Origin of the sequence: Corynebacterium sp. HMSC077G07 (assembly GCF_001809225.1) — a bacterium.
GTDB lineage: Bacteria > Actinomycetota > Actinomycetes > Mycobacteriales > Mycobacteriaceae > Corynebacterium > Corynebacterium jeikeium_D.
In genome coordinates this window covers 23300-80970 of the sequence record NZ_KV796521.1, presented here as the reverse complement: position 1 = coordinate 80970, position 57671 = coordinate 23300, and the positions used below count along the sequence as shown (strand labels likewise).

Genomic DNA, 57671 nt, shown 5'->3' with positions numbered 1-57671 from the left:
GTTCGTCCCGGCCATCAGCGCTTCTGTTGCAGTATTCGCGACAGTCATGTTCATCAACGGTTGGTTCCAAGGCATGGGCTGGCCTCCCTCTGGACGAGTTGTCGTCCACTGGTTCTCGACATCCGAGCGTGGCACTTTGATGTCGATCTGGAACACTGCCCACAATGTTGGCGCCGCCGTCGGCGGTGCTCTGGCAGCCTGGGGCTTGCATTCGTTCGCCACTTCCGATGCCGACTGGACTCCCGCATTCTGGCTACCGGCGATTGTCGCGCTCGTGATTGCTGCCATCGCATTCCTGCTGATTCGAGACAACCCGCAATCCATGGGACTGCCTCCGGTAGAGGAATACCGTAACGACCCAGACAAGGTCGAAGGAACTAATGACGAGGCACAAGAACCCTGGTTCGCAATCGTCAAGAACCATGTTCTTACCAATCCGGTTATCGTCATGTTGGCGCTGGCCAATGTGTTCGTCTACGCACTTCGTTACGGCGTTCTCAACTGGATTCCGATTTACCTGACAAACGAATTGCACAAGACCAACGTCACGGGCGGAATCATCGGATTCATGCTCTACGAGGGCGCAGCAATTGTGGGCACCCTGCTGTGCGGATGGGTCTCCGACAAGGTCTTCAAGGGTTGGCGCTCAGGCGCCGGCATGCTCTTCCTGATCGGCACCGGCATCACCATTTTCGCATACTGGCAGCTACCCGCTACGGCACCATTGTGGATGTTCTATGTGCTCATCTCCCTGATCGGCGCACTCATTTACGGCCCAATCATGCTCATCGGACTGCAGGCCATCGACCTCTCGCCTAAGTATGTTGCGGGAACCGCAGCTGGTTTCACTGGATTGTTCGGATACCTTCTCGGCGCAACACTCGCCTCCACTGGTGTCGGTCTCTTGATCGACTTCGCAGGCTGGAATGTCACATTCGCAACCCTCATTGGAGTTGTCGCTATTGCGTTTGTCCTCATGATCTTCGTCGGCAAGTACGAGCGCGAAGTCATGCACAAGGCAGATGAAGCCCGCACCAAGACAGCTCAATAGCCACTCAATAGCCGTCAGTCACGGTGTTGCCAGTCGAATCCCGGATTCGCTCCGTGAGTCCAAAACGGTCGCAACGTCGCCAATTCATCGGTACACTCTATGCCGCAAACGAAAAAACGCGAATAGACATTAAAAATGGAAGGAGTCTTCACCATGGGACTTATGGACAAGGCCAAGGAAGCACTGAGCAACGAAGAGAACACCGACAAGGTTCTGGACAAGGCTGAGCAGCTGGGCAAGGACAAGCTCGGCGAGGACAAGGCCGACCAGATCAAGAAGGTTCGCGACATGGCAGACGAGCGCCTGGGCGACAAGAAGTAAGCTACAGAGCTTCTTCACCCCGCATTAGCACCCTGTTTTCACAAGGGAGCTGGTGCGGGGTTTTGCTGTTCTTAGGGGACCCCACAGCCCCACCGACACGCCTTTATTGACAATTATTTTCAAATTGTCCATCATTAACCAAGTGAAAACTATTGTCGATAGAGCTTCTCTTCCGCGCACTCGAAAACAAAAACTTCGAGCCCGGCTCTTCGGCTTTCTACTTTTCCTGGCCGTCCCCGCCACAATCCTCTTGGCGATCTCCATAGGCCCCGCGGGAACAGGTTTCAGCAACGGCATCGTCGCGCTGCTCACCCCGCTCATCAAGACGCTTTCCGACGACCTCCCGGCTCTCAACCACCTTCTGCCAGAGATATCCCCTGCCACGCAATCACTTGTCTGGAGCATCCGGCTGCCCCGTGTCCTCCTTGCTGGACTGGTCGGTGCCTCGCTCGCTGTCGCAGGTGCAACCATGCAGGCAGTTTTTCGCAATCCGCTGGCCGAACCCGGTGTTACCGGTGTCTCCTCCGGTGCAGCAGTGGTAGCCGTTATTCTCATCGTCACTGGCGTGGCCGCGAAAGCGCCGTGGGTCCTCTCGGCAGGCGCATTCATAGGCGCGTTGCTGGCTGTCATATTTGTCCAGATCGTCGCCGGTCTCAATGGCGGCAGTGGAGCCACCCTGTTGCTCGTCGGCATTGCGCTCAATGCGTTCCTCGGCGCAGTCATCGCCGCCACCATCGCGAACGCGCCACACAGTGATGACGCACAACAGGCCATGTTCTGGCTCAACGGCGATTTGACTGCTGCCAATTGGCAGGACATTGCGCTGGCAGTCGGCCCCATTACCGTCGGCACGGTTATCCTGATGATGCTCATTCCCGAACTCAACCTGCTCCTCCTCGGCGAAGAACAGGCCGCTGCCACTGGTATGCGCACAGTGTGGATCCGGCAACTGCTACTCGCCCTGGCTGCTTTAGTCACGGCAGCGGGCGTCGCTGTCACTGGCGTTATTTCCTTTGTCGGATTGGTCGTCCCGCACCTGATTCGCCTTGCCATCGGCCCCGATCACCGCAGCCTGCTGCCCATTTCTATGTGCCTCGGCGCAGTATTTCTCATTCTCGCCGACCTCGTCGCCCGCAGTCTCTTTTCCCCAGTTGCTCTGCAAACTGGCACAGTCACCGCGTTCCTTGGCGCACCTGCGCTACTCGCGTTGATTCTTCGGCAAGGTGGTCGCCAGTCATGAGTCAGCAGACGCAAAATCTCACCGACCACGTCACTAAGCCAGACACCGACAGCACCGCGCTGCTGCGGGCTACCGATCTCAGTGTCGGTTACCGCAATCGGACCGTCGTAAGTGGCGTGAACCTTGCTATTCGACCTGGCGAAGTCCAAGGCATCATCGGCTCCAACGGCACCGGAAAATCCTCCTTGCTCCGTGCTATGGCTGGCATTGTGACACCGAGTTCGGGGCAGGTTGAGCTCCTCGGCGCGCCGCTGACGAAGCTTCGTGCCCACGAACGCGCCACTCGATTGGCGTACCTGCCGCAGCACACACCGGCCGATACTGCTATTGACGTTCGAACTGTCGTGGCACTCGGCAGGTACGCGCACCACCGTCGGCGTGACCGTTTCCGCAGCTCACTAAACTCCACGGACCACGACATCGTCGCCTACGCTCTCGACCGCGTCGGTGTCACCGCACTCGCCGACCGCCCTATCACAGCTCTGTCCGGCGGGCAGCGGCAATTGGTGTTCATCGCAAAGCTATTGGCACAACAGGCCAAGGTCATGCTTTTCGACGAACCCACTGCGGCCTTGGACATCGGGTTTCAGCTGGAAATCCTCGAGCTCCTCGGCGAGCTTGCCGACGAAGGCCACGGTATCGGAGTCGTCCTTCATGACCTCAACCTCGCGGCCCGCAGCTGCCACCGGCTCAGTGTGATTCACAACGGCGGATTGGAAGTCACTGGTTCCGCCGAAGAAGTGCTGACGCCTCCCCGAATAGATGCGATTTATCGCATCTCCAGCGCTGTCGATACGGATCCGCATACCGGTTCGGTGCGAGTGACGGCGTTGGCTCGGGCTCGCCCGGCTGACTGATTGCGGCTGGCTGTTTCAGACTATCTGATTCAGACTGTCTGATTCAGACTGTCTGCTTCCAGCTAGCACCAACGCAACCGAAAATTCCCCAACAATCAAAACTCAACACTCAAGGAAGTACTTTCGTGTTTTCACCAACTTCTCCTATCTCGGCCTTGAAGCGAAACTCTAAAAAGACCTTCGCTCTGCCGTTGATTGCAGCACTCCCCCTCGCAGCGGTGGTCGCTTGTTCCACTTCGGAGGAGACGGCGCAGCAGCCGTCGTCAAGCGAAACTTCGACGAACAAGCAGGCGCAGTGGCCGCGGACTGTGACAGTCGGCGACCATGACGTCATGGTGCAGAGTCAGCCGAAGCGCATCGTTGCACTGTCGACCGAAGTTGCGGATCTGGCGTTGGAACTGGTTGGGCCAGAGCGTGTCGTCGCGGTGACGAAGAACGCGCTCGATGAGACCTCTGGTAATCAGGTTGAGCTGGCGCGTAAGGTGCCTAATGCAATTGCCAACTCCACGAAGCCGGATCCGGAGCAGATTCTGTCCTATGAGCCGGACATGGTGTTGATGACTAGCCGCCATGATCAGGAGCAGTCGGCAAGCAAGCTGCTGGGCGCCAGCGATGTTCCGACCGCTGCGTTTTCCAGCAGTGAATTCGCTTCGCCGAAGGCGCTGGCAGAATCGGTGACCACGCTCGGCAAGTTGCTGGGAGCCGAGGACAAGGCGGCCGAAATGGTTGCCAAGATTGAGTCGGAAACCGAAGAGATTCTCTCGGGAATTGATTCCACAACTAAGCCAAAAACGCTGGTCCTGTTTGCCCGCGGTGGTCAGAAGATGATTATGGGAATGCAGTCGGCGACGACGAATCTCGTTGAGCTGGCCGGTGGCGAGCCGATTTCGCCAAAGGGCAAGCGCCCGGGTGCCGTTCCCGCTGACCCGGAAACAATTGTGCAACTCAATCCGGATGTCATTTTGATTCAGGATTTCCACGGACAGGGCAAGGCTCCATTCCAGGAGTTGCTGGATAATCCGGCGCTTGCCGACGTCGCTGCGGTCAAGAATGATCGAGTGCAACTGATTGATGCGAAGACGACCTCTGGCACCGCCGGAATGCACATGCCCGATGGACTGCGTGAGATCGCTGACGCGCTGGCTAAATAGAAAATAGGTTTTCACGTCGCTATGTGGATTCATGAAGCACTGACTTCCCCACCCCGCCGAATGCACTGGGTTTTGTTATCCAGCTGGGGGCGCAGCTTTTTCTTCGCTCTCAGTGCCGTGTCTCTTGGACACGCGCTCGATGCTCTAAGCAGTTTGTACGGCGGTGTCGCAGACACCAGTGGCGGCAACTGGTTTGGGCAGTGGGGACTTCATGAATCCCTGTCCGCTGCAATTGTGGCGGTCATTCTGGGAAGCCTCTCTGCTTATGTCACCGAGGCATTACCACCACAGCTAGCTGGTGAGCAGGAAAAGCTGTGGCGCTCGCATGTGGTTGGCAGTGTGCTGAAGCCGGAGTTTTCTGCTCCTGAACAGGCCCCGAAGCACGCACATGGAAAAGGGCACGGTGGCGGGAAATCCGGTCACGCACACCGAAGCGCCGCCAACGCTGGCGAGGGCCTACTCTTCGATGCCGCGACCACAAGCGTCGAACAGACCGCGAATTACCGAGCGACATTTCTCGCTCCCACGTTGGCCTCGTTTAGTGCTCCACTGATCATTTTGGTGGTCTGGGCTTTGTGGGTGGATACGAAGACCGCCTTGTGGCTGGCACTATTTTTCATTTCCACGCCGTTGATCATTATTGGTGCTGGAAAAATCCTGCGGAAATCCAATGCGACGTATCGCCGAAAGCAAGCGAAGGCCACACATGCGTATTTGGAAATGCTCGAAGGGCTGGGCACATTCAAAGTTCTTGGAGCAATTGACCGGGTCATGGCACGTTTTGCCAGCCAAACTCGCACCGCGATGGCTGAGCTCACTGCCCTGCTCGCCCGCAATCAGCTGATGATTATTGTCAACGATGCGGTTTTTGGAATTGCAATGTCGACTACAGCAATCGGCCTTGTCCTGCTGCGTTTACAGGCCGGCGCAATCAGCGTCGGCACGTCTCTCGCAGGTGTTTTTCTATCCGTTCTGCTCTACGAGCCCGTTAATCGTGTCGGTCGGACCTTCTACATCGGACTCGGTGGACGCACCCATCGAAATGGAATTGTGGAGGTATTCGGTGAACCTCCAGCTGAAGCGTCCACAGCCGCAACAGCGCATTCCACCGATGCCTCCGCGCCACAGGCACCGCACGGACAGCACGCACCGGAGATTTCCTTTCGCGATGTCAGCGTTGACATCGGCGAAAAGCGCATTCTCTCCGATATCAACCTGACAATTCCAACCGGCAGCAGAGTCGGCATCGTTGGCCCCAGCGGTTCCGGAAAAAGCACTCTCCTGCGTGTACTCGCAGGCCTGCAGCCACATTCCGGGGAAGTGTCCCTCGACGGCCACGCGCTTTCAACCCCAGAGTTGCTCGCCAACTCGCTACTCATCTCCCAGCAACCAGCCATTTTCGGCACCACCGTCGCGGACAATCTTCGCATCGCATGCCCGGACGCAACGGCCGTCGATATGCGAAAAGCACTTCGCGACGTGCACTTACTCACCGAAATCGAACAGCGCCCTGGTGGTCTCGATTCGGAGGTCGGCGATCAGGGCAATTGGCTCTCGGGCGGGCAACGACGCCGCCTAGCCATTGCGCGTGGTCTGCTCGGTACTGCTCCGATTGTGCTTCTCGACGAGCCGACAGCGGACATCGATCGTCGGACGGAAGGTCTCATCAAGGAGTCCTTGACCCGCCTCGCTTCAGGTCGCACGAGCATCATGGTGGCTCACCGAATGGAAGCACTATCGGACGTTGACCTGGTCATTGTCGTTGCCGAAGGCCGAATCGTGGCTGTGGGCGAACCCGACGAACTGAGCACAAGCAATGAGTACTACGCACGGGCGCTGACCGAGGAGAGCTGACATGAACAACATCATCTGGTTGCTGCGCTTTTCCGCACAGGCTCGCGGGGCGCTCAGTGCATCTGTCCTCGCACGCGTGACTGGACACATTCTGGGCGCATTGATGCTGGCCGTGCCTGCCTGGGCAATTGCCACAATTGCGCTGTCGAGGTGGGACGCAACCGACTCGTCGCAAAGCATGGGCATGCAGTGGACGTGGGCGGTCATTGGTGTGGTTGCGGGGCTAGCGCTGCTGAAAGCAATTCTGCGGTATGTCGAGCAGTACCTCGGACATTTGGCGGCATTTCGTCTGCTCGGTGAGCTGCGACTGTGGATCGTCGAGCGTCTTATCCCGCAAGCGCCCGCGGTAACCGATGGGCTGGGTACTGCCAGGGTTCACACGATTGCGATTCGTGATGTTGACCGTGTGGAAGTCTTCTTTGCGCACACAATTGCGCCCGCGGTGACGGCCGTACTTATTCCTCTGCTGGCGGTCGTGACAGCGTCATTGACTGCCGGAGCACTGCCTACGATTGCTCTGGCACTGACCTTTGCGGTTGGCTTTGTGATTGCGTTCGCAGGCTCTAAAAAGGCGACGACGGAGGCCTCCGCAACGAACTCCACACGCACGGAGATTGCGCAGTATATCGCTGATACGTTGCGACTTCGGGAGGAAATCCTCATCTACGGCGCAGCCGAGCAGCGGCTGCGGGGGCTGCGTGAGCTCGACGAGAAGCTTGCGCAGAAGATGCGTGCAGGCGGCAAGCGGGCTGGACTGCGCTCTGGTGCGACTGGGCTTCGGATTTGGGGCGGCAGCATTGCCGTATTCTGTGCTGGTATCCCGGCGCTTTCAGCCGACTACCGTATGCTCCCTGCTGTTTTGGTGACGACGTCCCTGGTGGCGGGAACTGCTTCATCAATGGATTCGATCGAGCGCCTGGCATCTTCTCTGCCAGCAGGACTCAATGCAGTCACTCGGATCAGGGAGCTGGCCGCGCAGCCGCCGACTGTGGAAGAGCCGAAGCAGCCGGAGTCGCTGGACCTGCACCACGCGCAGACCGCGAGGGCCAACTCGGGCGACTCAGTCCCTGCCCTCGAACTGAGCGATGTCAGCTACCGCTACCCTGGCGCCGATAACCCTGCACTGACCAAGATCAATCTGCGTATTGCCTCAGGCCAGTTCATCGGTGTGGTCGGCCCAACTGGTTCGGGCAAGTCCACACTCTCCCGGCTAATCCAGCGGCATGTCGATCCGGATGTCGGCGAGGTCATCATCAATGGCCACAATGCCCGTGACCTCGGCTCAACCAATGTCTGCCGAACGGTTGTTGTCGCAGATCAGAATCCCTTTCTCATGGAGGCCACCATCGCTGAGAATCTATGTCTCGGCACGCCTGATGGCTGCGAGGTTCCCGAATCACTGATGCACTGGGCGCTCGAACTCGCCGCCATCAACCCTGCTGAGATGCCGTTGGACAGGCCCATTGGCCGCCGCGCGCAGCGGCTCAGCGGTGGTCAGCGTCAACGTCTGGCGCTGGCCCGCACCTACTTACGCGCGGTACTAGCCGACGGCACTAAGCCCAATGACCTCGCTGCACACCTCGCCGGAAAGATTGTTATTTTCGACGAAGCCACCAGCCACCAGGATCCACTGACGCAGGCTCGTATCGTGGACAATGCCCGCGCATGTGGAGCGACCTGCATCTTTATTGCGCACCGACTTCAGACACTGGCCGAGGCCGATGACATCCTGGTCATCGAAAACGGCCAGCTCATCGAACGCGGCACGTATGACAACCTCCTGAACGCAGACGGCGCATTTGCTCGACTTGCGCGCGCACAGGTCTAGGCTCGGTCGAGCTCACCGCGCTAAGACTCAGCGCTCGGATACTCGCCTAGTGATCCTCGACGAGCTCGCGGAGCCGCGCAAAGATTGCCGCGCCATCGTGGCGAATACCGTCATGCTGGAATGCATTGGTCACATGTGGTCGCAGATCTCGGTAGCAGTTGGCTGTCCCCATCGAGTAATCGAACGGTACGAAAATGTCGTCAAGATAAACCGCGGCTGCCGAGGTCGGAGCGTCGGCAAGCAAGCGCGCGGAATCATACGGCGAGTTTTCCCAGGTGTGCTGCGCCAATTCTTCGGCCTTTTCCTTGAACGGAATGAGCGCAGGGTCTTCGTCGAATTGCCAGGGGAAAATGTGCTCGCCGGTGAGGTAAAACAGCTCGTCACCTGCGGGATTGGCATTTTCTTCGAAACCTGGAATCTCCTCGCGAATGCGGTGCGCTGCCCAATTAGTTGTGGGCTGCTCCCCGACACCGCCATAAATGGATTCGTGAATCGCGGCGTATAGCGGCCCCTCGGCGAAACTCACGCGGGATCCGACATCGACTAGGAAATCAGTGCGCAATTGCTTTTCACCATTGCGAATGTGGAATGGCTCTCCAACAAATACGCCAGATTGTGGAATCCATCTCCACGACCCAATTCAATTCCGATGGTTCGGAATCGGCGAGAACTCAGACGCTCACCTGTGGGAAGAGTTTCTGCAGATTGCTCCAGGTGCGCGCAGATTTCTCGAATGCGGTTTTCGGCCCACGGATACTCGCGATAAAGCGCTCGTGGCGGGTGCGCAGCTTCCCATATGTCGTGCGATAAAGGTCATCAGCGCCACGGTCCAGAACGGGCAAACCACCTGTGAGGTAAGCGTGCTCCACGGATTTCGGATAGCGGCTGAGATACGAAGTAATGCAAAAACCACCAAAGGACTGCCCATACAGCGACCATTTCGCAATGCTCAAATGCTTTCGCAATGCTTCCGCGTCTTCGACGATGTATTCCTGACGCAATTGTGCAAGCCGCTCGGCCGGAATATCCGCAATATTGGCCGCATCAATTCGATGCGAGCACCCCGTGCCACGTTGATCCAAAAGAATCACGCGGAATTCCTTCAGCGCTTCGCCAATTACCCCGCTTGCGCTCACTGGACGCGGTGCCGGGAAGCCTGGACCTCCCTGCAAATAGACAATTGCCGGCGCGTCCTCTTTTCCTGGCGCATAGATCTCCCTTGCGAAGAGCTCAAATGTCGCAGCATCCGCAGCCCCGGTAAAAGGATCCCAGGGAACCTCAAGGGTGTGTTCCTTAATAATGTGCCCAAAATGCCTGCTTGCAGTACTCGTCGATGCCATGTCTCTACCGCTCCTCTAATCCCTCTGGTCGTATTTCTTCATTAGCTTTGCGACGAGCAAATCGGTCGCCTCATCGTCAGCAAGAATTTGATCCAACATCTCCCGGTATTCCCGCTGCCGCAGCGCAGTATCTTCCCCGTAATCGTCATAGGAATCGCCGGATAGGTCCACACCGAAGTTGGATTCATCGCTTTCGTCTTGCTCTGTCTCCTGTTGTGCCGACGGAACTTCCAGATCCGCTGGGAAGTCCGCATTGAACTCCTCCAGGAATTCCTCCGCGTTGGCCTCTGCGTCGGAACGCGATACTCCCCTATCGACCTCAGCCTGAATGCGACGCTGCAGCGCCTTTTCCATCTGGCGGTGGCGCCAACTGCGCAGGCGCGCGGGCTCGAAGCGTCGACCGACCTCACGGCTCTTGCCCTCTGCGCGACGCGCGAGGACAGCAATCTGCGACGCGGTGTCGTTCAATGGTGCCCACTCAGAGCGTGCCGATACGCGCCAATTTCCCCAGTACCCCAGCAGCGAAAGCAGAATGCTGACGACGGGACCGACGACCATGGACACGGCCATAAATCCCAGATGGTGGCCTCCGATGACAATGATTGCGCACGCCACGGCGGGGATGACCGTGGGCTGATTGCCGCCGAAAACAGCGGGTACCCGCCCGGTAACAATGTCACGAATCATGGAACCGCCAGTGGCGGTGAAAACGCCCATCATGATGCACGGCAGAATGGGCAAGCCATACGTGACGCCTTTGACCGTTCCCGTAGCGGCCCAAAGACCCGAAACCACAGCGTCACCGTGGACCTGAACGTATTCCCAGGTCTTACCTTTGAAATAGAAAAATCGCGCGATAAGTGCACCGGTGAATGCCAGGATTAGGTACTCCGGCTGACTCATTGCGGCGACTGTGCCCTGGTTAATCAGAACATCGCGAATCATGCCGCCACCCAGTGCGGAAAACAGCGCAATAAAGAAGAACCCGATGATGTCGTAGCCTCGTTGCCGGGCGATGGTGCCACCGATGATGCCCATGAGCAGGACACCGCTGACATCGGACCACTGGTACATCGACTCGATGAGCGGATCTACTTCTGCGACGTTCATGATGTTCAAGCTTAGACGCTGCTATTTTTCAAGCATCAACGAAAGGTCGGGATACCCATGGAAAACGCTAACACCTTTGCTTCGACACGCCCCAGCGACAGGCTCATGCGCGGCATCGCAATTGCTTCCCGCGCGCACGATGGGCACTACCGAAAGGGATCTGGCGTTCCCTATATCAGCCATCCAATGGCGGTGATGTTGATTGCGGCGAGCGTGACTAACGACGAAGACGTGCTGTTGGCAGCCCTCTTCCACGACATTTTGGAAGACGTGCCGGAAAACTACTCACGTGCCGAGATGAAAGATGAGTTCGGGCTTCGTGTGGTTGAGATTGTCGAGGGTGTCACCAAAAATTCTTCCTTGCCCTCCTGGCAGGAGCGTGCCGATGCCTACCTGGAGCAACTTTCTCGTGGCAGCGCGGAGTCAATCATCGTGGCCGCCGCGGATAAGTTCCACAATCTCAGCCAAACTCTGGAGGATTTGGACCGCAATGGCCACGCCCTGTGGAAACGCTTTCGTTCAACTCCGAGCCAGCAATTGTGGTGGTACACGAATGTCCGCAACGTAGTAGCCGAACGACTGCCCGACATGCCTCTGTTGGACGACTTGGACGTTCTAATTGAGCGCCTCGATTCGTGGGTACAGGAGACTTAACCTGCGATTTCCCAATCGCTTTAAACTATAAAAACATATCCAGGCATAGCCCGGAGCACTCAAGCGACGGTACAGTGGCAGCCTACGTGGCTCAGATATTGATGCCACGCAACAACAATCCGATAATAAATCCAGGAATACGGAACAGGAGAAAAACAGTGACTTCCACTGATGCATCGTCCACAACCGAACTGCCCACTACCACTCAGCAGTGGGTTCTGGCTTCCCGCCCGACTGGCCTGCCGACTGACGAGAATTTCCGCCTCGAGACCGTCGATTTGCCAGAGCTTAACGACGGCGACATTTTGGTAGCCAACTCGGTCGCTACCGTCGATCCCTACATGCGTGGCCGTATGAACGACACCAAGTCGTACGTTCCTCCTTTTCAGCTTGACCAGCCAATGACTGGCGGCGCTGTGGGCACTGTCCTTGCGTCCAAGTCGGATAAGTTCCAGGTTGGCGACGCTGTCCGCCACTCTTATGGCTGGCAGACCAATGCTGTTATTGCCGATTCCGAGGCAACACCGGTTGACCTGAACGTTGCACCGGCTGCTGCCTACCTGGGCATCCTTGGTCTTACTGGCCTTACTGCTTACGTTGGCCTGACTGCTGTCGGAGAGATGAAGGAAGGCGACGTCGTCTTTATCTCTGGCGCTGCTGGTGCGGTCGGCTCGGCTGCTGGTCAGTTTGCCAAGCAGATGGGCGCATCCCGTGTCATTGGTTCCGCCGGCTCGGACGAAAAGGTTGAGCGCCTACTCGAACTCGGCTTTGATGCCGCCTTCAACTACAACGACGGCCCGGTTGCAGAACAGCTGGCACAGGCAGCGCCGGAGGGCATCGACTTCTACTTCGACAACGTCGGTGGCGACCATCTCGAGGCAGCCATCGGCGCGATGCGCACCTTTGGCCGTGTCGCTATGTGTGGCGCAATCTCCCAGTACAACAACACTGGAGCTCCGACCGGACCACGTAACTTGGCTCTAGCGATTGGCAAGTGCATTACTCTGCGCGGCTTCGTCTTGGGAAAGTACCTGCACCTGGCAGGTGAATTCCAGGAGCGAATGGCTCCGCTCGTGGTCAGTGGCAAGGTCGCCTACGATGTCACCACTCGTCACGGCATCGAGAACATGCCAGCTGCATTCCTCGAGCTGTTTAGCGGAGGCAATACCGGCAAGATGGTCGTAGAGTTCTAAATAACTGTCTTGTGGGGCGCCGAGACTTCCTTCAGCCTGCTCGACATAGCGACACCAACCAGTCCCATTAGTGCCAGGAAGATTAAAGCTGCCGCAGGGCCGAAGCTGGCGATAACACCCGAAAGCGCACCGACGATGAGCAGGACGACACCCATGATGGTGTTGGCCGCTCCGACGTACTCGGTGCGCTTGTCGCCTTCTGCCATGTCCACAACATAGGTCGAACGAGCCACGCGAACACCCGCGTGGACGACCGACATTGCGAAGAAACCGAGTGGGAAAATCCAGGCATTGGCACTGGTGGAAAGCCAGTGCGCACTGGCGACCAGCAGGAAAAGAACAATCGAGCCGACCAGCGAAGAGTAGGTCAGGACCTTCTTCGAGGATTTATCCGACCAGATTCCCGCGACTTTTCCACCAACCAAAGAGGCGAACCCGGCGGCGAGCATGAAGATACCAACGTTGGCGCTTACTCCCCCGCCACCACCATCAGCGGCTTCCAGGTCAGCACCCACCTGTGCACTTAGGGTCACAATGAACGACGTGGACAGTGCTGTGACCAGCAAGAGGCTTCGGACAATCACAAAGTCACGAAAGTTTTTATCCTCTGCAAAGAGCCGCCAGGTGTCCTTCCACCAGGTTTTATTCGGTTCTTCCTTGTCCCCCTCGTTGGTGGGCTCAACAATTCCCCGGAAAATCACAACCGCAACCACCCACGACAGTGCCGCAACAAAAATGAGGCCCGCCACGATTGGTTTGGTGACGTTGTCGCGGATGATCCACAACACCGCACCGACAATAATTGCGGCGACACCGCCCAACATCGCAGCTCGGCCACTAATCTGCCCGCGCTGTCCCTTCGGAATCGTGCGGCCCTGAACATCCTTCGAGGCCATCGAGCACAGAGCTCGTGCCGTCGCAAAGCCTGCAAGCGCGACGATGACAGCGACGCCGAGCGCGGTGCCTTCCAGGAACAACGCCGCCAGACCAATCAGCGCTGCTGCGATGGCTTGCCCCAAAGCACCAGCGATCCAGACGGTTGTGCGGCGCGGGCGAGACTTTACCCACGGTGTCAGCGCTGCCTGCGGAAGCATCGAACCAGACTCACGCACCGGCACAAGCATGGCGATGAAGAAGCCCGGCGCTCCAGCCGAATGAAGTAACCATGGCAACAGCGTCTTTGCCGCAACGATTTGATCGCCGATATTCTGCAAACCGTGCGCCCAAACGTAGCGCTTGGCGTTGGCGCTGGCGTGTTTTTGCACCGACTCTGGGTTCTCCCCTGCGGGTTTGGCAGCTTCCGAGCTATCAGTCATACCTTTTACGCTACCTGCCTGTAGCAACGGCGCTACCGCACGTGGCTGTCTGCCCAGGCCAGTCAAAGACCGAATCGCGCTTGTCCCCTCAGCCACTACACTCGCGGGAAGAACATCTAACATCTTCAACGAAAGTAGAAATATGCCCGCTGACCTTTATCGACGTCTCTCCAACCTCGATGGCAAGAGCTACGGTGCATACAAATCTCTTCGTGGCTCCCACGAGCTGCCAGACCTGGACGCGACGCTATTTATCGACAAGGTTCAATCCGACCCCTACGCCCCGGCATCGCGGGCACGCGTCCACATTCCGCTGTCCGTACTGGACTATCGCGGCGCCTCCCGGTCACAGCCCGGTAGGTTCAGCACGGCGGAGCTCGATTTGTTGAACCGCCGCCTCGTGCGCGCTTTGAAGAAGTATGGTCGCGGACTATTCATTGATTCTTCAGGTCAGCAGGTCTTGCGCCGAGCAGCTGTCGCTGAGCTCCGTGCGGATGCGCACGACGTCGATAAGCATGACGATGCCCTCCAGATCAGCCTAGAAATCCAACTGCCCGCCCGCGGCCGACGCATTCTCGGGCGTGAGGCGGCGCGCTTGATCTGTGAGGATCTGTTTGACGCGCTTGACGACGCCATCGTGAACGCACCCATCGATGCGCTCGAGGCAGCCGCGGAATTGGAGTATGACCAGCTCTTTTTGCGCCGTGCAGTGGCGGACGCGGACCTGATTGGGTTTGTGGCAGACAGTGCGGTGTTGCCTCGTCAGGCGGGCAATAGCCAGCTTCCGAAGCCCGGCGCGACTGCGTTTACCTCGCCGGAATCGCTGCAGCACAGTTTTCAGCTGCCGTCGGGCAAAACCGTGCACGGCATGGGTATTCCGCGGGGCGTGACGTTGATTGTTGGTGGCGGTTATCACGGCAAGTCCACGTTGTTGTCTTCCCTGGTCACGGGTGTTTATAACCATGTCGCTGGCGATGGCCGCGAGTTTGTAGTCGCCGACGAGACTGCGGTTGCGCTGCGTGCCGAGGACGGCCGAGCCATCACTGGTGTGGATATCTCGCCGTTTATCAACGGCCTTCCCTCCGGTGATGACACGACTCGATTTTCCACCGCGAATGCATCGGGGTCGACGTCGCAAGCTGCGGGCCTGATGGAGGCGCTAGGTTCCGGTGCGCGAGTGCTGCTCATCGATGAGGACACCTCCGCGACCAACTTTATGATTCGCGATGAGCGCATGCGCCGCCTCATCCCCGATGACCGCGAGCCGATTACTCCACTGGTCGCACGGGTCCGCGAGCTCTGGGAAAACCACGGAATCTCCACGGTCATCGTCGCTGGTGGTTCTGGTGCATTCATCGATGTCGCGGACACCGTGATTGCTATGGATGCGTACACGCCTTACGACGTCACCAAGCGCGCCCGTGAGCTCCGCGAATCGGCTACTCCGGCCGAGCCTTCGCCTGCTTTTGCGCAGATCGGTGAGCGTTTTCTGCAGGCTGACTTCCCCGCCGGTGGTGGCCGTGGTGGGCATGGCGGCCGCGGCGGCGGTCGCGGTGGGCGCGGTGGCGGTGCGAAACCACCTAAGCCACCGCGTGCTCGTGGTCTAGAGCTGATTCAGGTGGGCAAGGACAATCTTGATTTGCGCGCTGTCAGCCAATTGATGGACTCCTCCCAAACAGAAGCAATTGCCCGGATTCTGGGCGCCGTCGTAAAGCAGCTCGATGGGCGTACTGACCTCACCGACCTAATCCAGCGCGAGTACGACAACTTTTGTCATTCACTCTTCGATGTGACAGCTGAGTTCACCAACTCTGGTCATCTGGCCGAGCCTCGCGTCCAGGAGGTCGCAGCGGCAATCAATCGGCTTCGGCTCTTGCGGTAGAGCCTCGAAGATTGGCGGACCCCGGCCCCGCTCCCTCCCCTGCGGCTGCCCCAGCTAACTTCCTCGACGGATTTCGGCGTCAGGTCTTGACCTTGACGCGGCGTCAAACAGAAAGATGATTCCCGTGAGCAACAACGACAACGAGTACACCATCGGCGAGGCAGCCGAGCTCCTGGGCGTTACCACACGCACGCTGAGGCATTGGGATGCCATCGGACTACTCAGCCCGCAGTATCGCACGTGGTCCGATTACCGCCTCTACACCGATGAGGACATCGACACCGCGCTGGAGATTCTGGTCTACCGCGCCGCCGGTGTGCCGTTGAAGACTATCGAGGAGTTCATCCACGGCGATTCCTCCCCGAGAAGTCGGAAAGATCGTTTACTCGCACAGCGAACTGTTCTCACCGAGAAGATCGCTGACCTGCACCACATGGTGCAGTCCTTGGACAAACTGATTGAGGAAGGAAATACCATGAAAGCAAAGACGAAAGCGGAGCTCTTGGGCCGCGACTGGCAGAATCTAGAAGCCGAAGCTGAGGAGCGCTGGGGCGACACCACTGAGTGGGAGCAGTCTCAGCAGGCTCAGGAAAAGATGAAGGACAGCGACTGGGCCGAGCTTGAAGCAGAGGCTAAGGATTTTGCCGATGCGCTTGCCGACGCCGCCGAGCGCCACGTCGAGCCCGGTTCCGCTGAGGCGGCCGAGCTAGTTGACCGTCACTTGGCCTCTATTACTCGCTTCTACGAGGCTGGTCGAGAAAAGCAGATTCTGTTGGCTCGCATGTACGTCGCTGATTCCCGGTTTGATCGGTACTACCGCGGCAATGCTGGCTACCTGCTGGAGCTGATTGAAGCTCAGGCCCGTAAGGAAGGCATTGACCCGGCAACTGCCGAGTGGCGGTAAATACAGGGAAGCAGCCGTTCAGCCCGGCCTTCCCATCCGGGACTGAATCGGCATAGAATTGCCTCATGAAATTCATCGAAGCCGCAGACTTCACCGCTGATCGCCCGTGGGGCGCACTGGATGTGGTCACTATGACTGGAGCCACAAGCGTTCGGCTCCACTGGAGCGATCAGCCATACAAGTGGCACATCAATGATGGCGAAGAGGTCTTTGTGGTTGTCGACGGAGCCGTCGATATGCACTACCGCGATGCGGGAGAGGAATGCGTACGCACATTAACGCCTGGCACTATCTGTTTCGCAGAAGCCGGCGACGAACATGTCGCGCACCCGCAGGGCGAGGCGCGCATGCTTGTCATTGAAAAAGAAGGCTCAGTCTAGCCCACAGCAACAGCAGCTGACAGTGCACACTTCGGCATCTCCATAACTCCGTCATATCCCCGACTCGGGAAGGAATTAACCATGAAATTCTCTCGCTCTATCGCCGCTGTCGCCATCGGTGCCGCTACTGTGCTGGGCGCTGTTGCTGCCTCTCCAGCTGTCGCACAGGCTATTGGTTGCCCCTTTGCACCAGTGCACAAGTATGAAGAACACCGTTTCTCCGGTTCTTCGACTTCAGCAGATGCTTTCAAGGTTTGGTTTAACGGTGGCGTCTACATTGAACCAATCGTCGAAACGCTGGATTTGGTTGAGCTTCAGGTTAACGACACCCAGGTCGCTCACGCTGGCGACATCATCTACAAGGATGAAGACGGCAACTTCTGGGTGAAGTAGCCTACGCAGGAAAAACAGGGCTCAATTACAGGTCTCACCCCGTGGCAGATTAACCTCATCTGAATAGGGCTATAGCGCTTAGCGTTGTGGAGTCACTGGTACTCTGTCTCGCACCTTTTGCAATTTCTGCCACGAGCCCTCGTTTTCAGGAGTGTTCCACCATGGAAATCATCATCGTCGATTCTGAGGCCGAAGTCGCGAGCATCGCTTCGGACTACCTCGCTCACTACGCCAACAAAGGTGGAAACCTCGGTGTAGCGACAGGATCGACTCCGCTTGCGACGTATCGGGAACTGATTCGTCGCCATCGGGCTGGTGAAGTCACTTTTAAGGACTGCAGTTTCTTCGCACTCGACGAATACGTGGGACTGCCCATCGAGCATGAGCAGAGCTACTACCACGTGATTCACAATGAGTTTTCCGATCACGTGGATGTTGACCCGGCGAGGGTCCATATTCCCGATGGCCTCGCGGACGATATCGGCGCGGCCTGCGAGGATTACGAGCGAAAGATTATCGAGGCCGGCGGCATTGACATTCAGTTGCTGGGCATCGGCACCAATGGGCATGTTGGTTTTAACGAGCCCGCCAGCTCTTTTGGCTCTCTGACTCGCATTAAGACGCTGCACCCGCAGACCGTGCTGGATAACGCCCGCTTCTTCGACTCCGCGGACGATGTGCCGTACCACGTGGTCACCCAGGGGCTTGGCACCATTTCACGTGCGGGGCACCTCCTGCTGCTGGCCACCGGCACCGCAAAGGCGCACGCTATTGCCGCATCCATCGAGGGCCCACTGAGCGCGTCGATGCCTGCGTCCGTATTGCAGCTGCACCCACGGGCCACGGTTGTCATTGACCAGGCCGCAGCCAGTGAGCTGAAGAACAAGGAATACTACGAGTTCACCTACGCCCATAAGCCGCAGTGGCAGAAGGATATGTGGAAGTAGGCCCCGGCCCTCCCCGGCCCCTTCCCAACCTTCGCTCCCACCCCCGGACTAGTCAGCGCTAGTCGTCATCATCCATCTCCAGCTCGGGGTCTTCGGCACGCGCCTGCTCGTAAACTTCCTTCGCTGCCGTGAGATTAATGACGCCGATGACAAGTCCCACGACGATGTCCGGCCATGCGCTGAACCAGAAAATGGTGACCACTCCGGCGGCGAGAATGAGCAGGTTCGCCAGGACGTCGTTACGCGCCGCCAACCACGCGCCGCGCATGAGCGCACTGTCAGCCTTGCGCAGATTCATCAGCAAAATCGCGCAGACTAGGTTGATAACCATCGCAATAATTGCCGTTACCGACAGCGTTAGTGGCTCTGGCGGCTCACCGCTAATCATCTTCCAGATGGCGGTGCCGAACGCTGCAATCGCCGGGATCAGAATCAGCCCGGCAAGGCCGATACTCGCTTTACGACGGCTCGCCAGCGACCAACCCAATGCGGTGAGAACTAGCAGGTTGATGACGTAAACACGGGGGACATCGTAACGCTCGGCGCGAGTACCATCGAATCCTATGACGCACCCGCAGAAGTTCCACTCAGAAATGAAGGTTCCCGGCGGCAAATTGGTTGTTGCCGATTGTGAGACCACCGGTGACACGATTTCGTCGATAAGCATTTCGGGCGATTTTTTCCTCGAGCCCGATGAAGCCTACGACATTATTAATGACGCTCTGCTCGGTGCACCTGCGGGAGACCATACGGAGCGTTTACAGGTTCGCCTCGATGCGGCGCTGAAGGATTTTGAGGATCAGTCTGGTCGCGAGGTGCGACTGCACGGTTTTGATACCCACATCATTGCGCAGGTCGTTCGACGTGCACTGACACAGGCTGTCGACTTCACTGATTTGGAGTGGGAGGTTTTGCAGCCGGGAGTCCTGCCGACGGTGATGAATGTTGCTCTCGACGAACTCCTCCTTGACCAAGTCAATTCCGGACAGCGCGGACCAACTCTGCGCTTCTGGGATTGGGATGATCGTGCCACCGTCATCGGTTCCTACCAGTCCTATGTTAATGAACTCGAACCCGAGGGCGTAGAGAAGCACGATGTGCAAGTGGTGCGTCGTCTCTCCGGCGGTGGCGCGATGTTCATGGAGGGTGGCAACTGCGTCACCTACTCGATCTATGTTCCGGAGAAGCTGGTCGCCGGCCTCAGCTACGTCGAATCCTATGAGTTCCTCGACCGCTGGGTCATCGCTGCGCTCGCGCAGCTCGGCGTCAATGCGTGGTATGTCCCCATCAATGACATCACCTCCGATGGCGGCAAGATTGGTGGTGCCGCGCAGAAGCGCCGTGGTTCGACGGTGCTCCACCATGTCACCATGAGCTACGACATCGACGCTGACAAGATGATGGAAGTCCTGCGCATTGGCAAGGCCAAGATTGCCGACAAGGGCTTGCGCAGCGCAAAGAAGCGCGTCGATCCGCTCCGCCGCCAGACGGGTGCCAGCCGCGCCGAAGTCATTGACGCGATGAAGCAGACATTCATCAACCGCTACGGCGCCGCCGAGGTATCGCTTTCCGACGAGGACTTCGCTGCGGCGCAGCATCTTATTGACACCAAATACGGCACGGAGGGCTGGACTCACCGAGTCCCCTAAACGTCGCACTGCTTACTTGTATACGACAGCTGGTCGGGAAAAGGAGTTAACTAAAGGAGACAAGTAAACAAAGGAGAGTCGACGTGAGCGGCGAGCGTGCAATTGGGTCCTATCCTGCGAATATGCACCAAAACCTGGTGAAGGGTTCGGCGCGCGCCGTAACAACACCGCCGTGGTGGTCTCCCCGATATCGAAGGCACCGGAATTGTGATTCACGGGCGCCCACTACAGAGCTTGAACGGTGTCGGCGAATTCACTGAGGCACCGGCCACAACGCCGCTACAGCCCCCGCGAGAGGTTCCAGCGCAGAACCGCAGGCCGGTCATGGTAGCGACCAAGCACTGACAGGGACGCAGTATTCAATGGGAAGGACTGGCCAAGTTCAATGGGCAGTTCCAACCAGGCCGTAGTGAGCGCACGCAGCGAGTGACCGTGTGCGAACAAAATCGCCTTGTCTTCACCCGATTCACGAACCCTTTTGACCACGCGCTCAACGCGCTCACGGACTTCCTCCGCGGTTTCGCCATTGGGCACACCGTGAGTCCAAATCTGCCAGTCGGGAACAGTCTTCTGCACTTCCTTCGAGGTAATCCCCTCGTAGTCGCCGTAGAACCATTCCGCGAGATCCTCTTCGACTTCGAAGTCGTGGAATCCTGCCAATCGAGCGGTCTCTTGGGCACGCTGGCGGGGTGATGCCAGCACTAGCCCAAAGTCCTTCGGATCCAGCCAGCCGTTGAGGGCCTTGGCTTCTTCCCTACCGTTGTCAGTCAGAGGAAGATCAGTTACCGATGTGTGCTGCCCAGTGCGCGACCACTCAGTTTCGCCGTGCCGCACGAGATATAAATCAGTCATAGTTCCAGCTTAGGCTTATCTGAAAGTGCGGTTAGCCGCGGCAGCCCTGCTAGCCCATCACGGGGTCACGGATCCGACTACGAACGCTGCTGAAGTGTTTCCACTGCGCGGTCGGCAAGCTCCTCGCCAGCACCGTCATAAAGGTAGACGGCCATGTCGGCACCAACGTTGAGAAGCTGATCCTTAAACCTCTGCACCTTAGTGGTGGTAGCAACCACGGCTTCGGTGTCCTGCTTACGGATGTTCTGAATCATCGCGTAGGTCTCAGCGTGCTCAGACAGCGCCAACACGTACAGCGCTGGTTTCTTCTCCAACTCGATGTGGTGCCACAGCTCTGGGTCTGTCACATCACCCGGGATAACCTGGTAGCCCTGCTCACGCAGCTCTTCGATGCGATCCTCATCGAAGTCAACGCCAAAGACGTTCATGCCGTACTCATTAACCAACCTGCCGTAGACACCGACGCCGACGCGCCCCATACCCATGATGAGGGCATCAGCGTTATCAATAATGACCGTTGCCTCTTCTGGGACCAGGCGGTCCTCTGGGGTTTCTGGGACGAACTTCTGCAGGAAGCTGACCAGCTTGTCCTCATGCGGGACCATCAGCGAGCTGGCAATGAAGCTACCCGCCACGGCGACTGCCATAATCGAGGTCCACTCATCGGGCAGAATGTCCTGTTGCGTCGCCGCAGCCATGACAATGAGGCCGAACTCCGAGTAGTTACTCAACGTCAGACCCGCCAACGCACTAGTGCGCAGGGACAGTCCGGTGCGCTTGAGAATCCCGATGAAGATAGTGACCTTGAACACCAGGAACAGGACCATAATCGCGGCGATAACGTAGCCGCCAGCACTTGGCAGACCACCGAGGCCAATTTCGATAAAGAACGCGACCAGCAGCAGCTCACGGATACTAATCAGAGCTTCCGACAGACGGTCAGAAATCGGGTGCGAGGACAGCAGAATACCGGCAACCAAGGACCCCAGCGAGCCGGACAGCCCTGCCAGCTCGAAAGCCGAGTAAGCGGCCACAGCAATACCAATGCCGGTGAGAACCAGCAGCTCAGTGCGGAACATGCGGTTGGGAAGCCGCGCCGCCAGCGGACGGATGAAGAACAACAGTGGTAGAGCCAGCGCCCACAGCTCCGGGGTCTTACCCGACGATGCCACCAGCACACCGACCGCAATGATGTCCTGCAGAATGAGCACACCAATCGCGATGCGTCCGATGGCCGAAGCACCGCGGTTCTGCTCCTCCAAGTGGCTCATCACAAACACCGTCGACGAGAAGGAAGTCGCGATGCCGATGTAAATCAACGCAGTCACCGACAGCCCCGTGAGTTCACGCAGCGGCAAGAAACTGGCGATACCAAACAGCACGGCAAAAACCACCGTGTTTAAAAATGCGTGACCCAACCCTGAAAAGACCACTCGCGGCGCCACGATATCCTTGGGATTCAGCTTCAGACCGATTGTGAAGAGCAAGGTGGTAACACCGAGCTCGGCCAGCGAATCAATAAACGGGATTTCCTCAAGTCCCATTGCATGAACGGCAAAACCGGCCCCAAGGAAACCAATCAGCGGCGGCAGCCGAAGCAACGAAGCACCGAGCCCGCCGATAATCGAAAACAGTATTGCTGTTAGGTATACGGATTCCACCCATCAAAGATAACGTCTGACACAACTGATAAATGCAGAGGTTGGCCATTAACCGTTCTTTGCCACCCGACTGGGGCTAGCGTCTTGGGAGCTAGCGTCGGTACGGAACCTCGCCCAATGCAATCGGCTGCGGGTGCTCTGCCACCCACGCGACCGCCGCTGCCGTCAACGCATCAATGTCCGCCTCACCAGCTTTGCGCTGCTTTACGACGGCCATTGCATCCTCGGCAGCCCCAACCGTCTCCAGCCAAAAGTCGGTCATCGCGACAAAGTCTTCGTCCCAGTTGACGTAGCCCATCTCCAGGGCCTCGTACCCGAGCCGGCCCACGATGCGAATAACCTCGCCCTGCACAGTCGCGGCTGCGCCACCACCCGGCACCAGGTAGTTCCAGAGGTATCGGAACTGACCGTTGGTCGACTTGCCTGCGGGGACAATGATGTCGCTGTGGCCATCGTGAGGTGTAATCACGTCCGGACGTTCCGCACCGATGCGCTCGTAGAGGCGATCCATAACTGGCTGGTACTTGTCGCGTTGCTTCTCTGACATGCGGTTGTAGCGGCGACCGAACTTGGTGAACTCTTCGCGCACTTCGTCGTCGATTTCCGAACCAGCGTCCAGAAGCACCTCGATGCTGTCTAGGACTCGACTGAGGGAATCGGTATCGGCAGCAGCAACCGCCTCTTTGAACGCTGTCCGGCCGTGACCGAGGCGGTTCTCGCGGTGAAGGTCAGCACCATTTTCCAACAGCAACGCAATCGCCTTGGGCTGATGGCTCTTCGCTGCCATGAAAAGCGGAGGATACTTACCGGCTTCGATGTCGGCACCGCATTCGAGCAGGATTTTCATCTTGTCGGTATCGCCCCGGCTTGCATGCTCTGCCAGCGCGGTCTTACCGAAGTGGTTCTCAGTGTTGACGTCGATCCCCTGGTCGATTAGCCAGCGCATGAGCTCTGGCGGGGTGCCACGGAGCGCCAGTGCAGTGTCCTTGCTGTAGCCAAAGACTGCGTCGAGAGCGCAAGTGTCATAGACGGCCTTCAGTGCATCCATGTCACCGGCTTCGAGCAGCTCTTCGAAGTTCTCGACCAGTTTCTTCCGCTTCCGTGGCATGCAGTTTCCCCTTTACTTACCGCCCTCGTCGGTGGACAGCGCAGCCACGAATGCCTCCTGCGGCACCGAAACCGAACCGATGTTCTTCATACGCTTCTTACCGGCCTTCTGCTTCTCCAGCAGCTTGCGCTTACGGGAGATGTCACCGCCGTAACACTTAGCAAGGACGTCCTTGCGCAGTGCACGAATGTTCTCGCGGGCAATAATCTTCGAACCGATTGCGGCCTGAACCGGGACCTCGAACTGCTGGCGAGGAATCAGCTCGCGCAGCTTCTTGGTCATCTTGTTGCCGTACCACTGCGCATTGTCGCGGTGGACGATAGCGGAGAAAGCATCGACTGCTTCGCCCTGCAGGAGGATATCCACCTTGACCAGATCCGCAAGCTGCTCGCCGGCATCTTCGTAGTTCAGCGAGGCATAACCCCTGGTACGGGACTTCAGCATGTCGAAGAAGTCGAAGATGATCTCGCCCAGTGGCATCTTGTAGCGCAGCTCCACGCGGTCTTCCGACAGGTAGTCCATACCGCCCATCTCGCCGCGCTTCTGCTGACACAGCTCCATGGTGGGGCCAACGAATTCACTCGGCACAACGATGGTGCACTTGACCATCGGCTCGTAAATTTCGCGGAGCTTGCCCTCCGGCCAGTCACTCGGATTGTGAACAGTGACCTCGGTGCCGTCCTCAATGACAACGCGGTAGACAACGTTCGGAGCCGTCGAAATCAAATCCAGGTCGAACTCGCGCTCGAGGCGGGCACGGGTAATCTCCATGTGCAGCAAGCCCAAGAAGCCACCGCGGAAACCAAACCCGAGGGCAACCGAAGTCTCCGGTTCGAATGTCAACGAAGCGTCGTTAAGCTGGAGCTTTTCCAACGCATCACGCAGGTCGGGATAGTCCTGCTGAGAGATTGGGAACAGACCGGAGTAGACCATCGGCTTGGGCTCTTCGTAGCCTTCCAGCGGCTCCTCAGCCGGTGTGGCGTTCAGCGTGACGGTATCACCGACCTTGGACTGACGGACATCCTTCACACCAGTGATGAGATAACCGACCTCGCCGACGCCAAGGCCCTTACACTTCTTCGGCTGTGGCGAAACAATGCCGATTTCCAGCAGCTCGTGCTTGGTGCCGGTGGACATCATCTGAATGACCTCACGCGGCTTGAGCTGACCATCAACAACACGGATGTAGGTGACCACACCACGGTAGGTGTCGTAGACGGAGTCAAAAATCAGCGCACGGGCAGGTGCCTCTGGATCGCCGACCGGTGCCGGGACGAGCTCACAGACTCGGTCGAGCATTTCCTCAACGCCCTCACCGGTCTTGCCCGAAACACGCATGACATCCTCCGGCTCACAGCCGATGATGTGCGCAATCTCCTCCGCGTACTTATCCGGATCCGCGGCCGGCAGGTCAATCTTGTTCAGAACCGGGATAATCTCCAGGTCATTTTCCATGGCCAAGTACAGATTGGCCAGCGTCTGCGCTTCGATGCCCTGCGCGGCGTCGACAAGCAGAATCGCGCCTTCACACGCCTCTAGCGCGCGCGAGACCTCGTAGGTGAAGTCGACGTGACCAGGCGTGTCAATCAGGTGCAGGACGATCTCTTCCCCCGCGTGCTTACCTGCGCTCGGAACCCACGGCAGGCGCACGTTCTGAGCCTTAATAGTGATGCCGCGTTCGCGCTCAATATCCATATTGTCGAGGTACTGATCGCGCATGTCGCGCGCCTCCACAACACCCGAGAGCTGCAGAATTCGGTCCGCCAGGGTGGACTTACCGTGGTCAATGTGCGCAATGATGCAGAAATTTCGAATCCGTGAGGGGTCCGTAAAAGTCTGCTCCGCAAAATTCTTGGTCACGTTGGGTCTACTCCGAAAAATAAAGACGTTATGGGCATTGGGGCGCGGCGTTGGCCGACCCACATGCGCCGGCCTCGAAAACCGACCAGCCGGGCTTAAATACAATCACGCACAATCTTACCTATCGATTCCCTCCGCACTAAACCTCTAGACTTAGATTCCATGAGCTCCACTTCGCCCACCGATCAAAATGACCGCGAAAGCTGGCCGCGCCGCCTGCGCAATCGCATCAGCGCGCGTCTTTTCGCCGGTACCGAGTGGTTCCGCGGCCCCGACACCCTCGATGAGGCACTGTTTAAGCTCAACACGCAACTTGGGCTCGCTCAGGACACCTCGCTTTCCGACGAGTCCAAGGAGGCTCTACTTCGACTGCGAGATTCGGTGACCATCGCGCGCCCAACCGCAGAACTGGCCCGCACAATTGTCTACAGCCCTGACATGGATGGCCAGGCCGACCCCGGCGAAGTGGTGTGGATTCCGCTGCAGCTCGAAGGTGAAAATGCCGCTTTGCGTGAGCGCGCTGTGGTCGTGGTTGGTCGCCACGACCAGTATCTTCTGGGCATGCTGATTTCCACACGCACCGAGCACAGTGAGCACCCGGAGTGGCTGTTTATCGGTAGTGGGTTCTGGAATGAAGACCCCAAGCCATCGTGGGTTCGCATGGACCGTATCTTGCTCATTCCAGAATCGGGTATTCGCCGCGCAGGCGCAATGATGCCCCGCAGGCGCTTCGAGCTCATCGCCGCCCGGTTGCGCGGTGACTATGGCTGGAATTAGCCGCAGCTGGAACTAGGCAGCGGCTGGTATTAGGCAGCGCTGTTTGCTAAGATTCTGCAAGTTGTTTACCGTTGCGTTCCTTTGCGGCGAGCGCGGACAGGACCTTGGGTTCGCGTTTTCATCGTCGCATAAGCGCAGTGGGTGGTTTTAACTCGCTGGTTAAAGAGTTTTAACCAGCAGAGGTTCGACCCCGAAATTTGCACTGTGATCAGGAGTTTTCTTGGTGGCGGGCGGTAGCAATTCCAACTACTACGGATACAAGAGGTATTCACGATGGCAAACATCAAGTCCCAGATCAAGCGCAACAAGACCAACGAGAAGGCTCGCCTGCGTAACCAGGCTATCCGCTCTGCAGTCCGCACCGAGATCCGCAAGTTCCAGGCTGCTGTTGAGGCTGGCGACAAGGCTGCTGCTGAGGCTCAGCTGCGCGTTGCTTCCCGCAAGCTGGACAAGGCTGTCACCAAGGGCGTCTTCCACCGCAACACTGCGGCTAACAAGAAGTCCGGTATGGCTAAGGCTTTCAACAAGCTGGAGGGCTAATTCCCTTTTGGCGCTGTGCCGTTCTTGTGGCGCTTGTGCCGTGAAATTAACCGCTTCCTGCTATTTTCCGATTTCATTTCGGATGTGGCGGGAGGCGGTTTTTATTATTTAACCCCAACGCGAGTTAGTGGCTGCGTTTATGGCTGGCGGCGGTGGGGCGATGCGAGTTACTGACTACGTTTATGACAAAAATGGCCCGAAAAATGGCTTGAAAGGGTCATAAACTCACACAGTTTCACATTTGCAGCCCGGAAATTTTAACGCCGATGGGACGAATGGGCCAGCTCCGCGATACGAAGCACCGACTGTTCCAGCGATAGTTCCGGCGTCGATGAGGCTCCCTTGGTGTCTGCATCCAGCTGTGCCGCGACAACCACAGCGCGAGCAACCGCCGGGGTTGACCAGGCAGATGCCAACCGCTGAGTTTTCTCCAACTTCCACGGCGGCATGCCATAGCGGTGGGCATCTCTACGCGCATTGACACCACGTGCACCGTGGAGCCGAGCTACATCACCAACCATTCCCGTGATTGCAGCCGACAGCAGTGCCGGTGCCATTCCCAGCTGCAAGGCACGGCGCATCTTGGCCAACGCTTCCCCGCCCCGACCGCGCAGTGCGAGCTCGGCAATCTCAAAGCCCGAGACCTCCGCCGAAGCACCGTAGTAGGTGCGCACTGCTTCCGAGGTGACCTTGCCCGCTGTATCCGCACACAGCTGGGAAATGGCGGTCGCCAGTTCGCGGAGGTCTGAACCGACCGCATCCAGGACGGTATCGATGACGTCGCGACGCACCTTAACCCCGTGTGAGGCGAACTCTTCGCCAACAAAACCGGGCAAGTCGTTTCGCTTGAGCGGTTGAGCTTCGAAAAAGCGGACCCCCAACTTGCGCAGGTCAGCGACCATCTTTTTCTGACGCCCCTCACCGCTGTGAAGGAGAATCAACGTGATGCCCGGCGCGGGATCCTTAACCGAATCCATCAACAGCTTGGCAGGCTCTTTGCCGGCGTCTTGGCAGTCGGTGACAACCACGATCCGGTCATCTCCAAACAACGAAGGGCTGAAGAGCTCCACGGCATCGACAGTGGTCATGTCCCCTGCGCGGATGGTGGTCACAGGCACCGAGCGTCCACCCGGATCGGACTCCGTTGCTGCCTGCGCGCGGACGGCAGCGACAATGGCGAGGCGGGCGCGGTCTTTCAGCAGCTCCTCTTTGCCCACAATCAAATTCACGGGTGCGACGGCGCTCAATCCCGACCTCTTTTCCGCGTTAATTCCTGCGACTGTTGTTTCTAGCCTACGGGACAGCCCGGATTTCACCTTCCTCGCCAGACTTCACCATTGGAATACAGGGCTTGCGGCCCATCTCGCTGCGGGCACACCACAGGAATCTGCTCGGGTGTCATTACGGTTTCTCGCACGCGCGGACCACACTCGCGAGCGATAAACCACTGGGGTGAGCGGCCTGATTGGGACGGTTGGCCGCTCACGGATTCAGCGATGTACGACGGGGACTCCACCGCCACGGTTTCTGTCGTGGGGTTATTGGTGGTGTCATCGAGCACCTGGACGTACCCCGCCTCTTCCTCGGTGAGTCCGAGTGCAATTCGGCACTGCCGGCTGAGCGAGGTCGGTGCAGGGTAACCAACCGATGCCACATGGTTGGCGGGTTCTCCGACAGCCTCCGCGTGAATGAGAACAACCTGGTTCTTCTCCGCACAGGCCGCAACCTTCCACCCCTGTGGGGCACGCGCAATGTCCAGCCCGAACACCCAAATAACCGCGTAACTACAGACGGCAAGTACCACTGCGAAGCAACCAGCGCGGAGCGCAAGACGGGGCCACGCCCAGAGCGCCGTCAAGCATGCGAACGTGAGCGTGCAGGAGATGACCAACGTGACCGTCCCAGTGGCGGGCGCGACGATTCCCGCAGCGAGGCGTGCGACCTGATGAATCCACCATGCGCACGGCGCGGCGCACCAGAGCAGCGCACTGACCAGCCAATTGAGATGCAGTGCGGCGGCAACGGCAGCGAGCGAACCAGCGATAGTAACCGGTGCGACGGCGGGCGCGGCGAGGAGATTGGCGAGCAGTGAGACGTGACTAATTTCGCCGATAAGGAGCGCCAACACGGGCATGGTGACCACGTGTGCGGCAATCGATACGGCGACGGCGCGGACTACTGGGGCGGGCCAGGTACCCATAACGGTGGTGGCGGACAGGCGTCTGGCAAGGGGCTCGGCAAGAAGGACTAACCCGGCGGTGGCTGCGACCGAGAGGGCGAAGCCCACTGATACCGATAGGTCTGGAGCCAGGAGAATCAACCCAATAATGCCAGCCGACAGCGCCGCGATGGCCTGGCCAGCTCGTCCTACAAGAATCGCCAACAGCCCAATGCAGCCGGTGACCACCGCGCGTAGCACTGACGGTTCTGTACCCACAATTGCCACAAAGCCATACAGGGCAAGCGCGGCGACTGCGACGCGCACCCGCGGTCCAGCCCACGAAAACACGGCTACAACAGCCCCGACAACAAGCGCAACGTTCGCTCCAGAGACCGCTGATAGATGTGAAAGCCCAGAAGCAGTCATCACATCGCCATCGGTGAGGCTAAAGCCGCGCTCATCGCCGATGGCCATGGCGGGAATCAGGCGGTCGGGACCAACGGGGAGATTCTGCGCCGAGTCAAAGAGCTGCTGCCTCACGTCAGCTGCCAGCCCCTGTGGTGGCGCGATGACCTCAACATCACCGCGCAGATTCAGCTGGATACCACTAATGCAGGGCTTGCTGGCCACACGTATACCGGCTGTGGATTCAATTACGGTGTCTCTCGTGATAGCCAACAGTGACTCGTCGCCGAAAGCCGTCACCTGCCCCGGAAGACCTTCGATGCGGGCCTTCGCACTGGCCCCAAACTCGGTTGCTTTCGGCTCGGTGACGAGGCGCAATTGCACTTTCGCCATCCCACCAATGTCCTCATAGAGCTCATGGGCTCGGGCTTGCGCTATGCGGATTCGCGTGGCCACCGCCACAGCTGGCACCACGATAGTGGCGATTGCTCGCCAGCCGGAGGTCACCGCACCTCTGCCCCATCGCCACGACCAACGCTGCCACGCCCACGGCAACGCCACCGCAGTCGCGATTGAGCTCGGTACCACAACTATCGCCCATTCTGGGCGCATGATCACCGCCACCGCAGTCGCCCACGCCAACACCGCTGCTGGCACTAGCCGCACATCGAGCCCAGCACGAGCGCGCAGGTCAGACGGTGGTGGCATCGCGCAGAGCCTCTACCTTCGCCGGGCCGATTCCCGGTACCTCCTCAAGTGCGTCGATACTCGCAAAAGGCCCGTTCTTTTCACGAAAGTCAATGATTCTGGTCGCTGTTGCGGGTCCAATTCCGGGCAATTCCTCCAGCTGCGTAGCAGTGGCGGTGTTGATGTTGATCTTTCCGTCAGAGCCACCCGGGTCAGCCCCGCCTGCAGCACCGGCGCCAGAACCGCCAGAAACATCGGAACCGCCCTCCGCCGTCCCTGCTGGCAGCGCCTCTGTCCCGACCACAATCTGTTGACCATCTACCAACGGTGCCGCCAGGTTCACGCTGGCAGGATTAGCCTCCGGCAAAAGCCCACCCGCACGCTCAATTGCCTCCACCACCCGCGCACCCACTGGCACCTCCACCACGCCAGGATTCACAACCAACCCCACCACCGACACAATCAACGGCCCCACCTGTGCCTGAGCGTTAGTCTCCTGCCCCGGACCGCCAGGCGCCTCCGCTGGGGTTTCGGTCGTCTCCGGTGTCGTCCCCGCGACAGCCGCGTCCTGCACCGCAGGCATCTCCACCTGCGGCGTCGACGGCCACACCACCGCAGCGATTGCTCCAACAGCCAACACCGCAATCACAAGGCACGCAGCCATCGCCACCCGCGGCGTCACCACCGCCCGGCGCGTGGAAAAGTCCACCGCCATGCGCTTGTCTTGATCAATCGGTTCCAGATAGTCCGCCAGCCGATTCCGCAAATTCGTCACGATGCGCACCCTAGCGCCCCGCACCACACCCCACCTTGACGAAAGCACTCATCAAGGCGTCATCTGTGGATAAAAAATGACCTGTGGAGGTTATCCACAGGCCAGATCATCTTCGCAGTTCAGCCGCTACTTCTTCTCGTCGCCGTCATCATCACGCTTGTCGCTTGACGACGACTCCCGCGATTTCTCCCCATCGGTGCCAAATACAGCTCCCTCGGGATCGGACTTATCGCGCAGCGCCAAATCAGAGATAGCCTTCGCCAGACGCTCAGCTTTATCCAGAGCTGCTTGGCGATTCTCACTCCACGTTGGCAATTTAGAAACCGCCGTGGTGAAAAGCGGAATTCCCTGTTCATTAGTCACTACTGTGCGATGGATTCGTTTATTGCGGTTGCGACTGGCAGCCGGATTCTCAACTACCTTCACCGCAGCCTGATCGGTGATCGGCTCACCTGGGTCTGTGGTGCCAGCGTTTTCAGCCGAACCGTCCGTGTCAGCAGAGTCACCGGAATTGTCTATGTTCCCGGAATCGTCGTCTACCGCGTCTGCAGCCACAGCATCAACAGCAGGCGCGTCACTCTCCTCCACACTGTGGAGCAGCGCTGTCACGCCCATCTCTGTTTCAAAATCCATGGCATTCGAATCAATCGAGCCACCGGAGACCATGCCAACTGCATAGGCTCCCTGCCCGACATGAGCGGTAAGAGACTCCGGCAAATCCAGGATTCTAAACCGGGTATCGTCGGGTAGCTCTTCGGCAAGCATGGCCTGGAGCTCGTGAACGTCGTCAAGCGCATCGGAATGATGCAGCAATACCGCAGGCGGACGGTTCGCCGATGACGCGGACCGCACCATCTTCGTGGCAAAATCCACCATGCGCTGCTTGACCTTCGCCTCTGTCCGACACTTGGCGACCAGCGCTAGTGAGCCATCTTTGATGCCGACGATGGGCTTGATAGCGAGAGCCGTAGAAAGCATCGCTTGGCCCGCGGAGATGCGACCGCCACGACGTAGCGAATCAAGCTTTGGTACAAACAACCAGAGTCGATAGCGCTGCAGCACATCACGCGCTACATCGGCAACCTCATCACGACTGGCCCCGGCCCTCGCAGCCTTGGCCGCCGCGATGGCAGCGGCACCGACTCCAGCTCCGACGGTGTCGGTATCGATGACGGTCACACGGTCCAGCGCACCAGCAGCGGTGACAGCGTTAGACCAGGTAGCGGACATTCCCTTGCCAAGATGCAGGGCGACAACGCCAGCGTCAGAACCATCCTTGTTGGAGCGTTCCAGCGCACGCGCATATGCGGCGCACAGCTTCAGTGGACTGACTGCCGACGTGGTGACGGCGTCTTCATTGATGTCATGGCCGATGGGAACCACGGTGATGTCGAGCTTGCGGGCAACCTCGGGCATCAAGCACGCGGTGTCATCAACAACAATGCGAACGCGACCGTCACCGGGCATGGCGGCCTCCTGAAGAATCAGAAACCTGCGACTCCCGCTCGCGGACCTTCGCGTTAAAAGCATTCAGGTACCAGGAGGTCTCACCATTGACGCGCGTGCGCTGCTCCATTTCGACCCACGCAGTGTTGCCCAGGCCGTTGAACGTGCTGAAGTAGTCGCGCGGCATCTGCAGCAGGGCTGCGGTAGCGGCAGCAATGGCACCACCGTGGGACACGAGCACAAAGGTATCCGACTCCCAATCGGGGTTGGCCGCTAGCTCAGCAATGACCGCCAGCATTCGGTTGGAGACCTCAAAGCGGGTCTCGCCACCCTTGGGTGCCCAGTTGAGATTATGGCGCCAGTGGTCACGCATACCGGGAAACGCGGAGTCAATCTCGTCGTAGGTACGCTCTTGCCATTCACCGAGGTTGGTCTCACGCAGGCGCTTATCAAAACTCAACTCTGCACCGGTGGCCTCGGCTAGCGCGCGGGCGGTGTCGGCTGCCCGGGTCAGGTCAGAGGACACGATTTTTGTGATTCGCGGTTCAGCCTCCGCCAGGTACTGCGCCGCAGTACGGGCTTGCTCGCGACCAACGTCGGAAAGCTGCGTGTCCAGCTGTCCCTGAATGCGGCCGGTAGCGTTATACGAGGTCTGCCCGTGCCGCAGCATAATCAGGCGACGTCGAGCGGCAACATGTGCCTCGCGTGAGCCCGCCACAATTAAAACTCGTCCGTGTCCGGGTTTTCGGCAGCCAGCGGAATCTCGTCGATAGAACGAGCATTGCGGGCGGAATCTTCGCCGTCCTCGTTGCTCGGCTGCTCGATGCCCTCGACCTCGATGCGCGGGCAATCGCGCCACAGTCGATCCAGGCCGTAGAAGTCGCGTTCTTCACTGCGGAAGACATGCACGACAATGTCGCCGTAATCCAGCAGCGCCCAACGTCCCTCACGGACACCTTCGCGGCGAACCGGCTTTGCGCCGAGGTCACGCAGATCGTCCTCAATTTCGTCGACGATTGCGGCAACCAGACGCTCATTGTCAGCACTGACCAGGACGAATGCGTCCGTAATCACCACCGGGCCAGAGACATCGAGAACAACGACGTCCTCACCCTTTTTGCTATCGGCGGCCTTCGCCGCGGCGGTCGCCAGCTCAATGGCGCGTGGTTGTGCAGTCACGAAAGACTTCAGCTCCTTGTGATTAAAAGTCGTGAAAAACAGCGTTTGTACTTGTAACTTACCGTCTCAGCGGGATTTTGCTAACTTTCAGTCCGCGGTATCGGACTTCGCATCCACCGATGCCGCATCCTCGGAGGTCGAGTTCACCGATGCGGGGCCCACAGAACCAACCGTGCCCTCAGCAGACTGGTACAGACCCCGCTTAGCGATGTACTGCACCACGCCATCCGGCACCAAGTACCAAACAGGGCGTCCTGCCTCCGCACGCTTTCGACAATCGGTAGAAGAAATAGCCATGGCGGGAATCTCGATGAGGTGCAACCGTGAAGCGTCGATTCCTTCCAGGTCCTCTGCCCGCAGGTGAACCCCTGGACGAGTGACACCGACGAACGTTGCTGCGTCGAACATCTCCTCCCAGTCCCGCCACGTCATAATCTTCTGCAGCGCATCGGCACCGGTAATGAAGAACAGATCCGCGTTGGGATAGATGACCTTCAAATCCCGCAGCGTATCGACGGTATAGGTCGCACCCGGCCGATCAATATCAACCCGCGAGACCGAAAACTGCGGGTTCGACGCAGTGGCAATGACCGTCATCAGGTAGCGGTCTTCGCTGTGAGAGACCTTCCGGCCGCGCTTTTGCCACGGTTCACCCGTGGGCACGAAAAGCACAAAGTCGAGGTCAAAACGGTCTGCCACCTCGCTGGCGGCAACCAGGTGACCATTGTGAATGGGGTCAAAAGTGCCACCCATTACGCCAATGCGCTGCCGGGGCGCTTCCGCCGACTTCGCTGTCAACGCGGCGTGTACTCGCGACCGCACACTTTTCTTGCGCTTAATCATGACTGGCACTTTACCTGGGCACTACGGACGAGTCTGTCCACGACCAGCCAGAACCCACTTGCTGCTGGTCAGCTCCGGCAGCCCCATGGGCCCACGGGCGTGCAGTTTCTGAGTGGAAATACCAATCTCTGCGCCGAAACCGTACTGCTCACCATCGGTGAATGCAGTGGAGGCATTGACGCTGACGGCAGCAGCATCAACACGGTCGACGAACTCCTGGCACACGCCCCAGTCACGTGCAGAGATAGCTTCCGTGTGGCCCGAGGAGTACTCAGTGATGTGATCCGTCGCGGCCACCACACCGTCGACGATGCGCGCTGCAATGTCTAGCGAGAGGTACTCATCCGACCAGTCTTCCGCCGTCGCAGGAATGACCTCACCGGTCCACCCAGAGGCCGCCAGATTATCGACATCGCCGTGGACCGCAACGCCAGCGTCGGCAAGCGCGTCCAAAATGCGGACCTGATCCTGCGCGGACAGCGCCGAGTCAATGAGAACCGTTTCAGTGGCGTTACAGACGCTCGGACGGCGGGTCTTGCCGTTAATCATCAGCGCAATCGCTTCGTCGATATCGGCGGAAGCATCGATGTAGATGTGGCAGTTACCGGTACCGGTCTCAATGGTCGGCACCGTTGCCTTCGTCACGACGGCCTCAATCAGACCGGCACCGCCGCGCGGAATCACTACGTCAACCAGGCCGCGGGCAGTTATGAGATCTTGCACGGAATCGTGGGTCTCACACGGCAGCAGCTGAACAAGGTCCTCCGGTGCATCGTGGTTGGCCAGCACCTCACGCAAAACCGCGACCAGCTGCGTGTTGGAGTGGACGGCGGACTTGGAGCCACGCAGCAAGGCCACGTTGCCCGACTTCAGCGCCAGACCAAAGGCATCGACAGTAACGTTCGGGCGAGCCTCGTAGACCATGCCCATCACGCCCAGCGGAACGCTGACCTGGGAAAGCTTAATGCCGTTGGGAAGAGTGCTGCCCCGCAGCACCTCGCCTACCGGATCCGGCAGGGCCGCAACCTGGCGCAGCCCACCGGCAATACCCTCAACACGATCGGCGTCAAGACGCAGGCGATCCAGCAGGGAGTCACTAAAACCACGGGCCTTACCGGCCTCGATGTCCTTGGCGTTGGCTACCAGAATCTCTTCAGTACGGGCGACCAGCGCATCTGCTGCGGCCAGCAGGAGCTCGTTCTTGCGTGCCGACGTAAAGCGAGCCAGCTCTCCCGCGACAGCCTTGGCACGCTGTGCCTTATCTAAAACCTCGGCGCGCTCAGCAGCACGCTCCGGACTAAGAGCCGAATCCTCGGCAATGCCCTGTTGATTGGTGTTAGCAGTTTCGTTCGTTTGAGCAGTCATGCCTACCAGCATAACTAGAGTGAGACATCATTTGAGGGAATTAGCTCAGCAACCCAAGGAAAGATGTAATTCATCAACAGCAGGAACACGATGACGGCAATCACGATGGTGATGGTCGCTTTCACCCACCACGGACCCGGCAGGGATCGCCAAAAAGCTGCGTACATCTAGTTGACCTCCTTGGTCTCAACACTGGCGAGAACCGCGTGAATAATGAGCCGATGAGTGTTGTCCCACTGCGGATGGCAGGTAGTCAGCGTAAGTAGAGTCGCGTCACCGATCGGATTGAGGACATCGGCGCGGTCTGGAGTGACAATGTGCTGGCCGGGAATCTCGGGGACGTTAGTTCCTTCTGGCACGCAGTCGAAGCTTTCCCCTGCGCCAGCCATACCGTCGACCGGTAATACCTTGTAGCGGTAAATAGCTTCACGCGTCTCTACAGTGATGTCATCGCACGTCTGCAGACGGTCAATGTTGTCAAAGGGAGCTCCGTGGCCGTCACGATGGGCGGCATAAGAGCTGTTGCCCACCTGCCCCGGAAGGGCTGTGCTCGGATAATGGCCGGGGCCACCGCGCAAAACTTCCTGAGAGACACCTTCGAATACGACCAAATCGCTAAAACCGGCCTTAGGAGCGGAAATCATCGCCACCGCAGAGCCAGGCACCCAGGAGCCCTCAACAGCTGGCTCCGTGCCTTCTGGCGCCGGAGCTGGGGCCGATGCCGGTGCGGACCATGCCTGCTGCAGCTCATCACGAGCCTGCTGCTGAGCTTTCCCGGTTTCAAGACCAGACCAGTACAGCAGATAAAAGGCGAAGAGCGCCACCAGCACTCCAGCGGTCAAGAGCAACTCGCCGATGACGCCAATAATTTTCGATAACACACTTAGGATTATGCCCGAAAGTTCCTCATCCAGGCAGTCCGCGCTCAGGCACTCCTCCCCCAGCCAGTCCGCACTCAGCTAGTCCCCACTCAGCCGGTCTTTGCCGAGGCACCTCTGTCCGGGCGCGCCCAGGTGCGCGTCTTTAAGCGCTGCAGCTCTCAGCGCAACGCTCTCCTAAGCGCGGGAGGCGAAATCCGACAGGTAGTCGGCATGGACGACAGGCTTCTGCATGTCATTCGGCAATTCCTCGGTGTGGTAGCCGATCATGCCCAGCAGCTCCTCAGAGTCATAGTTGACCTCGCCGCGTCCGATGACCTCACCGCTCGGGCCAATCAGGTCGACGATGTCACCAGCGGAGAACTCACCGTCAACCGAGGTGATACCGACCGGGAGCAGCGACTTGCGCATGCGGGTCACAGCGTCGACCGCGCCGGCATCCAGGCGAAGCAGGCCCGAGCTATCCGCTGCGTAGAGCATCCAGAACTTCCAGGCGCTCAAGCGGTTGTCCTTCGCGGCGAAAGCCGTTCCCACGTCTGCCTGGTCAAGTGCTCGCTCAATGTTGGACGCCGAAGTCAGCAGCACCGGCACCCCAGCACGCGAAGCCAGGCGTGCGGCAGACACCTTCGAGGCCATTCCACCGGTGCCCAGTGCTCCACCGTCACCGGCGATAACACCACGCAAGTCGTTACCGCTGCGCACCTCTGGCACAAAGGTCGCACCTGGATCGGCCGGGTTGCGGTCGTAGAGGCCGTCGACGTCGGAAAGCAGAATCAGTGCATCGCAGTACGCCAGGTGACTGACCAGGGCGGCGAGGCGGTCGTTGTCGCCGAAGCGGAACTCCGAGGTCGCGACCGTGTCATTTTCGTTGACAATTGGCACTGCACCCAGCTGGCGCAGGCGGTCGATAGTGCGCTGGGCGTTGCGGGCACGCGAACGCACACCTGCATCGTCCGAGGTCAAAAGCACCTGTGCAGAAGTGCGGCCATAGCGCAGGAAGGAGCGTCCCCACTCCTGTGCCAGGCGCACCTGCCCCACAGCTGCAGCCGCCTGCTTGGTCGCCAAATCAGTGGGACGCGAAGTCAGCCCCAGCGGCCCCATTCCGGATGCCACCGCGCCGGAGGACACGACAATGACATCGCTAAAGCCCATACGCTTTTCCAGGGCATCGGCAATGAAGTCGATGCGTTCGGGATCGGTACGACCGTCAGATCCGGTCAACGAGGAAGAACCAATCTTCACCACGACGCGCTTCGCGGTCCGAATTGCCTCACGAGTCTCGGAATCGAAACCGCCTTTGGTTCCCGGAGATAAATTCTCAGTCGCCTTTTCAATCTCAGCGACGGTGGACTCAGGATTGTCGTGAAGTAGCTCGTCGACCTCCTCACGGGAAATCGGCGCGTCCGATCCAGACTTCGGCGCGGTAGCTACCGGGGCATCTAATGCATCTGCTCCAGTGACGTCAACATCGTTGGCAACGGTGTCGGAAGGGATAACTGACTCACTCATTTCACTAATGGAAAACATGACGGTCTAATGTAATTCTGACTATATAATTGTTTAAACAATCAATGGCAAAATGCAAGTTTGAAGTCTTCGCTTGCCGACGACGCTGTCGCCCGCGACTATGAGTACCGGTCGCGAATAGCCTCTTCGCCATCTCCGAAATCGTACTCGTCAATCAGACCACGGCGGGCCTGCGATGCACGCTTACGCTGCTCGGCGCTAGTGCGCTCGTTGACGTAGAGACGATCGTCGGTACCACGGCCACTCGGCACGAAGTCATCGGTGCCCGCGACCTGCTGCGGGTACCACTCGAAGGTGAGATAGGAAATCGTCACCGGGCAGCCAACCGTTGCCCCAGCCTTTGCCAGGGCATCTTCTACACCAAGCTTGGCCAGGCGGTCAGCCAAGTAGCCGACTGCCTCGTCGTTTTCGAAGTCCGTCTGGTTAATCCAGCGCTCCGGCTTACGGCCACGCACAATGAACCCATCTGGGGTATTCGGATCGCGCTCGATGGTGAAGTCCGCGCCTTCGCGCTTCTTGCCACGCACACCTTCCGGACGGATGACCGCACGGGGCTCCTGCTCTGTTGGCAACGGATGCGCCTTGCGGTAGGCGGCAATCTGATCCTTCAGGCCGTAGGTCAGCTCCTTGAGTCCCTCGTGCGTCACCGTAGAGATCTCATAAATCGGCCAGCCGAACTTCTCCAGCTCCTCGCGCTGCATGTCAATCATTTCGCGAGCATCGGGCAGGTCAATCTTGTTCAGCACGATGACGCGCGGACGCTCTGCGAGATCCCCAAGCCCCACGTCGGCCTTCAGCACCGACTGGTAGTTGGCGAGTTCCGTCTCCAACGCCTTGATGTCAGAGACCGGATCGCGGTCGCCCTCCAGCGCAGCAGCGTCCACCACATGCACCAGCACAGCACAGCGCTCAATGTGACGCAGGAAATCCAACCCAAGACCACGGCCTTCAGACGCCCCCGGGATAAGACCCGGCACATCTGCGATGGTGAAGGACTCGTAGCCAACGTTGACCACACCCAGGTTCGGCTGCAGCGTGGTAAATGGGTAGTCACCAATCTTCGGCTTAGCAGCGCTCAAGGTGCTGACCAGCGAGGACTTTCCAGCTGACGGGAAGCCCACCAGTCCAACGTCTGCCATGGATTTGAGCTCCAAGACAAGATCCTTGGCCTCGCCAGGCTCACCGAGGAGAGCGAAGCCCGGCGCACGGCGGTTCTTGTTCGCCAGCGCTGCGTTGCCCAGACCACCGTAACCGCCTTCAGCGGCGATGAAGCGGGCCCCCTTACCGGTCATGTCCGCCAGCACTTCCCCATCCTCGGTCATCACAACCGTGCCCTCCGGCACTCCGAGAACCAGGTCCTCGCCGCGAGCACCATTGCGGTGATCACCCGCGCCGGGCTTACCGTTGGCAGCCTTGATATGGGGATGGAAGTGGAAGTCCATCAGAGTGTGAATCTGCGGGTCGACGGCCAGCACAATGTCGCCACCGTGGCCGCCGTTACCGCCATCGGGACCGCCGAGTGGCTTGAACTTTTCACGCAGCACCGAGTTACAGCCGTGACCACCGTCGCCGGCCTGCAAATGCAGTACGACACGATCTACAAAACGAGACATAAAATCACACACACTTCCGAGCGGAGAGCCATCATCTAGTGCCTGGAGTAATGCCCTAATTTAAGCGAGCCGACGGGCAGAAGTCTAGGCGGTAACAAAACGCTGCCTCGCAACCTAAAAGCGCGAAACAGTACATAAACAACAAAAGAGCCGATTACCTTTCGCAGTGGGAAAGGAATCGGCTCTTCTGCAAGGCAGTTAAACCTGCCTCATATTCAACGTTGCAGTAATCCTATGTGGACAACCGGGGGTTGTTCTTAGGAGTTATTCTCAACGATGCTGACAATGCGGCGGTTGCGGCGGGTACCGAACTCGACTGCGCCTGCCTTCAGAGCGAAGAGAGTGTCGTCGCCGCCACGGCCAACGTTCTCACCCGGGTGGAACGAGGTACCGCGCTGACGAACGAGAATCTCGCCTGCCTTAACCTGCTGGCCGCCGAAGCGCTTCACGCCGAGGCGCTTAGCTTCGGAGTCGCGGCCGTTGCTGGTGCTGGATGCACCCTTCTTAGTAGCCATGATTTTCTCCTAGGGAAAAGCTAATTGGAATTTCGGCGGTTTACTTGGAGACGCCGGTGATCTTCAGAACAGTGAGCGGCTGACGGTGGCCGTAGCGGCGCTTGTAGCCAGTCTTGTTCTTGTAGTGCATGCCGCGGATCTTCGGGCCCTTAGCGGCCTCGACGATCTCTGCGTTAACGGTAACGTTGGCAAGCTTGTCGGCATCCGCAATGACATCTGCGCCATCGACGAGCAGAACCGGGGTGAGAGCCACGGACGAACCCGGCTCACCCTCGATCTTCTCGACCTTGACGAGGTCACCTTCGGCAACCTTGTACTGCTTGCCGCCGGTCTTGACGATCGCGTACATAGGAGGGCTACCCCTTTATCTGAGAAACTCGACTCAAGGAATCCTTGTAATTCCTTGACTGGACAATGGAATTGCGATTAGTTGCGTGTGCAGAACACTTCAGGGACATACCCGAAAGCCAAATCCGAGTAGATTTCCCCGCTCTGGCCGTTTCCTTACCGCCAGCACCTCAAGCGCCAGCGGGCATGACCAGATACGCCTACTAATCAGCGACTGGTCAAGAGTAGCGAAAAATCCCCCTAAATTACAAACTGCCCGAGTAAGACCCTGTCCCCCATTGGTTTTCACGGTCTTCTCGGGCAGTTTCCGAAGCCACTTTCCACCCCCTGCTTTAGGGGACGAAAAACAGCCTCCTATCTGGCCTTATTCCAGATTTTTAATACCTAGTTCCGGCCGCTTCGGCGCACCGCACGACGCACTCGGCGGCGACGATTGGCCGGTTTCTTCTGCGGCACCGCAGCACCGCGATTAGCCTGCTTCTGCTCTGGCTTAGTAGCGCGGTTTGAAGTGCCCTGTCGCTGCTTCGGCGCAGTCGCTCCAGCATCGCTTTGCGACGAGACCCTGCGCACCGCCCGACGGCGATTACGGCGAGCTCCCGTGCCCTGGACCGCTACCACTTCAACCCGCGACTTGCCCGAGCGACGGCCACCGCCACTGCGGTTGGCGCTGCGGTTGCTGTCATCGTGGTTGTCTTTTGCACGATCTCCGCCCTTGCTGCCTTCTGCGTCCGCCTTTGGCTTAGTGGACTCGAAGTCCTCGCGACGCGGTGCGCGATCCGAGCGGGAGTTACCGCGAGTCGGACGACGACGGCGTGGGGAACGCTCGAACGCCTCCTTAGCCTCCTCATAGGTCTGGGACTCCGTGGCCGCAGCCTTGGCGGTCTTGTTAGCGTTGCCACCCTTGTCATCCTCGGCTGGCTCCCGCACATCTGTGGTGGAAGCTGCCTGGGACTCGGTCTGAGGCGCAGTGGTCTCATCCACAGCCGTACGACGAACAGCGCGACGACGGCGACGTCGAGCACTGGCGCTGCTGGAGCGTTCAGCGTCGCCACGGCCTCCACGGCCGCCACCGTTATCGGCGATGTTGGCGCGCTCAGCACGAGCCGGGCGCTCCGAACGCTTGCGACGATCGCCATGTTCTTCGTCGCGGTCATCAGCGTCGCGTGCAGCCGAATCAACGGCGACATGCTCCGCTACCCGGCGACGCGTAGCCCGACGGCGGCGGCGCTGTCCCTCCTGCGGCATGTAACGGTCATCCGATGGCTCTTCCGGATCCTTCTCACGGGCTTCCGCAACAGCTGCGGCAGCCAGAGCAGCCAGGTCATCGGAGCCCCCCGAACGCTCGTTGCGCTCATCACGCTCGCGGCGCTCCTGACGGCCATTGCCGTCCTGTCGCTGCTCATCGTTTCGGCTCTGGCTCTTACGAACCCGGCGACGACGCGGTGGCTTCGGCTCATCGTTCCCAGAAGAGACGATGACAGCTTCGACAGCAGCTGCAACTCGCTTGTCGGCTGCGTCTTTATCGCGCTGGTTGGTCTCCGCGTCGTCGTCACGCGTTGCCTTGGAAGTGCCGGCCTGGTCGCCCTGATCGCGGTGCATGGCGAGCGCGGCCGGGTGGTTGGCCGGATTGTGCTCCGAGCGCGACTTGTTGCGGCGCTTGGACTTACCCTGCTCTTCGTTGCGGCGACCGTTCTTGTGACCACGGCCCTGATTGTCCTGCTCGACCGGATCGATGTGGATAATCAGACCACGGCCATTACAGCAGCTACACGGCGTGGAGAAGGTCTCCAGCAGGCCTGTGCCCAGACGCTTGCGCGTCATCTGGACGAGGCCGAGCGAGGTCACCTCGGAGACCTCGTGACGCGAGCGGTCGCGGCCGAGCGCCTCCTTCAGACGGCGCAGCACCAAGTCCTGGTTTTCCGGCAGCACCATGTCGATAAAGTCGACGACGATCATGCCGCCCAGATCGCGCAGACGCATCTGGCGGACGATTTCCTCAGCGGCCTCCAGGTTGTTGCGAGTGACCGTCTCTTCCAGGTTTCCGCCAGCACCGGTGAACTTACCCGTGTTGACGTCGATGACCGTCATGGCCTCGGTGCGGTCGATGACCAGCGTGCCACCCGAGGGCAGCCAGACCTTGCGGTCGAGTGCCTTGGCCAGCTGCTCATCGATGCGGAAGTGCTCGAAGACGTCAGCGCCGCCGTGCTCCTTGGCGAAGTAGCGCTGCAGACGCGGCTCCAGCTCCGGTGCCAGGTCGCCGATGTAGTCCGTCACTGTGTTCCACGGACGGTCGCCCTCCACCACAAGACGCGAGAAGTCCTCGTTGAAGACATCGCGGACGACCTTGACCAGCATGTCCGGCTCTTCGTACAGCGCAATCGGCTTTGCCCCGCGCTTCGCCTTCGCCGCCTCGGAGGCTTCCCAGATTTCCTGCCACTGCGATTCCAGGCGCTTAATGTCGGCCTCGATGGCCTCCTTGGACACGCCCTCGGCCGCGGTGCGAATAATCGTGCCCGAGCCCTCCGGCGTAACCTCACTCAGAATCGACTTCAGGCGCTTGCGCTCCGGCTCCGGCAGCTTGCGGGAAATACCCGCGCTCCGGCCGCCCGGCACGTACACCAGGAATCGACCAGCCATCGAAATGTGAGTGGTCAGACGCGCGCCCTTGTGACCAATCGGATCCTTGGACACCTGGACCAGAATCTGGTCGCCGGCCTTCAGCGCGTGTTCAATCTTGCGCGAACGCGATTTCGTGCCCAGCAGCTTCCAGTTCAGGTCACCTACGTAAATGACACCGTTGCGGTCGGTTCCGATATCAATGAACGCCGCTTCCATGCTGGGTAGGACGTTCTGCACGCGACCGAGGTAGATATTGCCGATCTGCGTGGTCTGCGTGTCAGAGGTAACGAAGTGCTCGACCAACAGGTCATCTTCCAGCACACCCACCTCAGTGACAATGCCCGAGTGGTCATGGCGCTTGCGCTCACGCACTACCATCGTGCGCTCCACCGACTCACGGCGAGCCAGGAACTCAGCCTCCGAGATCACGTGGCGCTTGCGCGATTCCTCACGACGTTCGATACGGCGACGGCGCTGCGCCTCCAGGCGAGTCGAGCCCTTAATCGCCTGCGGCTCTTCGACCGCCTCGCGGGTTTCCGCCTCCTCGCGCTCTGCCTTTTCGGTGGTCTTCTCCGCCTGCTGAGCATCATCATTACGACGCCCACGTCCACGACGGCGACGGCGCGGCCGCGGCTGACGCTCCGTTTCGCTTGACGACGAGCCGTCCTGCCCCTCCCCCGCGTTGTCATCGGAATCCTGGTTGGAGGCACCGCTGTCAGCCGAAGCTGCATCCTCGGTGGCCGAATTCTTGGCCGTGGCCGGTACAGCCTGCGGAGCCAGGAAGATAGGCGCAAACGCGGTCTGCTCTTCCGCAACCGGCGGCTCCGGGACTACCGGCGGCTCGATGTCCTGCAGGGCTTCGCCCTGAGTTGCCTGTGTATCCTGCGGCTCTTGCGTTTTCTGCGGCTCTTGCGCTTCCTGAGCTTCCTCTGCCACTGGAGCGCTGGTCGTGCGGACCGCACGGCGAACTCGGCGGCCACGACGTGTGGTCACTGCAGCGCTCTTTGCAGCAGGTGCTTCGGCGGAAGCTTCCTCAGCGGAGGTTTTCTCAGCGGTCTCGGCTACGGTGTCGGCAGCCTTCTTATCGGAAGCATTCTTGTCTGCAGCCTTCTTCGACGACGACTGAACGACAGCCTCAACAGCTTCCTCGACGACCGAGTTCGAGTCCTTCTGCTCGTCCTTCGCAGCGGTTTCTTCCGGAGCACCAGCGGTCTTCTTCACAGCCCGCTTACGCGTTGCTCGCTTCTTAGTCGTGCTCTTCTTCTCTGCGCTCTTCTTCTCTGCGCTCTGCTTCTCTGCGCTCTGCTTTGCCGAGGATTTTCTAGCCGAGGCCTTCTTGGTGTCCTTCTTCTCGGTCACTTCCTCGGCAGGCGCTGCGTCCGACTCCGCTTCGCTCTTGGCTGCCTTCGGCGCAGCCTTCTTTGTGGCCTTCTTCGCAGCCGACTTCTTGCCGCTCTTCTTCGCAGCTGGCTTCTTCTCGGACTTAGCTGCAGTTTGCTCGTCCGACTTCTCATCTGCCGCGTTCGGCTTACCTGCCGACTGTTTTTCCTTCGCGGCTGGCTTTTCGCCGGTTGGCTTGGTCGCAGCGGATCCGTCGTCAAGCGAGGCATCCTCTGGATGATCACCGATGAAATTCAGCACTGCGTCGAGCTGATTTTGATTAATGGTGGACGCAGCGGACTTTACGACGATCCCCGCGTGCCCCAGTGCTTCGATGGTTTCCTTCGAGGTCAACCCCAAGCTCTTGGCCAGGTGGTGGACTCGGGTTTTCAGAGCCGCTGACTCACGATCAAATTCGCGTGCCTTAGCGACAACATCCTGGCTGAAATTTGCCACTGTATTTGTTTCTCCTTGACACCCCACCACGCAAAACCCGACAACAGGAAGCACACTCTTTGTCATTCCATGTGCGCCTACATCCGTTGTGGCCTTGGAAACCAGGCGGAGCAACGATGTTGCGACAGCCACTTCATTTGCGCCAAATGCGCAGATAGAGGGCCGAAAACGATGAACAATTATGAAAGTCTTATTGGCAGGCCTACCGGCTGACTCGGGGATTCAGCGATCACATGCGGCATATTTCATCCGCCGGAGCGAACTCCCGGGCACTACTGCTGCTGTCCATTGTCGCACATATCGAGCAGGTGGCGCGCACCGACATTGGTGGCGGCGGGCCAATCCGAGTTACTGACTGCGTTTATGACAGAAATGGCCTGAAAAATTGCCGGAAAGTGTCATAAACTCCTACAGTTTCACATTTGCAGCCCGTGCCCGCATTCACACGTGCAGCCCGCTGAAGGGCCGCCCCACGGTCGTCGACAAGCAAAAAGCGCCGAACCGGCAAACAATTGCTTGCTCAGTTCGGCGCCAGTTCAACGCTCACGGGTCAATGCTGAACCGTCAACGTTTAGAGGTTCGGGAACCAAATACCAATCTCGCGCTCAGCGGACTCCGGGGAATCGGAACCGTGAACAACGTTGTTAGCAACCTCAAGTGCGAAGTCACCGCGGATGGAGCCCGGAGTTGCGGCCTCAACCGGGTTAGTGCCGCCAGCGAGCTGACGCCAAGCAGCGATTGCGTTCGGGCCCTCGATAACACCAGCGACCAGCGGTGCAGAGGTGATGAAATCAACCAGCTCACCAAAGAACGGCTTATCGACGTGCTCTGCGTAGTGCTCCTTCGCAGTTGCCTCGTCAGCAACACGGAGGTCAAGCGCGACCAGCTTCAGGCCCTTGCGCTCGATGCGGGAGATAACTTCGCCGACCAGACCGCGGGAAACGCCGTCCGGCTTGATCAGAATAAGAGTACGTTCAGTCATGGTGAGCATCATACTATGACAAACCCCGCTGCACCGGAGTGGTGGTGCAGCGGGGTGAAAGTCGCGACTACGAGCGCGGGAGACTTACGAGTGCTGGGTGGTCAACAGACCGCGCTCCATACGCTGGAGGAGGTTCTTCCGCAGATGCAGAATGTAGGCCCACACCAGGGCGAAGAAAATACCCACCACGCCCATAGACACGTGCGTGAAGATAGCCAGCACACCAAAGACCTGCAGCACAATGTTCGCCTTCAGTGCCCAAGGCTGCTTCTGCAGGAAGGCCATCGCAATCAGAGCCAAGCCCAGGATGGTGATGTACGTAACCGAGAAGGTCTGGTTAATCTGGCCGTCGGGAATGCGCGTGACCACAGTCAGACCAAGCAGCACCGAAATAGCCTGCATAATCAGCGTGCCGGACATAACACCGCGCAGACCCTTCAGCGGGTCCTTAGCCGGATCGTGTCCCGCACCGAGCGGGCCATACTTGCCGCCCTCACTCAGGTCACGCCCCTCGCGGTAGGCGCGCAGGGCCTCGCGGTCGGCAGCGGTGTAATCCTCCGCGCCATTGCCCTGTGGCTGGCTCGCCTGAGATTCGCTCATTGCGGGTCCTTTCCAAATAGTGTCCGGGCTTCGCCCGCAGTGACAACAGATCCAGTGACGATCACACCGGAACCAGAGACAATACCGTCTCCGGTGTCGGTTTCCTCAGCCAGCGCTACAGCTAGCTCAACGGCGGACGGCAGAGTCGGTACGCGATGCACGCGCTCCTCGCCGAAAATCTCCTCCGCGAGGTCAGCCAGGTCGTCGTAGTGCAGCGCACGCGGCGATGTGTTCTGGGTAATAACCACTTCTTCGAAGTAAGGCTCCAGCTCCACCAGCAGCCCACGAGCATCCTTCTCCCCCAGCACCGACAGCACACCAATCACACGGCGGAAGTCGAACTCAGCGGAGAGGGCCGTGCGTAGCGCACGGGCACCGTGCGGATTGTGGGCGGCATCGATAAACACCGTCGGGGTCGAGCGCACGCGCTCCAGACGGCCGGGCGATGCGACCGTCGCAAAGCCTTCGCGAACCGCATCAATGTTGAGCGGACGCCCCGGACCTGCGCCGAAGAACGCCTCCACCGCAGCCAGTGCTGTGGCTGCGTTACGCGCCTGATGCGGACCGTGCAGCGGCAGATGGATATCGTCATACTCGCCGGCCAGGCCCTTGAGCGTCAGGTTCTGCCCGCCGACCGCCAGCTGATGACTGACGACGCCGTACTCAACTCCGGCGCGGGCGACGGAGGCGTCCATTTCCACGGCACGTCGCAAAACGACGTCCATTGCTTCCGGCTCTTGCTCGCCGACAATGGCGACATTGTCCGGTGGCGTGAGCAAGTCGTCCTTGTTCCACCGCGACTTGATGATGCCGGCCTTCTCAGAAGCGATTTCAGCCAGGGTATCGCCGAGGTACTCCGTGTGATCGAGACCGATTGGGCAGATGACTGCCACGTCGGCCTCCACCACGTTGGTCGCATCCCATGTGCCACCCATGCCGACTTCCACCACGGCGACATCGACAGGAGCGTCGGTGAAGGCAGCGTAGGCCATGGCCGTGAGGACCTCGAACTTACTCATCTGCGGGCCGCCCTTTTCGGCGGACTTGGCGTCAACCATTTCCACGTAGGGCTGAATCTCGCGCCAGATGCGCACGTAATCGCGTGGATGAATGGGCTGGCCATCGATGGCGATGCGCTCGGTAACCAGCTGCAGATGCGGACTGGTGGTGCGGCCGGTGCGACGACCGAGAGCGCGCACCAGCGACTCAATCATGCGCACAGTGGAAGTCTTGCCATTCGTGCCGGCAACGTGAATGACCGGAGTGGCACGCTCAGGATGGCCAAGGATGTCCATCAGCATCTCGATTCGCTCGAGCGACGGGTCAATCTTGGTCTCCGGCCAGCGCTGATCCAGCTCGGCTTCCACCTCTGCGAGCTCGCGCAGCTCCTCGGCGGTGGCCTCCAGCGGAGCCGGCTCATTGACTGGGCGATCCACATCCACCGGCAGGCTCAGGCCTTCCTCGGACACGGAGACCTCACCGAGGCGCATGTCATCGGGCATGCGGTCATCAGCCATCACACCGGCGATTTCGCGAGGTTCGAGGTCCTCGACGATCTGGGAGTCAGCCGGATCGAATTCGAACTCAGGCGCTGCAGTGGACTCCTCTCGCAGCGCAGACTCTTCCTGCGTCACCGAATCGTCGCCGCCACCAAGATTCAAACGAATCTCCCCTGCAATCTCATCGTGTGATTCAGCACCCCGAGGTTCGATATCCCGTGGTTCGGTCATGCCTGCGGAAGTCCCTCCAAACGAGCCTTAATGCGGTCAATTTCCTCCAGTGCGAACTGGTGGCGAGTCTTGATCTTCTCCACGACCTGCTCCGGAGCCTTGGACAAGAAGGCCTCGTTGCCGAGCTTCTTTTCGGTGCCGGCCAGTTCCTTCTCGGCCTTGGCCAGGTCTTTTTCCAGGCGCTTGCGTTCAGCGGCCACGTCGACGGTGCCGGAGGTATCCAGCTCGATCAGGACCGTGGCCTGAGACAGGCGCACCTCAATGGAAGCGGTAGCGGTGAAGCCGTCCTCCGGTGCCTCAGCACGAGCCAGCGAACGAATCATCTCTTCCTGAGCAGTCAGATCAGCATCCGCCAGGTTCATGCGTGCCGGCACGCGCTGCGACGGCTTCACACCCTGGTCATTGCGGAAACGACGCAGCTCGGTGACCAACTTCTGGGCATCGGCAATACGACGTGCGGCAACCTCATCAACAGCAGCGCCGTCGGTGGTCATGGTTGCATCCGGCCAGGCGGAAATAACCAGAGAGTCCTCGAAGCCCTCCGCGCCGTCGGTAAGCGCCTTCCACAGCGTCTCCGTGACGAACGGCATGGACGGGTGTAGCAGACGCAGTAGCGTATCCAGCACGCGGCCTAGAACCAGACGAGTGGAGGCGGCTCGGGCGGCCTGCTCCTCGGTCATGGTCTCGCCGTCATTCAGGCGTGGGAAGTCAACCTTGGTCATCTCCAGGTACCAGTCACAGACCTCGTCCCATGCGAAGTGGTAGAGGGCCTCGTTGGCCTTGGAGAACTCGTACTTATCCAGCGCAGAGTCGACTTCGGCGCGGACCTGTTCCAGGCGGTCCAAGATCCAGCGGTCGGTGTCGGTGAGCTGGTCACGGTCCGGCAGCTCGCCCACGTGGGCACCGTTCATCAGTGCAAAGCGGGTGGCGTTGAACAGCTTGGTAGCGAAGTTACGGGAGCTCTGTGCGGCGTCGTTACCGACCGGCAGGTCAGAGCCCGGGTTAGCGCCACGAGCCAGCGTGAAGCGAAGTGCGTCCGCACCGTAATCACGCACCCAGTCCAGCGGGTCAATGCCGTTGCCGAGAGACTTCGACATCTTGCGACCCTGCTCATCGCGGACCAGACCGTGCAGGAAGACATCCTTGAACGGCACCTGCGGACGACCGTCGCGACCCTTGCCCAGCGGTGAATCAGGCAGGGTGGCAGCAAAGGTCGAGAACATCATCATGCGCGCGACCCAGAAGAACAGAATGTCGTAGCCGGTGACCAGCACGGATGTCGGGTAGAACTTCTCCAGCTCTGGGGTGGCGTCCGGCCAACCCATCGTGGAAAACGGCCACAGCGCAGAGGAGAACCAGGTATCCAGCACATCCGGATCCTGCGTCCAGCCGTCGCCCGTCGGGACCTCATCATCCGGGCCGACACAGACGACCTCGCCATTCGGGCCGTACCAGATCGGGATGCGGTGGCCCCACCACAGCTGACGGGAAATACACCAGTCGTGCATGTCATCGACCCAGTCGAACCAGCGCGGCTCCTGCGAAGCCGGGTGAATAACCGTGTCGCCCTCGCGAACAGCATCGCCGGACATCTTGGCCAGCTCATCGACCTTAACGAACCACTGCAAGCTCAGCAGCGGCTCAATCGGCTCACCCGAGCGCTCCGAGTGACCAACCGAGTGAACATACGGGCGAATCTCCTTGACAATGCGTCCCTGCTCACGCAGCGCCTCCGTCAGCGCAGTACGGGCTTCCGCACGATCCATGCCGTCGAAACGCGTGCCAGTGTTGAAGATACGGCCAGTGGTGTCGATGACCTCCGGCATATCCAGGTCGTGGCGCTGGCCCATAGCGAAGTCATTCGGATCGTGCGCCGGCGTGATCTTCACCGCGCCGGTACCGAACTCGCGGTCCACGTAGTCATCGGCGATGACCTGAATCTTCAGGTCCTCGCGGAACGGGTGGTCCAGAACCTTGCCCACCAGGTGCGTGTAGCGCTCATCCTCCGGGTGCACGGCAATTGCCACGTCACCCAGCATCGTCTCCACACGAGTCGTCGCCACAACAATGGAGTCCTCCCCATCGCCGTAGCGGAAAGACACGAGCTCGCCTTCAGCGTCCTCGTACTTGACCTCAATATCCGAGATTGCAGTCTGCAGCACTGGCGACCAGTTGACCATGCGCTTGGCGCGGTAAATCAGGCCGCGGTCAAACAGTTCCTTAAAAATCGTCTGAACCGCACGGGACAGGCCCTCGTCCAGAGTGAAGCGCTCACGGGACCAATCCAGGGAGTCACCAATCTGGCGCATCTGGTTGCCGATACGTCCGCCGTAATCGTGCTTCCACTCCCAGACCTTCTCCACGAATTCCTCGCGGCCGTAATCGAAGCGGTCCTTACCTTCGGACTCCTTCAGCATCGCCTCGACCTTGGTCTGAGTTGCGATACCCGCGTGGTCCATACCCGGCAGCCACAGCACCTCGTAGCCCTGCATGCGCTTACGGCGCACCAGCGCATCCATCAAAGTGTGGTCCAGTGCGTGGCCCATGTGCAGCTGACCCGTCACATTCGGCGGGGGCAGCACAATAGAGTAAGCCGGCTTGGAGCTAGACGGATCAGCCTCGAAATAGCCAGCGTCTACCCAGCCCTGGTACAGGTCCGACTCCACGTCAGCCGGGTTCCACGACTTGGGCAACTTATCTGCTCTGTTTAGGTCCACGTTGTTCTCAGTCACGCGTCACATCTTAGCGCCTTGCCCGGATTTGGTTTTCCAGGGGCTTTACGACGGCCCTTGCGCCCCACCCATATCTGCTATCAGCGACTTATGCACCGCCGAATTCAAGCCTTATTCTCGCTCCGAACCAAACCGTGATTACCGCGCAAAATAAAAGCGCTCTCTTGTGAAATCATCACAAGAGAGCGCCTCTAAACGGCCGTTGAACAGCTCTTAGACCAGCAGGTCCTTAACAGCCTCGCGCTCTTCGCGCAGTGCCTTGACGTTGCGCTCGATGCCAGCGCGCTGAACCTCGGAGAGATCCAGGCCCTCAACGCGAACCCACTCGCCGTCCTTGGCGTAGCACGGAACACCAGCGACCAGGCCCTCGTCGATGCCGTAGGAGCCGTCGGACGGAAGTGCGACAGAGACCCACTCGCCCTCTGGGGTACCCGTGACCCAGTCACGCATGTGGTCAACTGCGGCAGCTGCAGCGGAAGCTGCGGAGGAAGAACCGCGGACCTCGATGATTTCTGCGCCACGCTTCGCGACACGCGGGATGAAGTCCTGCTCGACCCATGCAGCGTCAACCTTGTCGGAGACCTTCTCGCCTGCAATGGTGGCGTAGGTGATGTCCGGGAACTGGTCTGCGGAGTGGTTACCCCAGACGATCATGTTCTTGATCTCAGTGGTCGGAACACCAATCTTTTGCGACAGCTGGGACAGGGAACGGTTGTGGTCCAGGCGCATCATGGCAGTGAAGCGCTCTGCCGGGATGTCCTTAGCGTGGGAAGCGGCAATCATGGTGTTGGTGTTGGCCGGGTTGCCGACAACCAGAACCTTGATGTCGTCTGCTGCATGATCGTTCAGTGCGGCACCCTGCGGACCGAAGATCTTGCCGTTGGCACCCAGCAGTGCGGAGCGCTCCTCGCCCTTGCCGCGCGGCTTTGCACCGACCAGGAATGCGGCGTTGGCACCGTCGAATGCCTTTGCCGAATCATCGGTGATGTTGATGCCAGTCAGAAGCGGGAAGGCGGAGTCAAACAGCTCCATGGCGACGCCTTCGGTGGCGTGCAGCGCCGGAGTGATCTCCAGCAGGTTCAACTCAACCGGGGTCTCAGGGCCGAAAACCGAACCGCTGGCAATGCGGAAGAGCAGGGAGTAAGCGATCTGTCCGGCGGCGCCGGTAACTGCAACCTTTACGGGAGTCTTGTTCACTTCAGGCCTTTCTCGAGAGAGAATCAATTCGCTGCCCACTCTAATGCGACTACAGAATTGGCGCAGACGGGGGCGACGGGCTCAGGCCAATTCTGAAAAACGGATAGCATTAGGCATGACTTACGGTCATGTACTCATTTCACTAGAAAGAAGTCCGCGACCGAGCAATTTCACCCCCGTTAGATAGCCAAAACCCCTTAGTCTCTCTCTAGTCCAAGCAAAGGATTTTCATGAAGTCTCCAGGCTCCTCTGATGCAATCCCCCATGCAGTCTTGGTGGCAGCACTTCAAGAATTCACCGCAAAGGGGTATGCAGATGCCCGTTTGGATGCCATTGCTGCCGCCTCTGGTGTCTCCAAGCGCATGCTTCACTACCACTGTGGTGACAAGTTGGGACTCTACAGGGCGACGTGGGCACATGTGCTGGAGACCGTAAGGCCTGACGACGACGACCTGCGCCCGCACTCCAATGTGCCGGTGGAAGCCCTGCAGCATGTGGTCGGTGTTATCTATGACTACTTCTCGGCGAACCCGCTCGCCGTGCGGTTCATCATCCAGGAAAACCTACATCCGGTCCTGCCGCTAGAAGGCGTGACTGGGCTTGGTGGTCAGAGCCCAATTGTTTTGGAGTTTGACCGCATCTTGTTGCTCGGCCGCGATTACGGTGCATTCCGCACTGACATTTCCGCACTTGATCTTTATATTCTCGTGCTCTCACTGGCCACCTTCCCCACCCTGCACCAACGGACTTTTGAAAACCTCTACGGCATTGAAATGCAGTCGACGGTGCTGTCGGACAAGCTGCGTGAGTTCGCACAGGACACCGTGACCAGCCTGTTGACATCCTCGCCTCGCAACGAACCGGGAAGCTCGTACACTTCCTTGCTGGCCTCCCATGGCGCGAACTCGTCCGCGCTTGGCGCAGAGGTCTATGGCGATCAGCCCAACCCAGAGACTCAGGACTTGGCTGCTGATGATGCCCCGGATTACCGCGACATCTACGGCATGGACGACTAGGGCTCCACACAGACATCAAAACCCGGTTAGAGCAGGCGCTCTAACCGGGTTTTCAGCTACCTTTACGCAGTCTTCTTGTCCGCGCTGCGTTCAACGAGTTCTGGCGCTGCACCGTCCGTGATGCATTCCTTGTGGACAATGACCTCCGCAACGTCGTCACGCTCTGGTACGTCGAACATCACGGGAACCAAGATTTCTTCCATGATGCCGCGCAGACCACGGGCGCCGGTATTGCGGCTAATCGCCTTGGCAGCAATGGCGCGCAGTGCCTCGTCGTCGATGGTGAGGCGCACACCATCCATGTCGAACAGGTGCTGGTATTGGCGGACCAGGGAGTTCTTGGGCTCGGTGAGTACGCGAACCAGCGCGTCCTCATCGAGGTTGGTGACCGATGCGATGACGGGCAGGCGACCAATGAACTCAGGGATCAGGCCGAATCGAACGAGGTCCTCCGGCAGCACGTCGCGGAATGGATCCTTCATATCCGCGTCGTTAGCCGAGGTGACATCTGCGCCGAAGCCCAGCCCCTTCTTACCGACACGCTCCTGCACGACCTTCTCCAGACCGGCAAACGCACCGGCGACGATGAACAGGACATTGGAGGTGTCGAACTGAATGAACTCCTGGTTTGGCAGCTTGCGCCCACCCTGCGGGGGCACGGCGGCTACGGTTCCCTCGAGAATCTTCAGCAGCGCCTGCTGCACACCTTCACCGGAGACATCGCGAGTGATAGAGGTGTTTTCAGACTTACGCGAGATCTTGTCAATCTCATCGACGTAAATGATGCCGCGCTGCGCCTTCTCGACGTCGAAATCAGTAGCCTGCAGCAACTTCAGCAGGATGTTCTCCACATCCTCACCGACATAGCCGGCCTCGGTCAGGCTGGTGGCGTCAGCGATTGCGAACGGCACATCCAGCTTGCGAGCCAGCGTCTGTGCCAGGTAGGTCTTGCCACAGCCTGTCGGCCCCAGCAAGAGAATGTTCGACTTCTGTAGCTCGACGTCGTTGTCCGACTTGGTCTCTGCAGCACGAAGGCGCTTGTAGTGGTTGTAGACCGCGACGGCTAGGGTGCGCTTTGCCATGTCCTGGCCGATGACGTACTCATCGAGGAAGTCGCGAATTTCCATCGGACGCGGCAGGCGGTCGTCGTTGCCAGTTGCCTCGCCGCCGGTGTTGAGCTCCTCTTCAATAATCTCGTTGCAGAGCTCGATGCACTCATTACAGATGTACACACCAGGTCCGGCAATCAGCTTTTTGACCTGCTTCTGACTCTTTCCACAGAAAGAGCACTTCAGCAAATCCGCACTTTCTTGCATACGCGCCATGAGGCTCCCGCCGCCGCCTTTCCGCTTCGTTGCCAATAACTGCTTCAGACCAGCCTACCGTGAGTGTGCGCAAATACCGGCTTCCACGCCAGGGGCGAGGCGAATTTCACGCGATCTCGCCCGGTGCTTTACGACGGCCAGTGCGCAGCACTCCAAAGAGACCATGTCCCCATTTAGGCGTTGTGCTTGCGGTACTCGAAGACCTGGTCGATGATGCCGTACTCGACGGCCTCTTCAGCGGTCAGGATCTTGTCACGGTCGGTGTCCTTGCGGATCTGCTCTGCAGTGCGACCGGAGTGGCGAGCCAACGTCTCCTCCATCAGCTTGCGCATGCGCTCGATTTCGTTCGCCTGAATCTCCAGGTCGGAAACCTGGCCCTGGATTCCCTGGGTAGCCGGCTGATGAATGAGAACGCGCGCATTCGGCAGAGCTGCACGCTTACCCGGTGCACCCGCAGCGAGCAGCACGGCTGCCGCGGAGGCAGCCTGGCCCAGGCACACGGTCTGCACGTCGGGACGCACGTACTGCATCGTGTCGTAGATGGCCATCAGCGAGGTGAAGGAGCCGCCTGGGGAGTTGATGTACATCGTGATGTCACGATCCGGGTCCAGCCCCTCGAGCACCAGCAGCTGCGCCATGATGTCGTTAGCGGCAGTATCGTCGACCTGGGAGCCGAGGAAGATAATGCGCTCTTCGAAGAGCTTGTTGTATGGGTTGGATTCCTTAGCACCAAAGCTGGAGTGCTCCACGAAAGAAGGAAGCACGTAGCGCGACTGCGGCATCTGCATATTGTTCATCTCCATGTTGATTAAATCGCCTCTAATTATTCGCTACTGTCCGCTTTTAGCGTGCGGTGTCCTTGAGAGCGGTCACGACGTGGTCAACCAGGCCGTATTCCTTAGCCTCAGCTGCGGTAAACCAGCGGTCGCGGTCCGAGTCTTCCTCAATGCGCTCGACCGGCTGACCGGTGTGCTGCGCAATCAGACGAGCCATCTCCTTCTTGGTGGCAGCGAACTGCTCAGCCTGAATGGTGATGTCGGATGCGGTACCGCCAATACCTGCAGATGGTTGGTGCATCATAATGCGGGCGTGCGGCAGTGCGTAACGCTTGCCCTTAGCACCTGCGGCGAGCAGGAACTGACCCATGGAAGCTGCCAAGCCCATGCCGTAGGTAGCCACGTCGCACGGAACAAACTGCATGGTGTCGTAAATGGCCATGCCGGCGGTGACGGAGCCACCCGGGGAGTTAATGTACAGCGAGATATCCGCCTCCGGGTCCTCAGCTGCCAGGAGCAGCATCTGACCGCAGAGCTTGTTGGCAATCTCGTCGTCGACCTGCTCACCCAGCCAAATAATGCGCTCCTTGAGCAGCTTGTCGAAAACCGTGTTCGTCGACATCTGGGCGTTATCGCTCATCTGTGTACTCCTTCTTCGTACGTGTGCGAGTTTGTCGTTCACTAGAGGGTAACGAAAAGGGCCGTCCCTTTGTTTCAGGAACGGCCCTTGTTCGCTATAAGCGTTGCAGCATAAGGAATGCGTCGCGCTAACGGCGGGGCTTACTCAGCCGAGTTGTCCTCAGCCTTGTCGGACTCAGCCTTCTCAGCCTCAGCTTCGACCTCACCGAAGTACTCGTTCAGATCGATTTCGTTGCCCTCAGTGTCCTTGGCGGAAGCCTTCAGGATCGAGGTGGCCAGAGCCTTGCCGCGGCGAACGTCTGCAAACAGGTTGCCGAGCTGGCCGGACTGCTGAATCTGCTGGATGAACTGGTTCGGGTCCATGCCGTAGGACTGAGCAGTGAACAGGATGTGGTCGGTGAGCTCCTGCTGGGAAACGTCCGGCTGGATCTCCTCAGCCAGTGCATCCAGGAACAGCTGGGTGCGAACAGCTTCCTCAGCGGACTTCTTGGAGTCCTCGTCGAACTGCTCACGAGTGGTGCCCTGGGCCTCCAGCATGGAGTTCAGAACCTTCTCGTCGCCGCCGAACTGACCCAGCAGCTGCTGCAGCTGGCCCTCGACCTGCTCCTTGACAACACCCTCCGGAAGAGCGATTGTGGTCTGCTCCATTGCGGCAGCCAGGACCTTGTCGCGGACCTGCTGAGCCTGTTCGCCCTTCTTGGTGTTCTCGACCTGGCGTGCCAGGTCTTCCTTCAGCTCCTCGATGGTGTCGAACTCGGAAGCCATCTGAGCGAAGTCGTCGTCAGCTTCCGGCAGCTCGCGGACCTTGACGGACTGAACGGTAACGGTGACCTGAGCGTCCTCGCCCTCGTGCTCGCCAGCAACCAGCTTGGTGGTGAATTCCTTGGACTCGCCCTGGGACAGGCCAACAACAGCCTCATCCAGGCCGTCAATCAGATCGTCGGAGCCAACCTGGTAGGACAGTCCCTCGGTGGAAGCCTCTTCCAGCTCTTCACCGTCGATAGTGGCGGACAGGTCGATGGAGACGAAGTCATCCTTCTCAACTGCGCGCTCAACGCCGGTCAGGGTGCCGAAGCGAGCGAGCAGGTTCTGCAGCTCAGCCTCAACAGCTTCCTCGTCGGCGACCAGCGGGTCAACCTCAACTGCGATGTCCTCGAACTTCGGCAGCCCAATCTCCGGACGGACGTCGACCTCAGCGGTGAACTCGACGAGCTCGCCGTCTTCCAGCTTGGTGATGTCAACCTCAGGCTGACCGATAACCTTCAGCTCCTCCTCGCGAACGACCTCGTCGTAGCGGGACGGAACCATGTCGTTGAGCACCTGCTCCAGGATTGGGCCGCGGCCGAAGCGGGCCTCAATCAGCTTTGCCGGTGCCTTGCCCTTACGGAAGCCCGGAATCTGGACCTGCTGAGCCAGTGCCTTGTAGGCATTGTCGAACTCTGGCTTCAGCTCGTCAAACGGGACCTCGACGGTAATCTTCACTCGGGTCTCATTGAGCTTCTCAACGGAAGACTTCACTGGTGCACTCTCCTGCAACTCGATGATTAATTCATAGACCACGGGAGTGCCCGTGATACTGGTCGGGGTAGCGGGATTTGAACCCACGGCC

49 protein-coding genes and 1 pseudogene (1 of these 50 cut by a window edge) are annotated in these 57671 nt (G+C 59.2%); 18 read left to right on the top strand and 32 right to left on the bottom strand.

Features of this window, described 5'->3' with window-relative positions; translation table 11 throughout:
* From HMPREF2562_RS01480 to HMPREF2562_RS01450, 7 genes are all read left to right on the top strand, one after another.
* Positions 1-1051, top strand: partial view of an MFS transporter gene (locus HMPREF2562_RS01480; RefSeq protein WP_016422349.1) — the 3' portion only. The gene continues 347 nt to the left of window position 1, outside the view; the window shows 1051 of its 1398 coding nt (coding positions 348-1398); the start codon falls outside the window, past its left edge; it ends in the stop codon at positions 1049-1051.
* A gap of 153 nt (positions 1052-1204) precedes the next feature.
* Complete coding sequence (locus tag HMPREF2562_RS01475) at positions 1205-1372, top strand: antitoxin (RefSeq protein WP_016422348.1); 168 nt, start codon at positions 1205-1207, stop codon at positions 1370-1372.
* Between the two features lie 250 nt (positions 1373-1622).
* Positions 1623-2612: a FecCD family ABC transporter permease gene (locus tag HMPREF2562_RS01470; protein WP_246819313.1), complete on the top strand. Its 990-nt coding sequence runs from the start codon at positions 1623-1625 to the stop codon at positions 2610-2612.
* Positions 2609-3469: an ABC transporter ATP-binding protein gene (locus HMPREF2562_RS01465; RefSeq protein WP_049193616.1), complete on the top strand. Its 861-nt coding sequence runs from the start codon at positions 2609-2611 to the stop codon at positions 3467-3469. The genes HMPREF2562_RS01470 and HMPREF2562_RS01465 overlap by 4 nt, the downstream gene beginning before the upstream one ends.
* A 125-nt stretch (positions 3470-3594) precedes the next feature.
* On the top strand, positions 3595-4620 hold the full coding sequence (locus tag HMPREF2562_RS01460) for an ABC transporter substrate-binding protein (RefSeq protein WP_070549451.1): 1026 nt from the start codon (positions 3595-3597) through the stop codon (positions 4618-4620).
* Between the two features lie 117 nt (positions 4621-4737).
* On the top strand, positions 4738-6474 hold the full coding sequence (locus tag HMPREF2562_RS01455; RefSeq protein ID WP_224783799.1) for an ATP-binding cassette domain-containing protein: 1737 nt from the start codon (positions 4738-4740) through the stop codon (positions 6472-6474).
* 1 nt (position 6475) lies between these two features.
* Positions 6476-8302: an amino acid ABC transporter ATP-binding/permease protein gene (locus HMPREF2562_RS01450; RefSeq protein ID WP_070549447.1), complete on the top strand. Its 1827-nt coding sequence runs from the start codon at positions 6476-6478 to the stop codon at positions 8300-8302.
* 46 nt (positions 8303-8348) lie between these two features.
* Here HMPREF2562_RS01450 and HMPREF2562_RS01445 read toward each other — a convergent pair.
* Together HMPREF2562_RS01445 and HMPREF2562_RS01440 are read right to left on the bottom strand one after the other, a co-directional pair.
* Positions 8349-9642, bottom strand: a pseudogene (locus tag HMPREF2562_RS01445) (alpha/beta fold hydrolase).
* A 15-nt stretch (positions 9643-9657) separates the two neighbouring features.
* The gene (locus tag HMPREF2562_RS01440; protein ID WP_070549445.1) at positions 9658-10752 is read right to left on the bottom strand and encodes a trimeric intracellular cation channel family protein; all 1095 of its coding nucleotides are present in this window, start codon (positions 10750-10752) and stop codon (positions 9658-9660) included.
* A gap of 57 nt (positions 10753-10809) precedes the next feature.
* Between HMPREF2562_RS01440 and HMPREF2562_RS01435 the strand changes: the two genes are divergently transcribed.
* Both HMPREF2562_RS01435 and HMPREF2562_RS01430 read left to right on the top strand, forming a co-directional pair.
* Entirely contained in the window at positions 10810-11406 is a 597-nt protein-coding gene (locus HMPREF2562_RS01435; RefSeq protein WP_070549444.1) for an HD domain-containing protein, read from the top strand.
* Between the two features lie 158 nt (positions 11407-11564).
* Positions 11565-12599 (top strand): NADP-dependent oxidoreductase, encoded by a 1035-nt coding sequence (locus tag HMPREF2562_RS01430; RefSeq protein WP_016422338.1) that lies wholly within the window; start codon positions 11565-11567, stop codon positions 12597-12599.
* Here the strand turns inward: HMPREF2562_RS01430 and HMPREF2562_RS01425 are convergent.
* Positions 12596-13915 carry an MFS transporter gene (locus HMPREF2562_RS01425; protein WP_224783798.1) on the bottom strand — a complete coding sequence of 440 codons (1320 nt, stop codon included), beginning with the start codon at positions 13913-13915 and terminating at the stop codon, positions 12596-12598. The two genes, HMPREF2562_RS01430 and HMPREF2562_RS01425, sit on opposite strands and share 4 nt — an antisense overlap.
* A gap of 142 nt (positions 13916-14057) precedes the next feature.
* Between HMPREF2562_RS01425 and HMPREF2562_RS01420 the strand changes: the two genes are divergently transcribed.
* The 5 genes from HMPREF2562_RS01420 to nagB all read left to right on the top strand — a co-directional run bounded on the left by HMPREF2562_RS01420 (position 14058) and on the right by nagB (position 18421).
* Positions 14058-15797, top strand: a complete 1740-nt coding sequence (locus HMPREF2562_RS01420) for an ABC-ATPase domain-containing protein (protein ID WP_070549442.1) — start codon at positions 14058-14060, stop codon at positions 15795-15797.
* Positions 15798-15912: 115 nt separating this feature from the next.
* The gene (locus HMPREF2562_RS01415) at positions 15913-16701 is read left to right on the top strand and encodes a MerR family transcriptional regulator (RefSeq protein ID WP_049172640.1); all 789 of its coding nucleotides are present in this window, start codon (positions 15913-15915) and stop codon (positions 16699-16701) included.
* 65 nt (positions 16702-16766) lie between these two features.
* Positions 16767-17081 (top strand): cupin domain-containing protein, encoded by a 315-nt coding sequence (locus HMPREF2562_RS01410; RefSeq protein WP_049193606.1) that lies wholly within the window; start codon positions 16767-16769, stop codon positions 17079-17081.
* 81 nt (positions 17082-17162) lie between these two features.
* Entirely contained in the window at positions 17163-17474 is a 312-nt protein-coding gene (locus HMPREF2562_RS01405) for a hypothetical protein (RefSeq protein ID WP_049172637.1), read from the top strand.
* 161 nt (positions 17475-17635) lie between these two features.
* Positions 17636-18421: a glucosamine-6-phosphate deaminase gene (gene nagB / locus HMPREF2562_RS01400; RefSeq protein WP_049172635.1), complete on the top strand. Its 786-nt coding sequence runs from the start codon at positions 17636-17638 to the stop codon at positions 18419-18421.
* A gap of 58 nt (positions 18422-18479) precedes the next feature.
* Here nagB and HMPREF2562_RS11010 read toward each other — a convergent pair whose 3' ends face one another.
* Positions 18480-19061 carry a cation efflux transmembrane domain-containing protein gene (locus HMPREF2562_RS11010; RefSeq protein WP_241486346.1) on the bottom strand — a complete coding sequence of 194 codons (582 nt, stop codon included), beginning with the start codon at positions 19059-19061 and terminating at the stop codon, positions 18480-18482.
* Between HMPREF2562_RS11010 and HMPREF2562_RS01390 the strand changes: the two genes are divergently transcribed.
* Positions 18985-20070: a lipoate--protein ligase family protein gene (locus HMPREF2562_RS01390; protein ID WP_070549440.1), complete on the top strand. Its 1086-nt coding sequence runs from the start codon at positions 18985-18987 to the stop codon at positions 20068-20070. The genes HMPREF2562_RS11010 and HMPREF2562_RS01390 overlap by 77 nt on opposite strands.
* 279 nt (positions 20071-20349) lie before the next feature.
* On the opposite strand, the gene HMPREF2562_RS01385 is transcribed toward HMPREF2562_RS01390, so the two are convergent.
* From HMPREF2562_RS01385 to lepA, 4 genes are all read right to left on the bottom strand, one after another.
* Positions 20350-20922 carry a histidine phosphatase family protein gene (locus HMPREF2562_RS01385; RefSeq protein WP_049189288.1) on the bottom strand — a complete coding sequence of 191 codons (573 nt, stop codon included), beginning with the start codon at positions 20920-20922 and terminating at the stop codon, positions 20350-20352.
* A 77-nt stretch (positions 20923-20999) separates the two neighbouring features.
* Positions 21000-22583, bottom strand: coding sequence for a cation:proton antiporter family protein (locus HMPREF2562_RS01380; protein ID WP_049189287.1), 1584 nt, complete (start codon positions 22581-22583; stop codon positions 21000-21002).
* A gap of 91 nt (positions 22584-22674) precedes the next feature.
* Positions 22675-23691, bottom strand: coding sequence for an ankyrin repeat domain-containing protein (locus HMPREF2562_RS01375; protein WP_070546428.1), 1017 nt, complete (start codon positions 23689-23691; stop codon positions 22675-22677).
* A 12-nt stretch (positions 23692-23703) separates the two neighbouring features.
* A complete protein-coding gene (gene lepA / locus HMPREF2562_RS01370) occupies positions 23704-25551 on the bottom strand; it encodes a translation elongation factor 4 (RefSeq protein WP_141744758.1) in 1848 nt (615 codons plus the stop codon).
* A 162-nt stretch (positions 25552-25713) separates the two neighbouring features.
* Between lepA and HMPREF2562_RS01365 the strand changes: the two genes are divergently transcribed.
* Both HMPREF2562_RS01365 and rpsT read left to right on the top strand, forming a co-directional pair.
* Complete coding sequence (locus tag HMPREF2562_RS01365; protein ID WP_070549439.1) at positions 25714-26328, top strand: type II toxin-antitoxin system PemK/MazF family toxin; 615 nt, start codon at positions 25714-25716, stop codon at positions 26326-26328.
* A gap of 273 nt (positions 26329-26601) precedes the next feature.
* On the top strand, positions 26602-26868 hold the full coding sequence (rpsT, locus tag HMPREF2562_RS01360; RefSeq protein WP_016422323.1) for a 30S ribosomal protein S20: 267 nt from the start codon (positions 26602-26604) through the stop codon (positions 26866-26868).
* Between the two features lie 257 nt (positions 26869-27125).
* Here rpsT and holA read toward each other — a convergent pair whose 3' ends face one another.
* The 20 genes from holA to HMPREF2562_RS01265 all read right to left on the bottom strand — a co-directional run bounded on the left by holA (position 27126) and on the right by HMPREF2562_RS01265 (position 52306).
* Positions 27126-28184 carry a DNA polymerase III subunit delta gene (gene holA, locus HMPREF2562_RS01355; RefSeq protein WP_005511539.1) on the bottom strand — a complete coding sequence of 353 codons (1059 nt, stop codon included), beginning with the start codon at positions 28182-28184 and terminating at the stop codon, positions 27126-27128.
* Entirely contained in the window at positions 28181-30142 is a 1962-nt protein-coding gene (locus tag HMPREF2562_RS01350; protein WP_070549437.1) for a ComEC/Rec2 family competence protein, read from the bottom strand. Before HMPREF2562_RS01350 ends, holA begins: the two co-directional genes overlap by 4 nt.
* Positions 30126-30896, bottom strand: coding sequence for a ComEA family DNA-binding protein (locus tag HMPREF2562_RS01345; RefSeq protein ID WP_246819312.1), 771 nt, complete (start codon positions 30894-30896; stop codon positions 30126-30128). Before HMPREF2562_RS01345 ends, HMPREF2562_RS01350 begins: the two co-directional genes overlap by 17 nt.
* Before the next feature lie 126 nt (positions 30897-31022).
* Positions 31023-32363 (bottom strand): DegV family protein, encoded by a 1341-nt coding sequence (locus HMPREF2562_RS01340; RefSeq protein WP_070546419.1) that lies wholly within the window; start codon positions 32361-32363, stop codon positions 31023-31025.
* A complete protein-coding gene (locus HMPREF2562_RS01335) occupies positions 32353-33060 on the bottom strand; it encodes a histidine phosphatase family protein (protein ID WP_069359622.1) in 708 nt (235 codons plus the stop codon). Before HMPREF2562_RS01335 ends, HMPREF2562_RS01340 begins: the two co-directional genes overlap by 11 nt.
* A gap of 2 nt (positions 33061-33062) precedes the next feature.
* Complete coding sequence (rsfS, locus tag HMPREF2562_RS01330; protein WP_005511538.1) at positions 33063-33521, bottom strand: ribosome silencing factor; 459 nt, start codon at positions 33519-33521, stop codon at positions 33063-33065.
* An 87-nt stretch (positions 33522-33608) separates the two neighbouring features.
* Entirely contained in the window at positions 33609-34364 is a 756-nt protein-coding gene (nadD, locus tag HMPREF2562_RS01325; RefSeq protein WP_049171017.1) for a nicotinate-nucleotide adenylyltransferase, read from the bottom strand.
* Between the two features lie 21 nt (positions 34365-34385).
* Positions 34386-35729 (bottom strand): glutamate-5-semialdehyde dehydrogenase, encoded by a 1344-nt coding sequence (locus tag HMPREF2562_RS01320; RefSeq protein WP_224783791.1) that lies wholly within the window; start codon positions 35727-35729, stop codon positions 34386-34388.
* Between the two features lie 14 nt (positions 35730-35743).
* Positions 35744-35896, bottom strand: coding sequence for a hypothetical protein (locus HMPREF2562_RS10930; RefSeq protein WP_049190848.1), 153 nt, complete (start codon positions 35894-35896; stop codon positions 35744-35746).
* Positions 35897-36610: a class E sortase gene (locus HMPREF2562_RS01315; RefSeq protein WP_049190851.1), complete on the bottom strand. Its 714-nt coding sequence runs from the start codon at positions 36608-36610 to the stop codon at positions 35897-35899.
* A 174-nt stretch (positions 36611-36784) separates the two neighbouring features.
* Positions 36785-38134, bottom strand: a complete 1350-nt coding sequence (gene proB / locus HMPREF2562_RS01310; protein WP_049190854.1) for a glutamate 5-kinase — start codon at positions 38132-38134, stop codon at positions 36785-36787.
* Between the two features lie 98 nt (positions 38135-38232).
* Positions 38233-39747, bottom strand: a complete 1515-nt coding sequence (gene obgE, locus HMPREF2562_RS01305; RefSeq protein ID WP_049190856.1) for a GTPase ObgE — start codon at positions 39745-39747, stop codon at positions 38233-38235.
* Positions 39748-40004: 257 nt separating this feature from the next.
* Entirely contained in the window at positions 40005-40262 is a 258-nt protein-coding gene (gene rpmA, locus HMPREF2562_RS01300; protein ID WP_016422312.1) for a 50S ribosomal protein L27, read from the bottom strand.
* Between the two features lie 40 nt (positions 40263-40302).
* Positions 40303-40611, bottom strand: a complete 309-nt coding sequence (rplU, locus tag HMPREF2562_RS01295; protein WP_005511541.1) for a 50S ribosomal protein L21 — start codon at positions 40609-40611, stop codon at positions 40303-40305.
* 383 nt (positions 40612-40994) lie between these two features.
* A complete protein-coding gene (locus HMPREF2562_RS01290) occupies positions 40995-45065 on the bottom strand; it encodes a translation initiation factor IF-2 N-terminal domain-containing protein (RefSeq protein WP_070549433.1) in 4071 nt (1356 codons plus the stop codon).
* A gap of 571 nt (positions 45066-45636) precedes the next feature.
* Positions 45637-46047, bottom strand: coding sequence for a nucleoside-diphosphate kinase (ndk, locus tag HMPREF2562_RS01285; RefSeq protein WP_038629458.1), 411 nt, complete (start codon positions 46045-46047; stop codon positions 45637-45639).
* A gap of 84 nt (positions 46048-46131) precedes the next feature.
* Positions 46132-46647, bottom strand: coding sequence for a DUF4233 domain-containing protein (locus HMPREF2562_RS01280; RefSeq protein WP_049190860.1), 516 nt, complete (start codon positions 46645-46647; stop codon positions 46132-46134).
* Positions 46644-48149 carry a bifunctional tetrahydrofolate synthase/dihydrofolate synthase gene (locus HMPREF2562_RS01275; RefSeq protein ID WP_246819399.1) on the bottom strand — a complete coding sequence of 502 codons (1506 nt, stop codon included), beginning with the start codon at positions 48147-48149 and terminating at the stop codon, positions 46644-46646. The genes HMPREF2562_RS01280 and HMPREF2562_RS01275 overlap by 4 nt, the downstream gene beginning before the upstream one ends.
* 224 nt (positions 48150-48373) lie before the next feature.
* Positions 48374-51109 carry a valine--tRNA ligase gene (locus HMPREF2562_RS01270; RefSeq protein ID WP_049170997.1) on the bottom strand — a complete coding sequence of 912 codons (2736 nt, stop codon included), beginning with the start codon at positions 51107-51109 and terminating at the stop codon, positions 48374-48376.
* Positions 51110-51322: 213 nt separating this feature from the next.
* Positions 51323-52306: a malate dehydrogenase gene (locus HMPREF2562_RS01265; RefSeq protein ID WP_070549432.1), complete on the bottom strand. Its 984-nt coding sequence runs from the start codon at positions 52304-52306 to the stop codon at positions 51323-51325.
* Positions 52307-52536: 230 nt separating this feature from the next.
* On the opposite strand from HMPREF2562_RS01265, the gene HMPREF2562_RS01260 reads away from it, so the two are divergent.
* The gene (locus HMPREF2562_RS01260; RefSeq protein ID WP_049190863.1) at positions 52537-53322 is read left to right on the top strand and encodes a TetR/AcrR family transcriptional regulator; all 786 of its coding nucleotides are present in this window, start codon (positions 52537-52539) and stop codon (positions 53320-53322) included.
* Positions 53323-53384: 62 nt separating this feature from the next.
* On the opposite strand, the gene clpX is transcribed toward HMPREF2562_RS01260, so the two are convergent.
* From clpX to tig, 4 genes are all read right to left on the bottom strand, one after another.
* Positions 53385-54647 (bottom strand): ATP-dependent Clp protease ATP-binding subunit ClpX, encoded by a 1263-nt coding sequence (gene clpX / locus HMPREF2562_RS01255; RefSeq protein ID WP_048735141.1) that lies wholly within the window; start codon positions 54645-54647, stop codon positions 53385-53387.
* 173 nt (positions 54648-54820) lie between these two features.
* The gene (locus HMPREF2562_RS01250) at positions 54821-55444 is read right to left on the bottom strand and encodes an ATP-dependent Clp protease proteolytic subunit (protein WP_369707172.1); all 624 of its coding nucleotides are present in this window, start codon (positions 55442-55444) and stop codon (positions 54821-54823) included.
* A 46-nt stretch (positions 55445-55490) separates the two neighbouring features.
* Positions 55491-56063, bottom strand: a complete 573-nt coding sequence (locus HMPREF2562_RS01245) for an ATP-dependent Clp protease proteolytic subunit (RefSeq protein ID WP_016422302.1) — start codon at positions 56061-56063, stop codon at positions 55491-55493.
* A gap of 140 nt (positions 56064-56203) precedes the next feature.
* On the bottom strand, positions 56204-57671 hold a 1468-nt coding region (gene tig / locus HMPREF2562_RS01240; RefSeq protein ID WP_210384446.1), incomplete at its 5' end, for a trigger factor.

Excerpts from the sequence above, each read along its gene's own strand:
- HMPREF2562_RS01475 (WP_016422348.1), top strand. The coding sequence starts at position 1,205 with ATGGGACTTATGGACAAGGCCAAGGAAGCACTGAGCAACGAAGAGAAC.
- HMPREF2562_RS01465 (WP_049193616.1), top strand. The coding sequence starts at position 2,609 with ATGAGTCAGCAGACGCAAAATCTCACCGACCACGTCACTAAGCCAGAC.
- HMPREF2562_RS01450 (WP_070549447.1), top strand. The coding sequence starts at position 6,476 with ATGAACAACATCATCTGGTTGCTGCGCTTTTCCGCACAGGCTCGCGGG.
- HMPREF2562_RS01440 (WP_070549445.1), bottom strand. The coding sequence starts at position 10,752 with ATGAACGTCGCAGAAGTAGATCCGCTCATCGAGTCGATGTACCAGTGG.
- HMPREF2562_RS01435 (WP_070549444.1), top strand. The coding sequence starts at position 10,810 with ATGGAAAACGCTAACACCTTTGCTTCGACACGCCCCAGCGACAGGCTC.
- HMPREF2562_RS01425 (WP_224783798.1), bottom strand. The coding sequence starts at position 13,915 with ATGACTGATAGCTCGGAAGCTGCCAAACCCGCAGGGGAGAACCCAGAG.
- HMPREF2562_RS01420 (WP_070549442.1), top strand. The coding sequence starts at position 14,058 with ATGCCCGCTGACCTTTATCGACGTCTCTCCAACCTCGATGGCAAGAGC.
- HMPREF2562_RS01415 (WP_049172640.1), top strand. The coding sequence starts at position 15,913 with ATGATTCCCGTGAGCAACAACGACAACGAGTACACCATCGGCGAGGCA.
- HMPREF2562_RS01410 (WP_049193606.1), top strand. The coding sequence starts at position 16,767 with ATGAAATTCATCGAAGCCGCAGACTTCACCGCTGATCGCCCGTGGGGC.
- HMPREF2562_RS01405 (WP_049172637.1), top strand. The coding sequence starts at position 17,163 with ATGAAATTCTCTCGCTCTATCGCCGCTGTCGCCATCGGTGCCGCTACT.
- nagB (WP_049172635.1), top strand. The coding sequence starts at position 17,636 with ATGGAAATCATCATCGTCGATTCTGAGGCCGAAGTCGCGAGCATCGCT.
- HMPREF2562_RS01390 (WP_070549440.1), top strand. The coding sequence starts at position 18,985 with ATGACGCACCCGCAGAAGTTCCACTCAGAAATGAAGGTTCCCGGCGGC.
- HMPREF2562_RS01385 (WP_049189288.1), bottom strand. The coding sequence starts at position 20,922 with ATGACTGATTTATATCTCGTGCGGCACGGCGAAACTGAGTGGTCGCGC.
- HMPREF2562_RS01375 (WP_070546428.1), bottom strand. The coding sequence starts at position 23,691 with ATGCCACGGAAGCGGAAGAAACTGGTCGAGAACTTCGAAGAGCTGCTC.
- HMPREF2562_RS01365 (WP_070549439.1), top strand. The coding sequence starts at position 25,714 with ATGAGCTCCACTTCGCCCACCGATCAAAATGACCGCGAAAGCTGGCCG.
- rpsT (WP_016422323.1), top strand. The coding sequence starts at position 26,602 with ATGGCAAACATCAAGTCCCAGATCAAGCGCAACAAGACCAACGAGAAG.
- HMPREF2562_RS01350 (WP_070549437.1), bottom strand. The coding sequence starts at position 30,142 with ATGCCACCACCGTCTGACCTGCGCGCTCGTGCTGGGCTCGATGTGCGG.
- HMPREF2562_RS01340 (WP_070546419.1), bottom strand. The coding sequence starts at position 32,363 with ATGCCCGGTGACGGTCGCGTTCGCATTGTTGTTGATGACACCGCGTGC.
- nadD (WP_049171017.1), bottom strand. The coding sequence starts at position 34,364 with ATGATTAAGCGCAAGAAAAGTGTGCGGTCGCGAGTACACGCCGCGTTG.
- HMPREF2562_RS01320 (WP_224783791.1), bottom strand. The coding sequence starts at position 35,729 with ATGACTGCTCAAACGAACGAAACTGCTAACACCAATCAACAGGGCATT.
- HMPREF2562_RS10930 (WP_049190848.1), bottom strand. The coding sequence starts at position 35,896 with ATGTACGCAGCTTTTTGGCGATCCCTGCCGGGTCCGTGGTGGGTGAAA.
- proB (WP_049190854.1), bottom strand. The coding sequence starts at position 38,134 with ATGTTTTCCATTAGTGAAATGAGTGAGTCAGTTATCCCTTCCGACACC.
- obgE (WP_049190856.1), bottom strand. The coding sequence starts at position 39,747 with ATGTCTCGTTTTGTAGATCGTGTCGTACTGCATTTGCAGGCCGGCGAC.
- rpmA (WP_016422312.1), bottom strand. The coding sequence starts at position 40,262 with ATGGCTACTAAGAAGGGTGCATCCAGCACCAGCAACGGCCGCGACTCC.
- rplU (WP_005511541.1), bottom strand. The coding sequence starts at position 40,611 with ATGTACGCGATCGTCAAGACCGGCGGCAAGCAGTACAAGGTTGCCGAA.
- ndk (WP_038629458.1), bottom strand. The coding sequence starts at position 46,047 with ATGACTGAACGTACTCTTATTCTGATCAAGCCGGACGGCGTTTCCCGC.
- HMPREF2562_RS01280 (WP_049190860.1), bottom strand. The coding sequence starts at position 46,647 with ATGAGCGAATCTCAGGCGAGCCAGCCACAGGGCAATGGCGCGGAGGAT.
- HMPREF2562_RS01275 (WP_246819399.1), bottom strand. The coding sequence starts at position 48,149 with ATGCCCGATGACATGCGCCTCGGTGAGGTCTCCGTGTCCGAGGAAGGC.
- HMPREF2562_RS01260 (WP_049190863.1), top strand. The coding sequence starts at position 52,537 with ATGAAGTCTCCAGGCTCCTCTGATGCAATCCCCCATGCAGTCTTGGTG.
- clpX (WP_048735141.1), bottom strand. The coding sequence starts at position 54,647 with ATGGCGCGTATGCAAGAAAGTGCGGATTTGCTGAAGTGCTCTTTCTGT.
- HMPREF2562_RS01250 (WP_369707172.1), bottom strand. The coding sequence starts at position 55,444 with ATGAACAATATGCAGATGCCGCAGTCGCGCTACGTGCTTCCTTCTTTC.
- HMPREF2562_RS01245 (WP_016422302.1), bottom strand. The coding sequence starts at position 56,063 with ATGAGCGATAACGCCCAGATGTCGACGAACACGGTTTTCGACAAGCTG.